This window comes from Glycomyces artemisiae (assembly GCF_003002955.1).
GTDB classification, from domain to species: domain Bacteria; phylum Actinomycetota; class Actinomycetes; order Mycobacteriales; family Micromonosporaceae; genus Glycomyces; species Glycomyces artemisiae.
Genome location: NZ_PVTJ01000001.1, coordinates 843,521 through 899,260, shown reverse-complemented (window position 1 = coordinate 899,260; position 55,740 = coordinate 843,521). Strand labels below are relative to the sequence as shown.

At 71.4% G+C, this 55,740-nt stretch carries 52 protein-coding genes (1 of these 52 running past the window's edge); 21 read left to right on the top strand and 31 right to left on the bottom strand.

Annotation, left to right across the window (positions count from 1 at the left end; all coding sequences use genetic code 11):
- On the top strand, positions 1-1,757 hold the 3' portion of the coding sequence (locus B0I28_RS04270; protein ID WP_106362532.1) for an alpha-mannosidase. The gene continues 1,267 nt to the left of window position 1, outside the view; only the last 1,757 of its 3,024 coding nucleotides appear in the window; its start codon lies beyond the left edge, outside the window; its stop codon occupies positions 1,755-1,757.
- A gap of 51 nt (positions 1,758-1,808) precedes the next feature.
- Here the strand turns inward: B0I28_RS04270 and B0I28_RS04265 are convergent, their stop codons facing one another.
- Entirely contained in the window at positions 1,809-3,206 is a 1,398-nt protein-coding gene (locus B0I28_RS04265) for a hypothetical protein (protein ID WP_106362531.1), read from the bottom strand.
- 22 nt (positions 3,207-3,228) lie between these two features.
- Positions 3,229-3,885 (bottom strand): hypothetical protein, encoded by a 657-nt coding sequence (locus B0I28_RS04260; RefSeq protein ID WP_106362530.1) that lies wholly within the window; start codon positions 3,883-3,885, stop codon positions 3,229-3,231.
- A 139-nt stretch (positions 3,886-4,024) separates the two neighbouring features.
- On the opposite strand from B0I28_RS04260, the gene B0I28_RS04255 reads away from it, so the two are divergent.
- Positions 4,025-4,915 carry an FG-GAP repeat domain-containing protein gene (locus B0I28_RS04255; protein WP_106362529.1) on the top strand — a complete coding sequence of 297 codons (891 nt, stop codon included), beginning with the start codon at positions 4,025-4,027 and terminating at the stop codon, positions 4,913-4,915.
- On the opposite strand, the gene B0I28_RS04250 is transcribed toward B0I28_RS04255, so the two are convergent.
- The 9 genes from B0I28_RS04250 to B0I28_RS04210 all read right to left on the bottom strand — a co-directional run bounded on the left by B0I28_RS04250 (position 4,868) and on the right by B0I28_RS04210 (position 17,015).
- A complete protein-coding gene (locus tag B0I28_RS04250; protein WP_106362528.1) occupies positions 4,868-6,355 on the bottom strand; it encodes a glycosyltransferase in 1,488 nt (495 codons plus the stop codon). The genes B0I28_RS04255 and B0I28_RS04250 overlap by 48 nt on opposite strands.
- Positions 6,352-9,630, bottom strand: coding sequence for a glycosyltransferase (locus B0I28_RS04245; protein ID WP_106362527.1), 3,279 nt, complete (start codon positions 9,628-9,630; stop codon positions 6,352-6,354). The genes B0I28_RS04250 and B0I28_RS04245 overlap by 4 nt, the downstream gene beginning before the upstream one ends.
- Positions 9,631-9,818: 188 nt before the next feature.
- Positions 9,819-11,342: an alpha/beta hydrolase gene (locus tag B0I28_RS04240; protein ID WP_106362526.1), complete on the bottom strand. Its 1,524-nt coding sequence runs from the start codon at positions 11,340-11,342 to the stop codon at positions 9,819-9,821.
- Positions 11,343-11,447: 105 nt separating this feature from the next.
- Positions 11,448-12,161, bottom strand: a complete 714-nt coding sequence (locus tag B0I28_RS04235) for a MerR family transcriptional regulator (protein ID WP_106362525.1) — start codon at positions 12,159-12,161, stop codon at positions 11,448-11,450.
- Positions 12,162-12,719, bottom strand: a complete 558-nt coding sequence (locus B0I28_RS04230) for a 3'-5' exonuclease (RefSeq protein ID WP_106362524.1) — start codon at positions 12,717-12,719, stop codon at positions 12,162-12,164. It abuts the gene before it with no gap.
- 68 nt (positions 12,720-12,787) lie between these two features.
- A complete protein-coding gene (locus B0I28_RS04225; protein ID WP_106362523.1) occupies positions 12,788-13,930 on the bottom strand; it encodes a Gfo/Idh/MocA family protein in 1,143 nt (380 codons plus the stop codon).
- A gap of 16 nt (positions 13,931-13,946) precedes the next feature.
- The gene (locus tag B0I28_RS04220) at positions 13,947-15,071 is read right to left on the bottom strand and encodes a Gfo/Idh/MocA family protein (RefSeq protein WP_106362522.1); all 1,125 of its coding nucleotides are present in this window, start codon (positions 15,069-15,071) and stop codon (positions 13,947-13,949) included.
- Positions 15,068-15,838 carry a ThuA domain-containing protein gene (locus tag B0I28_RS04215; RefSeq protein WP_106362521.1) on the bottom strand — a complete coding sequence of 257 codons (771 nt, stop codon included), beginning with the start codon at positions 15,836-15,838 and terminating at the stop codon, positions 15,068-15,070. The genes B0I28_RS04220 and B0I28_RS04215 overlap by 4 nt, the downstream gene beginning before the upstream one ends.
- A gap of 16 nt (positions 15,839-15,854) precedes the next feature.
- Positions 15,855-17,015, bottom strand: a complete 1,161-nt coding sequence (locus B0I28_RS04210) for a LacI family DNA-binding transcriptional regulator (protein ID WP_106362520.1) — start codon at positions 17,013-17,015, stop codon at positions 15,855-15,857.
- 312 nt (positions 17,016-17,327) lie between these two features.
- On the opposite strand from B0I28_RS04210, the gene B0I28_RS04205 reads away from it, so the two are divergent.
- The 4 genes from B0I28_RS04205 (at position 17,328) to B0I28_RS04190 (ending at position 21,798) form a co-directional block, all read left to right on the top strand.
- Positions 17,328-18,020, top strand: a complete 693-nt coding sequence (locus B0I28_RS04205) for an NADPH-dependent F420 reductase (RefSeq protein WP_106362519.1) — start codon at positions 17,328-17,330, stop codon at positions 18,018-18,020.
- A gap of 237 nt (positions 18,021-18,257) precedes the next feature.
- A complete protein-coding gene (locus B0I28_RS04200; protein ID WP_106362518.1) occupies positions 18,258-19,928 on the top strand; it encodes an extracellular solute-binding protein in 1,671 nt (556 codons plus the stop codon).
- Complete coding sequence (locus B0I28_RS04195; RefSeq protein ID WP_219926536.1) at positions 19,925-20,908, top strand: ABC transporter permease; 984 nt, start codon at positions 19,925-19,927, stop codon at positions 20,906-20,908. The genes B0I28_RS04200 and B0I28_RS04195 overlap by 4 nt, the downstream gene beginning before the upstream one ends.
- Positions 20,905-21,798 carry a carbohydrate ABC transporter permease gene (locus B0I28_RS04190; protein ID WP_106362516.1) on the top strand — a complete coding sequence of 298 codons (894 nt, stop codon included), beginning with the start codon at positions 20,905-20,907 and terminating at the stop codon, positions 21,796-21,798. Before B0I28_RS04195 ends, B0I28_RS04190 begins: the two co-directional genes overlap by 4 nt.
- A 79-nt stretch (positions 21,799-21,877) precedes the next feature.
- Here the strand turns inward: B0I28_RS04190 and B0I28_RS04185 are convergent, their stop codons facing one another.
- The 10 genes from B0I28_RS04185 to B0I28_RS04140 form a co-directional block, all read right to left on the bottom strand.
- Entirely contained in the window at positions 21,878-24,667 is a 2,790-nt protein-coding gene (locus B0I28_RS04185; RefSeq protein WP_106362515.1) for an alpha-L-rhamnosidase, read from the bottom strand.
- Positions 24,668-24,687: 20 nt separating this feature from the next.
- Complete coding sequence (locus B0I28_RS04180) at positions 24,688-25,521, bottom strand: carbohydrate ABC transporter permease (protein ID WP_106362514.1); 834 nt, start codon at positions 25,519-25,521, stop codon at positions 24,688-24,690.
- A complete protein-coding gene (locus B0I28_RS04175; protein WP_106362513.1) occupies positions 25,518-26,417 on the bottom strand; it encodes a carbohydrate ABC transporter permease in 900 nt (299 codons plus the stop codon). The genes B0I28_RS04180 and B0I28_RS04175 overlap by 4 nt, the downstream gene beginning before the upstream one ends.
- A 5-nt stretch (positions 26,418-26,422) precedes the next feature.
- Positions 26,423-27,715 carry an ABC transporter substrate-binding protein gene (locus B0I28_RS04170; RefSeq protein WP_106362634.1) on the bottom strand — a complete coding sequence of 431 codons (1,293 nt, stop codon included), beginning with the start codon at positions 27,713-27,715 and terminating at the stop codon, positions 26,423-26,425.
- A 131-nt stretch (positions 27,716-27,846) separates the two neighbouring features.
- A complete protein-coding gene (locus B0I28_RS04165) occupies positions 27,847-28,917 on the bottom strand; it encodes a LacI family DNA-binding transcriptional regulator (protein ID WP_106362512.1) in 1,071 nt (356 codons plus the stop codon).
- Positions 28,918-29,023: 106 nt separating this feature from the next.
- Complete coding sequence (locus tag B0I28_RS04160; RefSeq protein ID WP_106362511.1) at positions 29,024-29,755, bottom strand: SDR family oxidoreductase; 732 nt, start codon at positions 29,753-29,755, stop codon at positions 29,024-29,026.
- A 91-nt stretch (positions 29,756-29,846) separates the two neighbouring features.
- Complete coding sequence (locus B0I28_RS04155; protein WP_106362510.1) at positions 29,847-30,839, bottom strand: LLM class flavin-dependent oxidoreductase; 993 nt, start codon at positions 30,837-30,839, stop codon at positions 29,847-29,849.
- 127 nt (positions 30,840-30,966) lie between these two features.
- Positions 30,967-31,269, bottom strand: coding sequence for a GNAT family N-acetyltransferase (locus B0I28_RS04150; RefSeq protein WP_106362509.1), 303 nt, complete (start codon positions 31,267-31,269; stop codon positions 30,967-30,969).
- A 60-nt stretch (positions 31,270-31,329) separates the two neighbouring features.
- Entirely contained in the window at positions 31,330-31,866 is a 537-nt protein-coding gene (locus B0I28_RS04145; RefSeq protein ID WP_106362508.1) for an SUKH-4 family immunity protein, read from the bottom strand.
- Positions 31,863-32,603, bottom strand: coding sequence for a FadR/GntR family transcriptional regulator (locus B0I28_RS04140; RefSeq protein ID WP_106362507.1), 741 nt, complete (start codon positions 32,601-32,603; stop codon positions 31,863-31,865). Before B0I28_RS04140 ends, B0I28_RS04145 begins: the two co-directional genes overlap by 4 nt.
- Before the next feature lie 221 nt (positions 32,604-32,824).
- On the opposite strand from B0I28_RS04140, the gene B0I28_RS04135 reads away from it, so the two are divergent.
- From B0I28_RS04135 to B0I28_RS04110, 6 genes are read left to right on the top strand one after another with little or no spacing between them, the layout of a single operon-like run.
- A complete protein-coding gene (locus B0I28_RS04135) occupies positions 32,825-34,195 on the top strand; it encodes an MFS transporter (protein WP_106362506.1) in 1,371 nt (456 codons plus the stop codon).
- Complete coding sequence (locus B0I28_RS04130; RefSeq protein WP_106362505.1) at positions 34,192-35,919, top strand: dihydroxyacetone kinase family protein; 1,728 nt, start codon at positions 34,192-34,194, stop codon at positions 35,917-35,919. Before B0I28_RS04135 ends, B0I28_RS04130 begins: the two co-directional genes overlap by 4 nt.
- Positions 35,912-36,397, top strand: coding sequence for a ribose-5-phosphate isomerase (locus tag B0I28_RS04125; protein ID WP_106362504.1), 486 nt, complete (start codon positions 35,912-35,914; stop codon positions 36,395-36,397). Before B0I28_RS04130 ends, B0I28_RS04125 begins: the two co-directional genes overlap by 8 nt.
- On the top strand, positions 36,397-37,167 hold the full coding sequence (locus B0I28_RS04120; protein WP_106362503.1) for a triose-phosphate isomerase family protein: 771 nt from the start codon (positions 36,397-36,399) through the stop codon (positions 37,165-37,167). Before B0I28_RS04125 ends, B0I28_RS04120 begins: the two co-directional genes overlap by 1 nt.
- Positions 37,164-37,958, top strand: coding sequence for a sugar phosphate isomerase/epimerase family protein (locus B0I28_RS04115; protein ID WP_106362502.1), 795 nt, complete (start codon positions 37,164-37,166; stop codon positions 37,956-37,958). The genes B0I28_RS04120 and B0I28_RS04115 overlap by 4 nt, the downstream gene beginning before the upstream one ends.
- Complete coding sequence (locus tag B0I28_RS04110; RefSeq protein ID WP_106362501.1) at positions 37,955-38,812, top strand: phosphogluconate dehydrogenase C-terminal domain-containing protein; 858 nt, start codon at positions 37,955-37,957, stop codon at positions 38,810-38,812. The genes B0I28_RS04115 and B0I28_RS04110 overlap by 4 nt, the downstream gene beginning before the upstream one ends.
- A gap of 75 nt (positions 38,813-38,887) precedes the next feature.
- On the opposite strand, the gene B0I28_RS04105 is transcribed toward B0I28_RS04110, so the two are convergent.
- Positions 38,888-39,328 (bottom strand): hypothetical protein, encoded by a 441-nt coding sequence (locus B0I28_RS04105; protein ID WP_106362500.1) that lies wholly within the window; start codon positions 39,326-39,328, stop codon positions 38,888-38,890.
- A gap of 150 nt (positions 39,329-39,478) precedes the next feature.
- On the opposite strand from B0I28_RS04105, the gene B0I28_RS04100 reads away from it, so the two are divergent.
- The 4 genes from B0I28_RS04100 to B0I28_RS04085 all read left to right on the top strand — a co-directional run bounded on the left by B0I28_RS04100 (position 39,479) and on the right by B0I28_RS04085 (position 41,902).
- Entirely contained in the window at positions 39,479-40,192 is a 714-nt protein-coding gene (locus B0I28_RS04100) for a DedA family protein (RefSeq protein ID WP_219926533.1), read from the top strand.
- Between the two features lie 57 nt (positions 40,193-40,249).
- Entirely contained in the window at positions 40,250-40,873 is a 624-nt protein-coding gene (locus tag B0I28_RS27075) for a TetR/AcrR family transcriptional regulator (RefSeq protein WP_181245627.1), read from the top strand.
- Positions 40,870-41,211 carry a DUF6204 family protein gene (locus B0I28_RS04090; RefSeq protein ID WP_106362498.1) on the top strand — a complete coding sequence of 114 codons (342 nt, stop codon included), beginning with the start codon at positions 40,870-40,872 and terminating at the stop codon, positions 41,209-41,211. The genes B0I28_RS27075 and B0I28_RS04090 overlap by 4 nt, the downstream gene beginning before the upstream one ends.
- A 172-nt stretch (positions 41,212-41,383) precedes the next feature.
- A complete protein-coding gene (locus B0I28_RS04085) occupies positions 41,384-41,902 on the top strand; it encodes a hypothetical protein (RefSeq protein ID WP_146147959.1) in 519 nt (172 codons plus the stop codon).
- A gap of 169 nt (positions 41,903-42,071) precedes the next feature.
- Here B0I28_RS04085 and B0I28_RS04080 read toward each other — a convergent pair whose 3' ends face one another.
- Together B0I28_RS04080 and B0I28_RS04075 are read right to left on the bottom strand one after the other, a co-directional pair.
- Entirely contained in the window at positions 42,072-42,392 is a 321-nt protein-coding gene (locus B0I28_RS04080; protein ID WP_106362496.1) for a hypothetical protein, read from the bottom strand.
- Positions 42,385-42,660: a hypothetical protein gene (locus B0I28_RS04075; RefSeq protein ID WP_106362495.1), complete on the bottom strand. Its 276-nt coding sequence runs from the start codon at positions 42,658-42,660 to the stop codon at positions 42,385-42,387. The genes B0I28_RS04080 and B0I28_RS04075 overlap by 8 nt, the downstream gene beginning before the upstream one ends.
- 168 nt (positions 42,661-42,828) lie before the next feature.
- On the opposite strand from B0I28_RS04075, the gene B0I28_RS04070 reads away from it, so the two are divergent.
- Both B0I28_RS04070 and B0I28_RS04065 read left to right on the top strand, forming a co-directional pair.
- Positions 42,829-43,629: a DUF5753 domain-containing protein gene (locus tag B0I28_RS04070; RefSeq protein ID WP_106362494.1), complete on the top strand. Its 801-nt coding sequence runs from the start codon at positions 42,829-42,831 to the stop codon at positions 43,627-43,629.
- Between the two features lie 13 nt (positions 43,630-43,642).
- A complete protein-coding gene (locus tag B0I28_RS04065) occupies positions 43,643-43,876 on the top strand; it encodes a DUF397 domain-containing protein (protein ID WP_106362493.1) in 234 nt (77 codons plus the stop codon).
- A gap of 28 nt (positions 43,877-43,904) precedes the next feature.
- On the opposite strand, the gene B0I28_RS04060 is transcribed toward B0I28_RS04065, so the two are convergent.
- The 4 genes from B0I28_RS04060 to B0I28_RS04045 all read right to left on the bottom strand — a co-directional run bounded on the left by B0I28_RS04060 (position 43,905) and on the right by B0I28_RS04045 (position 48,615).
- Positions 43,905-44,519, bottom strand: a complete 615-nt coding sequence (locus tag B0I28_RS04060; protein WP_106362492.1) for an RlpA-like double-psi beta-barrel domain-containing protein — start codon at positions 44,517-44,519, stop codon at positions 43,905-43,907.
- A gap of 23 nt (positions 44,520-44,542) precedes the next feature.
- Complete coding sequence (locus tag B0I28_RS04055) at positions 44,543-46,255, bottom strand: ABC transporter ATP-binding protein (protein ID WP_106362491.1); 1,713 nt, start codon at positions 46,253-46,255, stop codon at positions 44,543-44,545.
- On the bottom strand, positions 46,252-47,940 hold the full coding sequence (locus B0I28_RS04050) for an ABC transporter ATP-binding protein (RefSeq protein WP_106362490.1): 1,689 nt from the start codon (positions 47,938-47,940) through the stop codon (positions 46,252-46,254). Before B0I28_RS04050 ends, B0I28_RS04055 begins: the two co-directional genes overlap by 4 nt.
- 96 nt (positions 47,941-48,036) lie before the next feature.
- Positions 48,037-48,615, bottom strand: coding sequence for a TetR/AcrR family transcriptional regulator (locus tag B0I28_RS04045; RefSeq protein WP_106362489.1), 579 nt, complete (start codon positions 48,613-48,615; stop codon positions 48,037-48,039).
- A gap of 97 nt (positions 48,616-48,712) precedes the next feature.
- On the opposite strand from B0I28_RS04045, the gene B0I28_RS04040 reads away from it, so the two are divergent.
- Together B0I28_RS04040 and B0I28_RS04035 are read left to right on the top strand one after the other, a co-directional pair.
- Positions 48,713-49,261 (top strand): hypothetical protein, encoded by a 549-nt coding sequence (locus B0I28_RS04040; RefSeq protein WP_106362488.1) that lies wholly within the window; start codon positions 48,713-48,715, stop codon positions 49,259-49,261.
- Between the two features lie 156 nt (positions 49,262-49,417).
- Positions 49,418-49,969: a hypothetical protein gene (locus tag B0I28_RS04035; protein WP_106362487.1), complete on the top strand. Its 552-nt coding sequence runs from the start codon at positions 49,418-49,420 to the stop codon at positions 49,967-49,969.
- A 46-nt stretch (positions 49,970-50,015) separates the two neighbouring features.
- Here the strand turns inward: B0I28_RS04035 and B0I28_RS04030 are convergent, their stop codons facing one another.
- Positions 50,016-51,017 (bottom strand): BTAD domain-containing putative transcriptional regulator, encoded by a 1,002-nt coding sequence (locus tag B0I28_RS04030; protein WP_106362486.1) that lies wholly within the window; start codon positions 51,015-51,017, stop codon positions 50,016-50,018.
- Between the two features lie 93 nt (positions 51,018-51,110).
- On the bottom strand, positions 51,111-51,851 hold the full coding sequence (locus B0I28_RS04025) for a GAP family protein (protein ID WP_106362485.1): 741 nt from the start codon (positions 51,849-51,851) through the stop codon (positions 51,111-51,113).
- Between the two features lie 167 nt (positions 51,852-52,018).
- On the opposite strand from B0I28_RS04025, the gene B0I28_RS04020 reads away from it, so the two are divergent.
- A complete protein-coding gene (locus tag B0I28_RS04020) occupies positions 52,019-53,317 on the top strand; it encodes a BNR-4 repeat-containing protein (RefSeq protein WP_219926532.1) in 1,299 nt (432 codons plus the stop codon).
- A 61-nt stretch (positions 53,318-53,378) separates the two neighbouring features.
- Here the strand turns inward: B0I28_RS04020 and B0I28_RS04015 are convergent, their stop codons facing one another.
- Entirely contained in the window at positions 53,379-55,622 is a 2,244-nt protein-coding gene (locus tag B0I28_RS04015) for a rhamnogalacturonan lyase family protein (RefSeq protein WP_106362483.1), read from the bottom strand.
- Between the last annotated feature and the right edge of the window lie 118 nt (positions 55,623-55,740).

The window sequence follows — 55,740 nt, the reverse complement described above, 5'->3', positions numbered from 1 at the left end:
TCTTCGCGCACTTCCCGCCGGTCGACACGTACAACTCGCAGCTCACGCCGAAGGAGCTGGCGCACACCGAGCGGAACTTCGCGGACAAGGGCCGCGCGTCGATGTCGCTGGTGCCCTTCGGGTTCGGCGACGGCGGCGGCGGTCCGACCCGGGAGATGATGGCGGCGGCGCGGCGCGCGGCGGACCTGGAGGGGTCGCCGACGGTGCGGATCGCGCCGCCGATCGAGTTCTTCGAGGCGGCCGAGGAGGAGCTGCCGTCGCGTCCGGTGTGGTCGGGCGAGCTGTACCTGGAGAACCACCGCGGCACGTACGCGTCGCAGGCGCGCACGAAGCGCGGGAACCGCCGCAGCGAGGCGCTGCTCCACGAAGCGGAGCTGTGGGCGGCGACGGCGGCCGTGCGCACGGGCGCGGAATACCCGTACGAGCTGCTGCGGAAGTCGTGGAGGACGGTGCTGCTCAACCAGTTCCACGACATCCTGCCGGGCTCGTCCATCGGGTGGGTCTACGACCAGACCGCGAAGGAGTACGCGCAGATCGAGGCGGACCTGGAGCCGGTGATCGCCGGAGCCGTGGCCGCGCTCGGTTCCGGCGGCGCCGCCGAGGGCGAAGGCTTCGTGAACTCCGGGCCCTACGAGGTCGACGGCGTGCCCGCGTTCTCGGTGGGCGCCAAGCAGGTGAACGACGTCGTGACGGTGGAGCGCGATGCGGGCTCCACGGTGATCGCGAACGGCGCGGTGCGCGTGGTCTTCGACGCCGACGGGCTCATCACCTCCCTGGTGGACGGCGGGACCGGCCGCGAGACCGTCCCGCCGGGGGAGCGTGCGGGCCTCCTCCAGGCGTTCACGGACACGCCGCGGAACTACGACGCGTGGGACGTGGACGTCGAGTACCGGCGCTCGGGCCGGGACCTGGAGGCCGCCGACGAGGTGCAGGTGGTCGAGGAGGGCAAGGAGCGCGCCGCGGTGCGCACCGTCCGCACCTTCGGCGAGTCCACGATCACGCAGGTGTTCACCGTGGAGGCGGGCCGGGCCGCGGTCGACATCGAGACCACTGTGGACTGGCATGAGCGGCAGACGATGCTGAAGTTCGCGTTCCCCGTCGACGTGCACACGGCGTCGGCGCGCTCGGAGATCCAGTTCGGGCACATCGAGCGGCCCACGCACACGAACACGAGCTGGGACGAGGCCCGGTTCGAGACGTGCGCCCACCGCTGGGTCCACGTCGGCGAAGCGGGCCGGGGCCTGGGGGTCGCGAACGACGCGACCTACGGCCACGACGTGACGCGGCACCCGCGAAGCGGCGGCGGCACCTTCTCCGTGGTGCGCCAGACGCTCCTCAAGTCCCCGCTGTTCCCGGACCCGGAGGCCGACCAGGGCGAGCACGTGTTCCGCACCTCGCTCGTCCCCGGCGGCGTCGCCGAGGCGGTGCGGGCCGGGTACCGGCTCAACCTGCCGCTGCGTACGGTGGCCGCCGGAGCGGTCGAACCGCTGGTGGCCGTGGGGAACCCGGCGGTGGTCGTGGAGACGGTGAAGCTCGCCGAGGACGGCTCGGGCGATGTCGTGGTGCGGCTCTACGAGGCGCACGGGGCGCGCACGGAAGCCGTGCTCGACCTCGGCTTCACCTCGGGCGCCGTCGTGGAGACGGACCTGCTGGAGCGCGAGGTCGAGACGGCCGCGGTGACCGCGAGCGACGCCGGTTCGGTGTCGCTGGCGCTGCGGCCCTTCCAGATCGCGACGCTGCGGATCACCCGGGCTTAGGACAGGGGAAAGGGCCGGACGCATTCGCGTCCGGCCCTCGCCCGTCCCCGGTCACGGGGCGCCGTGGACCTGCGCTCCGTGCATGAAGACGTCCTGGACGTTCCACACGTCCGGGTTGAGCGCCATGCGGGCCGAGTACCACATGCGGTAGCCGGGCCTGTCGTACTGGCTGGAGACGATCATGCTCGCGCGGTAGAGGTGGTCGTGCTGGAACGGCTTGGTGCGCGGCACGATGGACTTGGCGGAGTTCGCGAAGTCGGTCGGCGTGGCGCCAGCGAGGAAGAGCAGGTCGCCGTCGCGGCCGGTCGAGCCGACGACGGTGTCGTTGAGGAGTCCGATGTACTCGTCGCCCTCCTTGCGCATCGAGAGGTGCCAGGGCTCCTTCTCGCGCTGCATAGCGCCGACGGCGACCGGGACCGGCGCGCCCCACGTCGCCTTCGCGGGCGTGGCGCCGCCGACCGCGTACTCCACTCGGTTCGGCGAGCGCGTGATGTTGACGGCCCACATGACCCAGTGCCCGTCCACGTAGGCGAACGCGGGCGAGAGGGGCCTGCGCACGCTCATCGAGCTGCGCACCGCCTCCGCCGGCGCGGACCAGTGGACGCCGTCGGTGGAGCTCACGAACTTGATGCGCTCCTGCATCAGGTCGGGGATCACCACCCGCCAGAACAGGTACATGGTGTTCGACGGGCCCATCGCGAGGTCGGTGTCGGAGTTGTAGGGTCCGGGCAGCCCGGGCTGGTCGTCGATCGGGTTGGTCAGCCCGGCCGGGACGACCCAGTTGACGCCGTCGTGGGAGGCGGCGATGTTCGGGTCCTCGTGCGCCGAGTTGCTGCCGGGGTAGGGCGTGTGCGCCATCCAGTACTCGTAGCCGTTCCAGCCGTCGGGGAAGTAGAGCACGCTCGGGTGGGTGGTCTGCCCGCCCGTGGGGCTGACGTGCGTGGGGATGGCGCGCTTGCCGCCGTAGGGTCCCCACACCCGGTCGGGCACCTCCAGCTCCTCGTCCGGCATGGCGGGCTCGCACGGCTCGACCAGCGCCGAGCCCTCCACTGTGGTGGTCTCGGCGCCGCGTTCGAGGTCGACGGCGATGGCGACCCGCCCGCCGCCGGCGGGGACGTGGGCCGCGCCGGAGAGCGAGCCCTCGCCGGGCCCGGGCAGCTCGGCGCCGGGCCGGAGCGTGCCGCCGATCATGGTCGGGGCCAGGGGGCCGGCCTCGGTCTCGACCCGCACGTCGACGACCGTGTGGGCCGTTCCGGCGGGCGCGTCGAGCGGTTCGGCGAGCAGGAACTCGGCCTCCAGGTCGCCTGCGGCGCCGCAGGTCGCGGCCGCGAAGTCGAGGGTCGGCCCGCCGTCGGCGCGCTCCTGGGCGAGCGCCGGGATGCCGGCGATGAGCGCGGAGAGGACGCCGGAGGCGACCACGGCGGCTCTGCGGCGTGCGATCGAAGTCATGGCTTCGGTCCTTTCGCTGGTGCTATGCGGGGTGGGTGACCGTCAGGGCGAACCCGGTGAGCATGCCGATGGGCTCGGAGCTGGTGACCCCGTCGGCGCCCTCCCACAGGAGCACCGGTGCGGGCAGCGCGAACGTCTGCCCTTCGGGCGGGAACACGGGCGGGTCCACGGCCTCGGTGGGGAGCAGCCGGAGCGGGCCGGTGTACAGGAAGACGGGCTCGCCGCGCACGCCGATGCCCGGCGCCCGCTCGACTTCGAATTCGAGGCCGTGCTCGACGACGAGCGACTGCTCGTCGGGGTTGTACTGGTAGTCCGTGAGGCTCTCGGCCCGCAGTGAGACGGCGACCTGCCCGAAGGCGAGCCCGGGTTCGCCCGACGACGCGAGCACGAGGTTCGCGGTCGTCATGGCCTCCTCGCCCGGCTGCCGGGCGAGGTCCACCTCGCCCGCGAAGGCGCCGGTGTCGAGGGGTTCGGGCTGCCCGAGGAGGTCGATGGTCGCACCGGGGCCGTCGATTGCGACGCGCCGGAAGTTGGGCGAGGCGTCGCTCTGCTCCTGCACGGTGTGCGCGGTGAGCCATTCGGGCGGCGCGGCGGTCACTGCCGTGGCCGTGAGGACCACCAGCGGCACCGCGGCGGCGGCGACGGCGATCCGGTGCCGCTGAAAGAAGTCCGCAATCACGCCTCGAATTTAGGCTGGCGGTCGCCGCGTCATTCGCGTTTCGCGAAAATCTCGCCGGGAGGCGCCTCGGGATGGAGTTGAATGTGGACGATTCAGTTCCGCCTTATCGGGCCGTTCGGCCCCGATCGGAGGAGTACTCATGGAATTCGGGTCATCGAACCGCGGCGGCGGGCCGTGGCGGGCCGCCGCCGGAATCGGCGCGGTCGTCGCCGCGCTGCTCATCGTTCCGGTTGCGGCGCAAGCAGAGCCGGTCGAGCAGGTCGCCGCGGGGAACTACGACTACGACGGCGACGGCCTCGACGACGTGCTGGCACGCCGCGACGAGACCGGCGCCCTGGAGCTGTGGCCGGGCGACGGCGCGGGCGGGTTCCGCCCCCGGTCGACGGTCGGGTCGGGCTGGGGCGGCATGGATCTCATCGAGACCGCGGGCGACCTGAACGGGGACGGCCGGGCCGACCTCCTCGGCAGGGTCGCCTCCACCGGCGCGCTCAACTTCTACCCGGGGAACGGCACCGGCTTCGACGCCCCGGTGAGGATCGGCCGCGGCTGGGAGGCCATGCTGACCGTCGTCTCCGGGCACGACTACGACGGCGACGGCAACCGCGACTTCCTCGCCGTCGAGGCCGGCACCGGGACGCTGTGGCTCTACCCGGGCACCGGGACGGGCACGCACGGGCGCCGCACCGCGATCGGGTCGGGCTTCGACCGGGTGCGGGAGCTGACGGCGATCGGCGACATGGACGAGGACGGCCATGCCGACATCGTGGCCGTGCGCGAGACCGACGAGTGCATGTACTTCTACGGCGGCCCCGGCAGCGGCGGCTTCGAGGCGCCGGTCCTGTTCGACTGCGGTTGGGACGTTCTGGACTCGGCCGCGTCCGTCGGCGACTTCGACGGCGACGGCCACGCCGACTGGCTCGGCCGCGAGCGCGCCTCGAACCTGCTGTACCTCTTCAAGGGCGACGGCCTCGGCGGGTACGGCTCATCGCCGGTCGTCGACACCGGCTGGAACACGATGACCATCGCCTGAGCCGGTCCGCTGCCGGGGGCCGGCCGCGGGGGCGCCGAGCCGCAGCCGGTCCATCAGCGCGCGCGCCGAGAAGTGCCGTTCGAGGTGGTCCCAGGCGGCGGACCGCTGCGCGGCGTACGCCTCGGCGTCGGCGGCGAGCCGGGCGGCGGCGTCCGCGACCTCCTCCGGCGCGCAGTAGACGGCGGCGGGCCCGAACGTGGGCTCGAACCGCGGGTCCATGATCACCGGGACGCCCGCGGCCATCGCTTCGAGCGGCGCCCGCCCGAACGCCTCAAGGCCGTCGGAGGCGATGAAGTACACCATGACGTCGATGCGCGCCAGGAACTCCCGGGCGGTCAGGGCGCCGAAGTCGCGGACGGTCCAGTTGGCGGGCAGGCGGCCGAGCACCTGGCGCGGCGCGTCCGCGCCGCCGAGGACGTGGATCTCGAACGGATCGGCCTCCGGGTAGCACTGGAGCAGCGTCTGGGGGTCCTCGGGCCATTTCAGCGCGTCGTCGCGCGAGTGGCGGCCGATGCGGATGCGGCCGTCGGGGGTCCGGCGCGGGCCGAGGCGCCAGTCGGCGACCGCGATGGCCTCGTTCCACGGCTCGGCGGCGAGATCGAGTCCGGCGGTCTCCGCGGCGTGGTGGCGGCGCAGCGCGGCGAGGACCAGCGGCCCTCCCGCGTACCAGGTGGGGCGGCCGAGCCATTCCTCGACGTTCCGTGCGACCGTGGCGATGTCCCATGCGTGGTCGTGCGGCCCCGACTCGTCGTAGCGGCGGTAGGGCGTCTGGTTGACCAGGACGGCGGTGCGGGCGGCCTTGACGGCGGGGCGCCGTTCGAGCGGGCGTTCCATCACGGTCGGCAGGCGCACGAGGGCGAGATCGCATTCAATCTCGGCGTCGCGGTCGATGAGGCGCGCCGCGCCGGCGTCGACGAGCGCCCGGATCCGCGGGTGGACCGGCGCGTTCGGGCCCCACGCGTAGACGGGGTGGTGGATGAGGCCGACCTTGAGGCCGTGCTCGTGCCAGATCCTGATCTCGGCCTCGTTCGCCGAGGTGGTGCCGCCGGGCAGTCCGAAATGGGAGACGACGACGAGGTCGAACCGGTCGCGCACGGTGCGCGCGGGCGCCTGCTCGTCGAGGCGCTGCCAGGCGGCGACCGACCGGACCATCGCGAGGCGGTCGCGCACGGGGATGCCGCGGATCGCGGCGGCCTTCCGCGCGTCCTCGGCGGCCGCGGCGGGGAAGCCGCCCGCGAGGCCGTCCTCGACGCGGCGCAGCCGCCCGAGGTCGGCCGCGGCGGGCGGGCCCGGCCTCCGGGCCGCTCGGTGCAGGAGCTCCAGTGTGGCGCGGCGGGCGGCGAGGTCGCGGCGCAGCCGCGCGATCCGCACGCCGGTGCGGCAGCAGAGCACGGTGAGGACGAGGAGGACGGGACCGGCGATGAGCAGGGTCGGGATCATCGGTTGCCTCCAAGGCTCACGGCGTCTGCGGGCTCGGCGGGGACGGGTACCGCCGCCCGCGCCGGGGCGGTGACGCCGAGGCCCGCGACCCGGCGCAGCAGCGCTTGCGGCGAGAAGCGCTCTCGGACGACGCGCCTGCCGGCTTCGGCGCGTTCGGCGTGGAAGGCACGGTCGTCGGCGAGGCGCCGCACCTGGGCGGCCACGCCCTCGGGCTCGCAGTACAGGGCGCCGTCGCCGAAGAGCTCGGCGAAGTCCGGTGGCAGGAGGCACGGCACGCCGGCGGCCATGGCCTCCAGGGGCGCCCTGCCGAAGGCCTCGACCAGGTTCTCGTCGACGAAGTACGCGTACGCGTCCAGGCTCCAGAGGAACTCCGTCGATGGCATGCTGCCGAACGGGTGCGAGGTCCAGCCCGGAGGGATCGCCCCGAGGATGCGGCGCAGCGCATCGTGGCCGCCGAGCATGTGCACCTCGACGCCGTCGTCGGCGGGGTAGGCGGCGCGCAGGCGGGCGGCCATGTTCGGGAACTTGGTCACGTGGTCGCGGCTGTGCCGTCCGAGGCGGAACGGCTCGTCCTCGGCGCGCTCGCGCGGCCGCTCTGGCGTCCACTGCGCCAGGTCGATGGTCTCGTACCAGAAGTCGTCGGCGAGGTCGACGCCGTCGAGTTCGGCGGCGTGGTGGGCGCGCAGCGTGTCGCGCACGGCCGGGCCGATCGGGTACCAGGTGTGGCGGCCGAGCCATTCGGTGACGTTGCGGTGCACGTCGGGGATGCTCCAGGAGGTGCCGTATCCGCCGGTGAGGCCGTACTCCTCGAAGGGGGTCTGGTTGACCAGCAGCACGGTCCGCTCCGCGTCGATCTGCGGGCGGTCCTCCATCATCTGCTCCAGGGCCACCGGGAACCGCACGATCGCGAGATCGCAGCGGACGGTGTCCTCGGGCTGGACGCGGACGACCCGCTCGCCGTCGACGAGGTCGAGGAACCGGGGGTCGACCGGGCGGCTCATCGCCCGGTCCTTGACCGGGTGGTGCACGAGCCCGACCTTGAGCCCGGCCTCGCGGTAGGCGAGGATCTCGGCCTCGTTCGCCGAGGTCGTGCCGCCGCGGAGGTTCAATGTGGAGACGATGACGATGTCGAGGTCGAGCTTCCGCGGCGTCCGGGCGGCGACGGCCGCCCGGTGCGCGCACAGGGCGGCGAGGGCGCGGACCTGGCTCTCGTAGTGCCCCGAGTCGCGCTCGGCGATCTCGGTGAGGACGGCCCCGGCGGACGCCGACCAGCCGTGGAGGAGCCGCTGCTCCCACTGCTCGATGTGCTTCCGCTTCTTCTCGGGGAGCCCGGCGCGCGCGGTCTTCGCGCGCTCGGTGCGCACCGCTTCGGCGCGCAGCCGCGCGAGCGCGCGTCGCAGGACCAGGTACACCGCGGCGGCGAGCAGGCACAGCGCGGCGGCCACGGCGCCCACGAGCGCGCCAGCGGCACCGGCGGCCGCCACGACCGCCAGCGCCCCGAGGCCGGCCGCGGCCGCGAGGCGGCGCCTGCGGAGGACGGCCTTGCCGAGCGCGGCGGCGGCGGCGCGCAGCAGCGACCGCATGGGCCGCTTCGGGATCGCGCGGTCGACTGCGGGCAGGGGTGCCTCCTGGGGCGCCGGCTCGTCCGACTGCACCCGCAGCCGGTCCGCGGCGAGGACGGGGTGTTCGAAGCGGAGGAATTCGCCGAACGCCGCGGTCGGGACGCTCACCGGCGCGGTGTGCCCCGCCTCGGGGTCGACGAAGTCGAAGCCGTGCTCGGCGGCCGATTGCAGGACGCCTTCGTCGATGAGGGAGGGCTTGCCGTTGATGCCGACCCATTCGGGGCAGTGGAGGAGTCCGACCGCAGCGCCCCGGGCGGTGCGCCGGGCGGCGTCGTCGAGCATGCGTCGGCGCCGCTTGTCGAGGGCGCTCCAGTCGGCGGCGTAGAGGTGCTCGTACACCACCGCCGCGCTCGCGGCCTTGCCGCGGACGATGTCCTGGCTGACGGGGAACGGCCGGGGCCGGGGCACCGAGGCGAGGAACGGGGAGGCCGCCTTCGTCGCGATCCGCCGGTGCCACCGGACGAATCCGGAGTGGTACGCGAACCGGCTCGCGGACATCCAGTGCCGCGAGACCTCCCCGGCCGAGAGCGTGTCGCCGCTGTAGCGCACCAGCGTCAGCGGCCCGGTCTTCATGCGCTGCGAGGTCTTGGCGCCGAACGCGGCCTTGACGCGGAGCCGGTACTCGGAGTCGGCGGAGCGGCGGACCTCGTCGTAGAAGCCGATGCGCTGCATGACCTCGCGGGCCCGGATCATGATCGGCGTGGACCTCGCCGCGAGGACCGCGATCTGCGGGTCGATCACGAGCGACAGGTCCTCGTTCACCGCGACGCTGACGGACTCGACCATGACCAGCTCCGGCCGGTCCAGCAGCGGCTGCACCTGGTGCTGGAGGCGCAGGGGGTGGGCCCAGTCGTCGGAGTCGAGTCCGGTGATGAACTCGCCTTCGGCCACGGCCATGGCGCGGTTGCGGGCCTGGTAGGTGCCGGCGTTCTCGGGCTGGATGAGGAGCTTCACGCGCGGGTCGAGGCCCGCGGCCTCGCGCAGCACCTCCGCGTACCCGGGTCCGGAGCCGTCGTCGACGAGGAGCAGCTCCCACCGCTGCCATGACTGCGCCGCCACCGAACGCACCGCGGTGAGCAGTCGCGCGTCGGGCTGGAAGCAGGTCATGACGACCGAGATCAGCGGCCCGTCCTCGACGGGGGCGGCGGGCGCGGTGCGGAGCCGGTCGATGTCCGGCTCCTCCCAGTCGATGTCGGCCCAGCCGGTGAACTCCCGGAAGCGCCGCAGGTACGCGTCCGCGGTCCCGCCGCGGCGCGGGTGGGCGTCCTGGCAGCGCAAGGCGTCCTTGAAGGTGCCGGAGAGTCCCTGGTAGGACCGGCGGAGCCGCTTGACGCGCTCCGGCCGGTCCAGCAGGTACGCGGTCATGACGTGGAGTTCCTGGTGCTTGGCGGGCATGGAGCCGCCGAGCCGGCGGTGCGCGAGGTCGAACAGGGCGAGCGCGTGCGCGCGTTCCGCGTCGGTGGTCGCTTTGAGACCGATGGCGGCGGCGAGGGTGCAGACCGCTTCAAGGTCGAGCGCGGCATGGTCGAGCCGGGTCCGGTCCTCGGACAGGTGGAGGAGCGCTTCCGGTTCCTCCGGGTGCGCGATGCGAGCGAGCACATGGGGCGCCAGTCGCGAGTTGTGGTACTGCGCCCACTCGTGAATGTCCGCCACCCTTGAAGCCTTGGCAGTGCTGAGCGCCTGCCCGACTAGGCGGTCGAGGAAATCGGTCACAACCGGAAAATACTGAATTATCCCTCAATGGGGCTACAACTCATCGGCGTGTCACTGAGAATGGCCCGCACCAGGTCTGGCATGACAAGGGCCGGGCGCGCATGCGCGCCCGGCCCTTGTCGTCTTCGCTATGCCTCGCAGTGGACGTCGTCCTCGGGCAGCTCGCCGCCGAGGAGGAACGCCGTGGTGGTGTTCAGGGCGCAGGCGTTGCCGCCGTACACGTAGACGCCGTGGCCGAAGCCGTCGACGGTGACGAGGCGGGCCCGGTCGCCGAAGGCCTCGCGGTTGAGCTCCGCGCCCGGGTAGGGGGTGGCGACGTCGAGTTCGTTCTGGACGATGAGGACGTTCGCCGGGCCCTCGTCGGTGATCTCGACCTGCGGCTCCAGGGGCTCGTTGGCCCAGAAGGCGCACGCGTTGACGTTCGCGCCCGCGCCGCCGTACATCGGGTGCGCCTCGCGGTCGGCGGCGGTGTTCGCCTGGTAGGTCGCCAGGTCCTCCGGCCAGTCGGCGTCGTTGCAGGTCACGGCCAGGTACGCGGACCAGGCGTTGTCGTACGGGGAGGGCGTGTCGGCGGCGTCTGTGGCCACTGGCGCGTCGAGTTCGCCGACGGCGCGGTCGGCGGCGGCCGCGTCGCCCAGGTCGAGCGACTCCCAGAGGCGCGCGGCCGGGGCGAAGGCGTCCTCGCTGTAGAGCGAGACGAACACGAGGAACCGGAACAGCCGGCCGTCGTACTCCCCGACCGGCTCCTGGTCGAGCCGCTCGGCGATCTCGAAGTACTTGTCCTGCACGGCTTCCGGCGTGTCGCCGAGGCCGTGGGCGGCGTCGCGTTCGGCGGCCCACTCGGCGAAGTGCTGGAAGTTCTCCTCGAAGCCGCTGCCCCAGCGGCGCTGGGCGTCGTAGTCGAGGGCGGTGCCGCCGACGTTGGAGTCGATGACGATCCGGTCGCTCTCCTCGGGGAACAGCGAGGCGTACGCGGCACCGAGGACCGAGCCGTAGGAGGCGCCGAAGAAGCTGAGCCGCTCCTCGCCGAGGGCGGCGCGGATGAAGTCCATGTCGCGGGCGGTGTTGGCCGTGGACATGTGGGGCATGAGGCCCTCGGTGTCGTTCGCCGCGCACTGCTCGGCGACGGACTTCGCGTACGCGGCGTGCTCGGCGACCGCCGCGTCGTCCACCGCGTACGGCGGGACGTTCCCGGGGTGGCCCTGCTCATTGGTGAAGCCGCAGGAGACGGGCGTGGAGTGGCCGACGCCGCGGGGGTCCATGCCGATGAGGTCGTAGGCGTCGGTGACGCCGTCGGGCAGGCCGAGGTCGACGAGCTCGACCGGCTGGCTCAGGCCGGCGCCGCCGGGACCGCCGGGGTTGAGGAGGAGGATGCCGCGGCGCTCCTCGGTGTCGGTGCTGGCGAGACGGGAGACCATGACCCCGATGGTCTTCCCGTCCGGCTCGTCGTAGTCGAGCGGGACGTCGACCGTCGCGCATTCGAGGCGGTCGCCGCCGGTCACGTCGTCGGGGCAGGCGCCCCAGTCGACCGCTTCCGCTTCGGGCCCGGACTCCTGGGCGACGGCCGGGAGGACCGCGACGGTCCCGAGCCCGCCCGCTGCGGCGAGCGCGAGGGCGATCGCGATGCGCCGTCTTCTGGTGTGTCGTCTCATGGTGCACCCTTCCTGTGGCTGTTCCCCTGTTTGCGGGGATACGGCCCAGTTCAGGCCATGCCGCTGCGGCACAGTCAAGCGCTTCGGGCGTTGTGATGAAGGAGGTCACAGAAGCGCGTGGATGCGGACCATGACGTCGAGCTGCGCGGGGTTGTAGAGGTCGCGGAGCGTGGTGCCGATGGAGCGGCGCGCGAAGTCCTCGCCGTGCGGGGCGTCGCTGAGGTCGTTGATGCCCGGGAAGCGCTGCGCGACCTCGCGGGCGAAGGGCGCCATGCGTTCGGCGAGGTCCGCGCGGGTGGCCTCGTCGGCGTCGGGCGGCAGCTCCTCGAATTCGCGGTCGACGGGCACGGGAGGCGTGTCGCGGAAGAGGTCGGCGTAGGCGCCGACGGCGCGGGGGCCGAGGATGCGGGACATGGCGACCATGAAGTTCCGGTCGGTGGCGGACAGGCCGTCCTCCGCCGCGATGGGGGCGAGTTCGGGCGGCAGGTCGGTGGGGGCGGACTCGCGGAGGATCGCGCCGAGTTCGAGCCGGATGCGCTGGAGCCGTTCGATGGTGGCGGCGAGTTCGGCGTCGAGGTCGCGCAGGGCCTGCTCGGGGTGGTGGTCGTCGTCGCCCATCGCGGCGATCTGCGGGAGCGAGAACCCGAGGTCGGCGAGGCGCTTGATGCGCAGGAGCCTGACGAGGTGGGCCACGCCGTACTGCTTGTAGCCGTTGGGTTTGCGCTCGGGCTCGGGCAGGAGCCCGACCTCGTGGTAGTGCCGGACGGCGCGCAGGCTGGTCCCGGCGAGCTCGGCGATCTCACGGGTGCTCCAGGCCATTCAGTCCCCTTCGGGCCAGTCCCCGGTCGCGGCGAGGCCGAGGACGAGGGCGGCGATGTTCCAGGCGTCGTCGGCGCCGCTGTGGTGGCGCCCGTCGAGGGGCAGGCCCGCGATGTCGAGCGCGGTCGCCATGCCGGGGCGGCGCTTGAGGCCGTTCGCCTGGGTGAACACGAGTTTGGCGTTGGTGTGGCGGCTGCCGAACGGGTAGCGGGTCCCGGTGGCCTTGCACTGGCGCTGGAACTGGTTGCGGTCGTAGTCGCCCCAGCTGGCCCAGGGCCGGGAGTCGGCGCGGTGCTCCTTGACGAGGAGGGCGCAGGCGTCCGGGAACTCGATGCCGGTGTCCACTTCGGCCTGCGTGAGGCCCGTCAACCGCGTGCAGAACTCGCTGACGCGCGAGCGCCTGGGGCGCACCAGGATGCGGTGCTTGGCGAGCCGTGCTCCGGCGGCGAGGTCGACGACGGTGAGGCCGATCTCGATGATCTCGTTGACCGCGCCGGCGGGCGGCCGGCCCTCCCAGCAGGTGGCCTCGACGTCGATCACGTTCAGCAGGGTGTCCATGCCTTGCAGCGTAAAGGGCCCGTCCACTACTTTGCGGTGGACGGGCCCCGAGCGCCTGGTCGGACGGGTCAGACCGCGGTCCAGCGGCTCTCGTCGGCGGCGCTGGCCTCGACGGCCGCGAGGACGCGCTGCACCTGGAGGGCGTCGGCGAACGACGGCGTGGGCTGCTCGCCCGCGCCGATCGCGTTCACGAGGTCGACGACCTGGTGGGTGAAGCCGTGCTCGTAGCCGAGGCCGTGGCCCACCGGCCACCAGTTCCCGGTGTACGGGTGCTCGGGCTCGGTGGCCTGGATCTTGCGGAAGCCCGCGTTCGGCTCGTCGGCGGCGTCGTAGAACCACAGCGAGTTCATGTCCTCGAAGTCGAACGCGAGGGACGCCTTGGAGCCGTTGACCTCCACGCGCATCGCGTTCTTGCGGCCGAGCGCGAAGCGGGTGGCCTCGAAGACGCCGACCGCGTTGTTCGCGAACCGCGCGGTGAACACCGCCGCGTCGTCCACGGTGACCGGGCCCTTCGGGCCGTCGGCGCCGCCGTGGCCGCCGAGGCCCACGAAGTCGCCGCCCACGGGCCGCTCCTTCACGAAGGTCTCCAGGATCGCCGAGACGCCCGTGACGTCGGACCCGGAGATCCACTGCGCCGCGTCGATGATGTGCGCGCCGATGTCGCCGAGCGACCCCGAACCGGACTTGGCCTTGTCGAGGCGCCAGGTCAGCGGCGCGTTCTCGTCGGTGAGCCAGTCCTGGAGGTACTGCGCCCGCACGTGCCGGATCTCCCCCAGCGCGCCCGAGTCGACCAGGCGCTTCGCGAGCGACAGGGCCGGGGTGCGCCGGTACGAGAACCCGCACATGGCGAGCGCGCCGTTGGCTTTCGCGGCCTCGGCCGCGGCGGTCATCGCCTCGGCCTCCTCCACGGAGTTCGCGAGCGGCTTCTCGCACAGGACGTGCTTGCCCGCTTCGAGCGCCGCGATGGCGATCTCGGCGTGCAGGTTGCCGGGGACGCAGATGTCGACCAGGTCGATGTCGTCGCGTTCGATCAGGCGGCGCCAGTCGGTCTCGGTGGAGTCCCAGCCGAGCTTGGCGGCCGCGGCGGCGAGCCGGTCGGCGTCGCGCCCGGCGAGGGCGGTCATCTCGGGTGCGAGCGGCAGGTCGAAGAAGCGCGGCGCGGTGCGCCACGCGTGGGAGTGGGCCGCGCCCATGAAGGCGTAGCCGACCATGCCGATGCGGAGAGGTTCAGTCACTGCGGCTCCCTCGGTTCAGGCCGTCGCGGACCGACGGCCACCCTTGCAACACGGTGAGGATATCGATGTCGGTCGTCGTCGCGAGCGCGGACTCGTAGGCCCCGTCGAGGATCTCGTCCAGCCGGACGCGGCGGCCCTCGGCGGCGCTGCGGATCGCGGCCTCGACCATCGCGAGGCTGAGCACGTTCGCGTGGACGCGGCCCATCGGCTCGCTGCCGTGGAGCAGCGCCTCGGTGAACTCGCGCAGGGACCCGGCGATGCCCTCGCCGGGGACCTCGGCGCCCGCCTTCGGCTCGGCGTCCGACAGCGCCTTGGTCTCCGGCTCGCCCTCGCCGTCCCAGACGGTGCTGCCGTGCTCGGCGGAGATCCGCCACGCGCCGTTCCAGGAGGTCTCCAGGCCGGGGCTGCACCAGGACCCGTTGAACGTGAACCGGGCGCCGCCCTCCATCTCGAACGCGGCGGTGGCCGCGGCGTTCCCGGCGTACCAGGACCACGGCGGGTTGTACTCCTCGCAGACGACCGCGACCGGGTCGGCGTCGAGGAGGAACCGCGCCATGTCGAACTGGTGGATCGCCATGTCGAGCAGGAGCGGCGAGTCCATCTCGTCGCGGAAGCCCCCGAAGTGCGGGGACTGGAAGAAGTCGACCGAGACGATCCCGATGCGCCCCAGCGCCTCCGCGTCCTGCCTGGCCTGGAACAGGCCGCGGTTGTAGCGCCGCGACTGGCTGACCATGAACAGGTGCCCGGTGAGCTCGGCCGCGGCCGCGAGCGCGAGGCCCTCGGCGACGGTGGCGGCCACGGGCTTCTCCCCCAGGACCGGGAGCCCGGCGCGGAGCGCCGCGATCGTGACCGGGTGGTGCGCTTCGGGAATGGTGGCGTTGACGATCGCGTGGGCGCCGGTGCGCTGCGCGAGTTCGACCGCGTCGGCGCCGGTGGCGAGGTCGCGGCCGAGGTCGGCCGCGGCCGCTTCGGTGGCGGCCGGGTACAGGTCGGCGATCCCGACGAGCTCGGTGGCGGGGTCGGCCTCGATGGTGTGCATCCAGGCGCGGCCCATGCCGCCGGCGCCGACGACGACGAGTCGCAGCGGCCCTTCGATGTCGAGCGTCGTGAAGCTCATCGCTCGAACGCCCCGCGGTAGCCCTGGCCGTTGAAGAAGTCGTCGGTGTCGTAGCGCAGCAGCGTCGGCGTCTCGCGCTCGCGGTCGGGGCGGGCCCATTCGATGCCGTTGGCGATGACGTGGTTGACGTCCGGGTGGTGGTACACCGGGAAGTCCTGGTCGCCGGGGCTGAAGTAGAAGATCCGGCCGAAGCCGCGCCGGTAGGTCATGCCGGAGCGGAAGACCTCGCCGCCGGTGAACCCGGAGATGAAGATGAGCTCGTCGGGGGTGGGCACGTCGAAGTACTCGCCGTACATCTCCTGCTCGGGGATGACGATCGGGTTCGGGATGCCGCGGGCGATCGGGTGCTGCGGGTTCACCGTCCACACCAGTTCGCGGTCGTGCTCGCTTCGCCAGCGCAGGGTGCAGGTGGTGCCCATGAGCTTCGTGAAGATCTTCGACCAGTGGCCGGAGTGGAGCACGATCAGGCCCATCCCGGCGAGGACGTGGCGGTGGACGCGGTCGACGATCTCGTCGGCGACGTCGCCGTGCGCGGCGTGGCCCCACCAGACGAGGACGTCGGTCTCGTCGAGGACGTCGGAGGTGAGCCCGTGCTCGGGCTCGTCGAGGGTGCGGGTGGTGATGACGGCCTTCTCGCCGAGCCATTCGCCGACGCCCTTGGCGATGGCGCCGTGCATGCCGTCGGGGTAGCGCTCGGCGACGGAGGGCTCGACCTGCTCGTGGCGGTTCTCGCCCCAGACGACGACGCGGATGGGTGCCTGTGACATGTGGCAGTGCTCCTTGCTATACGTGTTCTTCGGTGTTGAATCGTTGGGCCGCTTGGGTTTCGGCGTGAATGGTCTCGGTGTCCGCGGTCTCGGAGTCCGTGGGCTCGGTGCGCACGGTCTCGGTGTGCGGGGTTCCGGTGTGCACGGTCCTGTTGCGCATGGGGTCGGTGCTGGACCGGACCGTGAGCGAGGGCGCCACGAGCACGTGCTCCGGCTCGGCGGGCTGCTCCACGACGAGCCGCACGAGCGCGGCGGCGATCCCGGCCGAGTCCTGGTGGACCGAGGTGATGCCGACCGTGCCGAACTCGGTGAGCGGGGTGTCGTCGTACCCGGTGACGGCGACGTCGCGGCCGGGGGTGAGGCCGCGGGCCTGGAGGGTGATGACGACGCCCGCGGCGAGCGTGTCGGTCTTGCAGACGATCCCGGTGGGCGGCGCGTCCGAGTCGAGGAGGGCGGCGGCGACGCGCACGCCGGTGGCGAGGTCGCCGCGGCAGTGGACGATCCGCGCGTCGGCGGTGGAGGCGGCGAGGCCGTGCCGCTCGCAGGCCTCCCGGTAGCCGAGCTCGCGCTGGAGGACGGTCTCGCTGCGGCGGTCGGCGCCGACGAACGCGAGTTCGCGGTGGCCGCGCTCGACGAGGTGGTCGACGGCGGTCGCGACGCCCAGGGCCGCATCGCCCTCGGCCCACGACCAGGGGCTGTCGAACGCGGCGGCGTCGCGGCCGTACGCGGCGAAGGGGATGCCGCGCTTCTGGAGCTCGATGAGCCGGTCGTCCTCCGAGCCGACGTTGGAGACGACGAACCCGGCCACGGCCTGCCCGAAGTACAGGTCCTCGCAGGCGCTGATGAGCGCTTCGATGTCCTGCTGGGTGATGAGCGTGAGGTTCCGGTCGGCGGCCTGGCAGGCGGTGGCGAGGTCGTGCAGGAACACGTTCATGTACGGATTGCCGGAGGCGTCGGGCGCAGGGAGGATGTAGCCGATCTGCCGCGGCCGCGCGAGCCGGAGGCTGCGGGCGACGAGGTTGTTGCGGTAGCGCAGCTCCCGCATGGCGGCGTGGACCTTGTCCCGGGTCACTTCGGCGACGATCTCGGGCCGGTTGATGACGTTCGAGACGGTCATGACGGAGACGCCGGCGCGGTCGGCGACGTCGGCCATGCTGGCCTTCCGCGGTGCGCCCATGCCCGCTCCCCCTTTACCGATCAAGTGCCGCGGGCGATTTTAAGCATAAAGACGAGAGAGAATCAAGCGCCTTCCCAGCATTCCCGCCCCGATTCCGACCGCCCTGTCGCACCCCCGAGGCACGCTTGCAAGCGGGGGCGACCGCGAATCGAAGCATCCTCGCATTCACACCGCTGCCGTCACACCCACGCGGCACAGTTGCAGCCGGGGGCGGCCGCGGATCGAGGAAGCCTCACGTCCCTCCGTCCAGCATGGCGCAGAACACCTTGAAAAGGCGGAATTGCGGCAGTTGTGCGCACGTTACTCACTGGTATGAGCACAATCGGATTGATCGGCAGCGGCAACATCGGCGGCGCCATCGCACGCCTCGCAGTCAAGGCGGGCCACAACGTGGTCCTGAGCAACAGCCGCGGGCCCGAGACCCTCGCGGACCTCGTCGCGGAACTGGGGCCGAACGCCCGCGCCGCCACGCCCGCCGAGGCCGCCGCCGCGGGCGACCTGGTCGTCGTCACCATCCCGCTGAAGGCGTACAAGACCGTCCCGGTCGAGGAGCTGCGCGGCAAGGTCGTCTTCGACACCAACAACTACTACCCCGAGCGCGACGGTCAGATCCCCGAGCTCGACGACGAGTCGACCACCGTGAGCGAACTCCTCCAGGCGCACCTGCCGGAGTCGTTCGTCGTCAAGGGCTTCAACAACATCTACCAGGGCCACGTGGCGACCCTCGCCCGCCCGGCCGGGGACCCCGAGCGCTCCGTGCTCGCCATCGCGGGCGACGACGCGGCCGCGAAGCAGGCCGTCACCGACTTCCTCGACTCGATCGGCTTCGACGCCTACGACGCCGGGCCGCTCGCCGAAGGCTGGCGCTTCCAGCGCGACACCCCCGCCTACGGGGTGTTCTTCACCGAGAAGTTCAGCTTCGACAAGGTCCCGGCCCCGCGCCAGGTCACGCCGGAGATCATCGAGCCGCTCCTGAAGGCCGCCAAGCGCTACCGCGACATGTAGGACCAATCGACCAGCAGCCCGGGACGGCCCGACCGTCCCGGGCTTTCCACTGCCGCGCGTCAGTCCCCAATGGAGTCAGGCGGAACGGGGAGAAGGCGAGGTCGGGGGCGAGCCGCGGGCCCAGAGTTGCGCAGCTCTCATCCGTGTAGTTAAATTCGTTTGGTCATACCTTTAAAAGAACGGCCCCTCGGCCTGCATACCCGGCGAATCCTGTATCCCCCGACGAAAGGCATCGCCATGGGCGACAACCAGAACGGCACCCTTCGACTGCACCGCCGCGGCCTCTTCCAGGCGAGCGCCGCCGCGGCCGCCGCCGCATCGCTGGCGGCGTGCGCGGACCTCGACGAAGGGCCCGAGGGCACCGCGGCCGGTTCCGACGAGCTCGCCGACCTGCTGCCGACCTACACCCCGTACGAAGGCGGCCTGGAACCCGACCTCCCCGGCCAGCCCGACGGGACCGTGACCCCCGGCTACCTCTCGCGCCCCGAAGCGCCCGAGCAGGTCGTCACCGAGCCGGTGATGACCACCGGCGAGGACATCACCGCGATCACCCCGCTGTGGAACCCCACCCCGCCCGGCCTGCCCGGCAACTCGTACTTCACCGCGGTCAACGAGATCCTCGGCGGCACCGTCGTCTTCAACATCGCCGACGGCAACAACTACGTCGACAAGATCACCACCACCCTCGCGGGCGGCGACGTGCCCGACATGTTCCAGATCCCCGGCTGGGAGATCATCAAGCTCTCCGACTTCACCGAGGCCGCCAACGAGCTGTTCGCCGACCTCTCCCCCTACCTGGCCGGGGACAAGGCCGCCGCCGACTACCCGCTCCTCGCCTCGTACCCCACGGCCGCATGGGCGATGGGCGTCTTCGGCGGGAAGCTCCTCGGCATCCCGTGGGAGAGGTCCCCGTACACGAACGCCCTGTTCACCCGCCAGGACCTCCTCGACGGGCTGGGCCTGGGCGAGCACCCGAAGGACCTCGAAGAGCTCCTCGCCCTCGCCGAGGAGGTCAACGACCCGTCCGCGAACCGGTGGGCCTTCGCGAGCCTCGACCAGACCGTCCAGGAGGCCATGGGCGTGCCCACCCTCTGGAAGGTCGAGGACGGCAAGCTCGTCCACAAGTTCGAGACCGAGGCGTTCGCCGCCGCCATCGAGTACACGCGGCAGGTCTTCGACAAGGGCCTCGTCCACCCCGACTACGTGGCCGACCGCAGCACCAACGCCAAGGAGATCATCGGGTCCGGCCAGGGCCTGTTCTTCGAGGACGGCGTCGGCGCCTGGCATGAGATGTACCAGACCTACCGCGGCGTGGAGGGCTTCGATCTCCAGATCGTCGACCCGCTCGCGCGCGAGGCGGGCGGCACGCCCACGATCTGGCGCGACGACCCCGCCGGCATGTTCACCTTCATCAAGAAGGACCTCTCCGAAGAGCGCATCAAGGAGTGCCTGCGGGTCGCCAACTGGTGCTCCGCGCCGTACGAGACCCTGGAGTACGACCTCGTCTCCGACGGCGTCGAGGGCGTCCACTTCACCGTGGACGCCGAGGGCGTGCCGCAGCGCACCGAGCTGGGCCAGACCGAGGTCGCCCCCACCTACATGTTCCTGTCCGGCCGGGCCAACGCCAACAACAAGTTCCAGTACCCCGGCATGGTCGAGCGCCTGCACGAGTGGGAGACCAACGCGGCGGCCTTCCTCGACCCCAGCCCGTTCCAGGGCCTGCGCGTCGAGATGCCCTCCGACCTCTCCGCCGAGAACGAGCCCATGACCGAGGCCTGCCACGAGATCTACCGCGGCCAGCGCGACGTCTCCGAATGGGCGACCATCGTGGACGACTGGCGCGCGAAGGTCGGCGACGCCGCCCGCGAGTACTACACCAAGATCGCCGAGGACAACGACCGCCTGTGAGCACCACGACGATCGAGTCCCCCGCCGCCGCGGCGGGGGACGCCCCGCCCCGTGCGCCGCAGCCGAAGGCGCACTGGCTGACCCGGCTGCGCCGGGACTGGCCGCTGCTGCTCATGGCCGCGCCGATGATGCTCCTCGTGTGGGGGTTCTGGTGGATCCCCACCCTCGGCAACGTGGTCGCGTTCCAGGACTACAAGCCGTACACCGGCGGCATCCTCGGCTCGCGCCTGGTCGGCTTCACGCACTTCCAGCTGCTGTTCTCCGACCCGGAGTTCACGCGCGCGCTCGTGAACACGCTGTCGATCACCGCGTTCCAGCTGGTGTTCTACTTCCCGGTGCCGATCGCGCTCGCGCTCCTCATGCACTCCTTGGTGTCCGAGCGGCTGCGGTCGATGCTCCAGAGCATCGTGTACCTGCCGTACTTCTTCTCCTGGGTGCTCGTGATCGCGATCTTCCAGCAGATGCTCGGCGGCGCCGGGCTGCTCAGCCAGACGCTGCGCGGCGCGGGCTTCGAAGGCGTCGACTGGATGACGAATCCGGACACGTTCATCCTGCTCGTGACCTCACAGGCGATCTGGAAGGAGGCCGGGTTCGGGGCGATCATCTTCCTCGCGGCCCTCGCCGCGATCGACCCGAACCTGTACGAGGCCGCCGCGGTCGACGGCGCCGGACGCTGGCGGCGCCTGTGGCACATCACGCTGCCGGGCATCCGGCCGGTCATCGTGCTGCTGCTCATCCTGCGCCTCGGCGACGCGCTGAACGTCGGGTTCGAGCAGTTCTTCCTGCAGCGCAGTGCCGTCGGGTCGCAGGCGTCCGAAGTGTTCGACACGTTCGTCTACTACAGCGGCATCCGCACCGGCGACTTCGACTACGGGGCCGCGGCCGGGCTGTTCAAGGGCGTGGTCGGGCTCGTGCTCATCCTCGCCGCCAACAAGGCCGCCCACCTGCTGGGCGAACGGGGGGTGTACTCGAAGTCATGAGCGCCAAAGCGAAACGGGCCGCGTGGGAGGAGAAGCCCACGGTCGCGGGGCAGACCGCGAAGGGCGCGAGCATCGTCGTGATCGCCCTGCTCATCCTGTTCCCGCTGTACACGATCGCGCTGACGAGCCTCTCCAGCGCCGAGACCGTGCAGCGCGTCGGCGGCCTCGTGGTCTGGCCCGGCGACGGGATCACCTTCGAGGCGTACGAGCAGATGTTCCGCAACCCGGTCGTGCTGCGGTCCCTGGTGGTGTCGCTGGCGGTCACCGCCGTCGGCACGGTCGTCAGCGTCCTCGTGTCGATCCTCGGCGCGTACTCGCTGTCGAAGCCGGGGTCCTTCGGGCACAAGACCGTCCTGTTCTCGGTCCTGATGATGTTCGTGGTCTTCCCCGGGCTCATCCCCGTGTACCTGTGGGTGAGCGCCCTCGGCCTGCGCGACAACTATCTGGCGATGATCCTGCCGATGGCGGTGTCCGCGTTCAACGTCGTGGTCCTGCGCGCGTTCTTCATGAGCCTCCCGCAGGAGCTGTTCGACTCCGCGCGCATCGACGGCGCCGGGGAGTTCCGGGTCCTGTGGCAGATCGTGGCCCCGCTGTCGAAGGCCGTGATCGCCGTGGTCACGCTGTTCTACGCGGTCGCCTACTGGAACAGCTGGTTCAACGCGTTCCTGTACCTCGACGACACGTCGAAATGGCCGCTCGCGCTGGTCCTGCGCACCTACGTGGTGGAGTCGGCCCCGCTGCCGCAGGCCTCGGGACTGAGCAGCGCGCCGCCGACGCTCGCGGTGAAGATGGCGATCGTCATGGTCGCGATCGTCCCCGCGCTCGTCATCTACCCGTTCGTGCAGAAGCACTTCAAGAAGGGCGTCATCATCGGCGCCGTCAAGGGGTAAGCGCCTCACGGGCCCCGGATCGTGCATCCTATATCCTATAGGATGCACGATCCGGGGCCCTTACCTTGCTGGTCGGACCTCAGTCGCGCTTGAGGTTCGCGAGCGCGGCCTCCACGCGGGCGAGGACCGCGGGCGGGCCCGGGGTCAGCTCGCCCAGGAGCGTGCGGTGCTCCGTCCACTGCGCGGACCGCAGGCTCCGGGCCCGCTCGGGGTCGACGGCCTCGACGGCCCGCAGCACCGCCTCGTGCGCTTCGGCGTCCTCGATGAGGTCCGACAGCCGCGAGTCGATCGTCAGTCCCGCCCTGCGCGGCTCGGTCCGCGGGTCGTCGATCGTCCACTCGTGGTCCCCCGAGCCGACGTCGAACGCCTCAAGGCCCGGGAGGGTCACGAGCGCGGTCGTGTTCGGCGGGACCTGCGCGTGGACCACGACGCGTCCGTCGTGGACCTCCCAGCCGACGCGGGCGCGGCCGTACGGGGTCTCCAGCTCGGCCGCGGCCCGGTCGAGCCCCGCGAGCGGGACCGGGGCGACGGCGATGCGCCGGTAGCCCGGCTCCAGCGGCGCGAGCCCGGCGACGGTGCGGTGCAGCCAGTCGGCGATGGCCCCGAACGCGTAGTGGTTGAAGGAGGTCATCTCCCCCGGGTTGATCGTGCCGTCCTCCAGCATGGAGTCCCAGCGCTCCCAGATCGTGGTGGCGCCCATGGTCACCGGGTACAGCCACGACGGGTTGTCGGTCTGGAGCAGCAGGCGCCGCGCGGTCTCGGCGTGGCCGGTGCGCGTCAGCGCGTCCTGGATGATCGGCGTGCCCACGAACCCGGTCCCGATGCGGTAGCCCGCGCGGCGCACGAGCCACGCGAGCCGCGCGCCCATCCGCTCGCGCGCCTCGGGGTCGGTCACGAGGTCGAACTCGATCGCCAGCGCGTACGCGGTCGGCGCGTCGGAGACGATGCGGCTCGCGCCCGTGACGTATTCGCGGACCCACGCCTCGCGGGCGGCTTCGGCGAGCGCGCCGTACGTCGCGGCGTCCTCGGTGTGTCCGAGTTCGGTCGCGGCGCGGGCGGTCAGGGCCGCGGAGCGCTGGAAGTAGGCGCTGGCGACGATGTCGGGGTCGGTCTTGGCGCGGGCGGGGTCCTCCGGCGGGGCGTCGGGGTCGAGCCAGTCGCCGAACTGGAAGCGGCCCTCCCACAGGTGGCGGTCCCCGGCGAGGGCGGCGAGGTGGTCGGTCCAGGCGCGCATGCTCGGGTACTGGCGTTCGAGGACGGCGCGGTCGCCGAAGCGGTCGAAGAGGACGGTGGGGACGACGGTGGCGGCGTCGCCCCAGGCGGCGGCGGGGGTCTGGGCCCATTCGAGGACGTTGGGGACGATGAAGGGGACGGCGCCGTCGTCGAACTGCTCCAGGGCGAGGTCGTCGAGCCAGGAGGCGAGGAAGCCGTCGCAGTCGTAGAGGAAGCTCGCGGCGGGGGCGAAGACCTGGATGTCGCCGGTCCAGCCGAGGCGCTCGTCGCGCTGGGGGCAGTCGGTGGGGATGGAGACGAAGTTGCCCCTCATGCCCCAGACGACGTTCTCGTGGAGGCGGTCGAGGAGTTCGTGCGAGGACGAGAAGTGGCCGGTGCGCTTGAGGTCGGAGTGGACGACGACGGCGGTGACGTCGGCGGGGTCGAATTCGCCGGGCCAGCCTTGGATCTCGGCGTACCGGAAGCCGTGGAAGGTGAACTCGGGCTCCCAGGTCTCGGTGCCGTTCCCGGCGAGGGTGTACGTGTCGGTGGCTTTGGCGTGGCGGAGGGGCCGGGTGCCGAGTTCGCCGTGTTCGAGGACTTCGGCGTGGCGCAGGACGACGGTGTCGCCTTCGCGGCCTTGCACGCTGATGCGGAGATGCCCGACGAGGTTCTGTCCGAAGTCGACGACGGTGCGGCCGCTGGGGGTGGTGATGACCTCCTGGACGGCGAGTTCGGCGGTGGCGCGCACGGGCGCGGTGGTGGCAGCGACGGGGACCATCGCCTTGGCGGTGTCGGGGCGGGCGTCGAGCCAGCGGGCGTCGTCGAAGCCGGGCGAGGACCAGCCGGGGAGGGCGCGGCGGGCGTCGTGGGACTCGCCCGCGTAGATGCCGCTGGCGGTGATCGGCCCGTCTGCGGTGGCGCGCCAGCCGTCGCCGGTGGCGATGGTTTCCGTTGTGCCGTCGTCGTATTCGAGGTGGAGTTGGGCGGCGAAGGACGGGTACTTGCCGTAGAAGGGCCTGGCCTGGCCGTGGAAGCCGAAGCCCTCGGTGTACCAGCCTCCGGCGAGGTTCGCGCCGATGACGTTGGCGCCTTCGCGGAGGAGGTCGGTGACGTCGTTGGTCTCGTGGACGAGCCGGGAGCGGTAGGCGGTCCAGCCGGGTTTGAGGCGGTCGGCGTCGACGGGGACGCCGTCGATCTCGACCTGGTAGACGCCGCGCGCGGTGGCGTACAGGGTGGCGGCCTCCAGGCCGGGTTTCACGGTGAATTCGCGGCGCAGCAGGAGCGGCTGGCCGATGTCGGCGGGTTCGGGGACGGTGATGAACCGGGCGTGCCATTCGCCGTCGCCGAGGAATCCGGCGCGGATGCCGTGGGGCTCGCTCCAGTCGGTGGCGGTGCCGTCGGCGCCGTGGACGCGGATGCGCACGCTTCCTTGCTCGCGGGGCTGGAGCGATTCGAAGGGCCAGGCGACGAGCACGGAGTCGCGGCCGTCGACGCGGGCGACGGCGGCGGCTTCGCCTCGGCGCCATTCGATCTCGGCGGCGGCCTGGGTCCAGCCGGGCGGGGCGTCGGCGGTCTTCCACGACAGGCGGGGCCTGTTCACGGCGGTGAACGGGGTGTCGGTGCGGTACTCGGCGCGCAGTCCGTAAACGTGCATCGGGTCTCCCTTGTGGATATTCAGCCTTTGATCGCGCCGGAGGTGAGGCCGGCGACGATCTGGCGGTTGAAGAAGGCGTACATGACGAGCGGCGGGATGGTGATGAGCAGGATGTCCATGAACAGCAGGTTCCACTCGGTCGTGTACTGGCTCCTGAAGTTGTAGAGGGTGAGCTGGACGGTGGCGTGGTCGTCGCCGGGCAGGAAGTACAGCGGGTTCTGGAAGTCGTTGAAGACGGCCACGGACTGGACGATCACGGCGGTGACGATCACGGATCTGAGCAGCGGGAACACGACCTGGAAGAACAGGCGCACGGGCCCGGCGCCGTCGATGACGGCGGCCTCGTCGAGTTCGCGCGGGATGGTGGCGACGAAGGCGCGGAAGAGCAGGACGCAGAAGGAGAGCCCGTAGGCGACTTCGATGAGGACGAGCCCGTGGAGGGTCCGGAACAGGCCGAGCCCCTGGAGGACCCAGATGGTGGGGACGACCGCGGGCGGGATGATGAGCCCGGCGAGGACGAGCGCGTTCAGCCAGGGCGTCAGGCGGTTCGGGCGCCGCTGCATGACGTACCCGACCATGGCCGCGAGGACGACCATGACGGCGACGCTCGCGACGGTGAGGATCGTGGAGTTCACGAACGCGCCCAGCAGCATGTAGTCGCGTTCGCGGATGACCGCGAGGAAGTTCTCCCAGATCGCCCACTCGGTGGGGAGCGTGAACTCCCGCAGGGCCGCTTCGCCGCGGGTCTTGGACGCGGTGAGGACGATGAACGCGAACGGGACGAGGAAGACCACCGCGGAGACGATGATCGCGATCGTGCCGGAGAGGACCCCGGCGGTGCGGCGGCGCCTCAACGGTCCACCTCCTTGCGGTTGAGCTTCCAGTAGAGCGGGACCATGAACGCGGCCACGATGAGGAACAGGACCACGTTCCCGGCGCTGGACAGGCCCCAGAACCCGGCCTGGTACTGCTTGAAGATCACCGAGGCGACGACGTCGGAGGTGAACCCGGGGCCGCCCTGGGTCATGGCCCAGATGAGGTCGAACGACCTGAGGCCGCCGATGAGCGACAGCACGATGACGGTGGCGGTGGCGGGCCGCATGAGCGGGAGGGTGATGTGCCGCAGCCGCTGCGCGCTCGTGGCGCCGTCGACGCGGGCGGCCTCGAAGTACTCCTGCGGGATCGCCACGACCCCGGCGATGTAGATCAGGGTCGCCAGGCCCACGCCCTTCCAGACGTCCACGAGCGCAACCGATATGAGGGCGAGGCTCGGGTCGGTGAGCCAGCCGGGCCCGTCGACGCCGAACAGCGCGAGCGCCTGGTTGACGAGCCCGTCGCCGGGGTCCATGAGCACGGTGAAGGTGATGCCGACGCCGACGGTGCTCACCAGGGTCGGGAAGAACACGACGGAGCGCAGGTACCCGCGGGCGATGATCTGCGAGGTCAGGAACACCGCGAGGAGCAGCCCGAGGACCACTTTCAGCCCGGAGGTGAGCACGCCGTAGACGAAGGTGTTCACCAGGCCCTGGAACAGGTAGGGCTCGCTGAAGAACAGTGCGAAGTTCTCGAAGCCGATGAACTCGGTCCCGGAGAGGTTCCAGCGCGTGAACGCGAAGTAGAAGGACGCGATCGTGGGGGCGATGAACAGGACGCCGTAGACGACGCCCGCGGGGAGGTAGAACCAGAGCGGGTAGTGGCTCCGGTGGCCGCGGCGCCGCCGTGGCGGCGCCGCGGTTGCCGTGGTCGCCATGGGGCCTACCAGCCTTCGAGGCCGAGCTGCTGCGCCTGCTTCTTGACGTCCTCGTCGTAGAGCGACGCGGCGTCGGCGGCGGTGCGGATGCCGGAGCCGACCTCGACGGTGATCTGCTCCAGGGCCGGGCCCTTGACCGGGGACAGGAACTCCAGGGCCGGTGCGGTGAGCCCGGAGTCGAAGTAGGACTGGAGCTGGGCCACGGCCGGGGGCACGTCCTCGGGGACGGTGCAGCCCTCGATGAAGTACGGGCCGATGACGCTGGCGCCGGCGGTCTGCGCGTCGCAGCCCTCGGTGCTGGCGACGAACGCCAGGAAGTCCTTCGCCGCACCTTGATCCTCAGTGGACTGCGGGAGGTAGAGCGCACCGGGCAGCCAGGTCGTGAGGCCCGCGTTCGCGGCGTCGGTCCCCGGCAGGGCGAAGAAGCCGATGCCGTCCAGCGCATCGGGATCGGTCGCCTCGATCTCGGTGAGCGCGGTGGTGAGCATCGGGTAGTGGACGCCCTCGCCCGCGGCGAGCGCGGCGAGCCCCTCGTTGTAGGTGAGGGACGCGAAGTCCTCGTTGAGGTACCCGGCCTCGGCGACCTCCTGGAGGTGCTCGAACCCGGCGGCGGCCGCGGGCGTGTCGGCGAAGTGCTTCTCGTTGGCGGTGTACGCCTCGGCCCAGTCCGGTTCGGCCGCGAGGACGTTGTAGTTGTCGGCGAGCACGAACAGCTGCGAGGTCCACGCGGACTCGGTGCCGTAGGTCTGGATGACCGGCGCGCGGCCCCCCGCGTCGAGGATCGCCTGGTTGTTCGCCATGAACTCGTCCCAGGTGGTCGGCACTTCGAGCCCGAGCTCCTCGTAGGCGGCGAGGTCGTAGAGGACGCCGCCGCCGACGGCGTGGCCGACGGGGACGCCGTAGAGCGCGTCGCCCGCGCTCACGCCGTCCTTGAAGGTGTCCGTCACGACGTCCATGTAGGACTCGCCCGCGAGGTCGACGAGGGTCTGGTCCGGCGCGAGCGCCTGGAGGAGCGACCCGGAGTTGTAGAAGAACAGGTCGGGCATGTCGCCGGTCTGCAAGCGGGTCTTGACGATGTTGTCGCCCTCGCTGCCGCCGGGGCGCAGCTCCAGCTCGATCTCGACGTCCGGGTTCGCTTCCGTGTACGCGTCGACCAGGGCCTGCATGAGCTGGCCGGTGGCCTCGGAGTTGTCGATGAGGATGTTCAGGGTCCCGTCGTCGCCGCCGCCGGTGGAGCACCCGGTGAGGGCGAGTCCGGCGGAGAGGGCGACCACGGCGACGCCTGCGGAGCTGTACATGTGCGGAGTGGCTCCGGCCGCGGTGCGGCGGAGGGGTCGAGTCGGGAACATGGTCGTGACCTCCATTGGTGACGCCATTGGAACGATTCATTCCAGAGGGATTGCATGGTGCGGTTGTGGATCGGTGATGGTCAGGTCCTGCCGACCGCGCGCAGGCGCGGGGCCCCGCCCCGCGGGCGGGGCGGTCTGGTGCTGGTGCGGACCACGAGTTCGGGCCGCACCGTCTCGTGCCGGGGCTCGGCGCGCCCGGCGATGCGTTCGAGCAGCAGCTCGGCGGCGAGGCGGCCCATGCGTTCGCCGTGCTGGTCGACGGTGGTGAGCGAGATGCCCGGGTGGGCGGCGATCTCGACGTCGTCGTACCCGGCGACCGAGACGTCGGCCGGGGTGAGCCCGGCGTCGGCCACGGCGTGCATGACCCCCAGGGCCGGTTCGTCGTGCGAGGCGAACACCGCGGTCGGGCGGTCCGCCTCGGCCAGGAGCCCCAGCGCCACGCGCCGCGACTCGGGCTGGCCGTTCGGGGAGCCCACGACGCGGATGCGGTCGCCGAGGCCGGCCTCCTGCATCGCGTCCCGGTAGGCGGCGAGCCGGATCGCCTGCGGCGCACCCGATTCGATCCCGGCGAGACCGGCGGCGGGGGTCAGGTGCGCGATGTCGCGGTGCCCCAGGTCGAGCAGGTGCCGCATGACCTGGCGCGCGCCGTCCTCGTCGTCGCTGACGACTGCGTCGTATTTCGGCGAGCGGTCGTGGCGGCCGATCATGACCACCGGGACGTGGTCGGCCAGCGCCTCCAGCCATTCGGGGTCGACCAGCGGCGAGACCGCGATGACCCCGTCGACCTGCCGGTCCACCAGCGCCTGGATGGCGCGGTAGCCCTCGCCGTGCTCGGGGTCGGCCGGGGCGATGATGAGCCGGTAGGGCGAGCCCGAGAGCGCGGCCGTGGCGCCCGCGAGGAGCTTGGGGAAGAACGGGTTCGACAGTTCGGGGATCTCGATCCCGACGGTGAACGTCTTCCCGCGCATGCCCCGGGCCGAGACGCTCGGGCGGTAGCCGAGCTTCTCGATCGCTTCGGTCACACGGGCTTTCATCGCGGGGCTGACGCCGTACGCGTTCCGGATGACCTTGGAGACCGCCGCCCGGGAGACGCCCGCTTCGCGCGCGACGTCCTCGATGGTGACCGAGCCGGCCGACGGACGCGATGCCACTGGGAGCCTCCCTGGGGTTTGGGTGTAGATCAATCTACACAGACTGTAGACCGATCTACAAGAGGGAGGCTCGCACTTTCTTCCGTGGGAGCGCGGCCTGTTTCGGCTAGTCGCGGGCCCAGGCGCCGGGGCCCCCGGCCAGGACGACCGCGCCGGTCTCCAGGTCGGCGACGGCGGCGTCGGCCACGTGCTGCGCGAACTGCTCGACGGTGAGGAGCCCGCCCGCGGCCTCGCGGCGCTGCGCGATGGTGCCGGGCTGGGCGCGTTCGAGGAGGGTCGCGGTGATGGTCCCTTCGATCATGTCGCCGGAGACCGTCACGAAGTCGACGCCGCGGGCGGTGAACTCGGGGAGCATCGCGAGCAGGGCGTCCTCGCCCGCGCGCTTGGAGCGGGCGACGGGCGCGTAGACCGCGAGCTCCTCGGTGGCCGCGAAGTGGGCCTGGTGGCTGGTGACGTAGACGATGCGGCCGCCCTTGGGCAGCAAGGGGAGTGCCCGGGCGGCGAGGTCCACTTGGGCGTCGCGGTTCAGGCGCAGCGCGTAGTCGGGGTCGACGTCCTTCTCCAGGCCGCCGGAGGCGTTGAGGACGAGCACGTCGAGGCGCTCGATCCCGGCGAAGAGGCGGTCGAGGTCGGCGGCGGCGGTGATGTCGGCCTGCACGGCGGCCGCGGAGCCGCCCGCCCCGGTGATGGCGTCGACGACGGCGTTCGCGCGCTTCGCCTTGTCGCGGTAGTTGACCAGGACGTGCGCGCCCTCGGCGGCGAGGAGGCGCGCGGTGGCCGCGCCGATGCCGCGCGACGCTCCGGTGATGAGCGCGGTGGTGTCCGTCAGCTGTCCCAATGCCCTGGCCTCTCGTGAAGGGTGGAATCCGGAGGACAGCGTAAGAGGCCCGCCGCGAACGGCGGGCCTCCAGTGGGGCGCGTGTGACTCGCTAGCCGATGCCCATGGCCTTGGCGGTGAGCTCGACCGAGGCGATCCGGTCGGGCACCTCCTCGGTGTAGTGGACGGTGATGAGCTCGTCGGCGCCGGTGGCGGCGGCGAAGGACTCCAGGAACGCGCGCACGTCCTCGGGGCCGCCGACCGCGGTGTAGCGGGCCATCGAGTTGAGCTGGTCACCCGCGGGCGAGGCCAGGAACTCGTCGATCTCGTCGTCGGTGTACTCGCGCCCGACCGGGCCGCGGGCGATGAACGCGCGGGCGCGGTTGCGGAAGGCGATGCGGCGCTGGGCTTCCGCGTCCGCGGGGTCCTCGGCGGCGAACACGTTGACGCCCGCGATGACGTACGGCTCGGGGACCTGCTCGGAGGGCCGGAACTGCTCGCGGTAGACCGCGATCGCCTCGTGGAGCGCGTCGGGCGCGAAGTGCGAGGCGAACGCGTACGGCAGGCCGAGGCTCGCGGCGAGCTGCGCGCCGAACAGCGAGGAGCCCAGGAGGTACAGGGGCACTTCGGTCTCGGCGGTGGGCACGGCCTGGACGCCCTCGATGAGGGACTTGCCGCGCAGGTAGCCCTGGAGTTCGAGGACGTCTTGCGGGAACGTGTCGGAGGAGGTGGCGTCGCGGCGGATGGCGCGCATGGTCTGCCGGTCGGTGCCGGGGGCGCGGCCCAGGCCGAGGTCGATGCGGCCGGGGAAGAGGGATTCGAGGGTGCCGAACTGCTCGGCGATGACGAGCGGGGAGTGGTTGGGCAGCATGATGCCGCCCGCGCCGAGGCGGATGGTCTCGGTGTGCTCGGCGACGTGGCCGATGACGAGGCTGGTGGCGCTCGACGCGATGGTCGGCATGGAGTGGTGCTCGGCGTACCAGACGCGCTCGTAGCCGGTGCGCTCGGCGGCGCGCGCGAGTTCGACGCTCGCGGCGAAGCTGTCGCGTGCGGTCCGTCCGGGCGCGATCGGCGCGAGGTCGAGGATCGACAGGGCTACGGGCATGGACGGCCGCCTTTCGGAGGAAGTTCGGGTTCGCCCTTCGGGCAACGCTCCCCGGGGCCCCGGCAATCCCGGACCGGGGTCCGTTTCCGGCATGACCCTCGTCACCGGCCGCGGCCGTGCGGCCCGGTCAGTCCTCTTCGCCGAGGTGCGGCGCCTTCTCGTGGACGAGGTCGCCGTAGTCGGGGTGGCGCTCGATCCACCCGGCGTAGAACGGGCACACGGGGTGGACCCGCGCCCCCGCGGTGCGCGCGGCGTCGAGGGAGGTGCGGACCAGGGCCGTCCCGATCCCGGCGCCCTCGCGCTCGACTTCGGTGTGGAAGAACGTGATCGCGCCGTCGTGGCGCTTGTACTGCGCGAACCCGACCAGTTCCCCGTCGATGCGGGCCTCCCAGCGCTGCTGGTCGGGGGCATCGGTGACTACCACGGTCATGAGCGCTCCTTCGCGTCTCGGGCGTCCTGCGGACCACCCTAGTTCGGTTCCCCGGAGGGGTTACCCAGAAGGAGCGAGTTCCTTCCACACCGCGGGCCACCACTGCTCGGCCTGGAACGCGAACGGGTCGACGGACCGGAGCGTCGCGCGCAGGCCCGGGTTGAGGACGCCTGCGAGATCGGCGGCGCCGCGGTGCTTCTTCGCGGCCTCGATCTGCCACAGGAACTCCACGAACCAGCGGTAGGAGGAGTTCACGCCGCGTACGCCGCGGCTGCGCCGGTCGAACTGGAGGACCTCGCCCGAGGCCGGGTCGAGGACGTACAGCAGGTTCGCGGAGCCGGGGACCGTGCCGAGGAGGATCAGCCGCATGTCGACGGTGACGTCGCCGGCCTGGAGCTCGATCACCGCGAACGGCTGCAGCGGCTCGGGCGCGCCGTCGGCGTCGTACACGCCGGGCACGAGCCGGGGCACCCAGTCGTCCTCGGGGAGTCCGGCGGCCGGGACGCCGAGTTCGAGGAGCCCGGCGCGCGGGAGTTCCATGAGGTCGTCTGGGCCCCAGACGAACGCGGTCTTGTCGGAGGGCGGCGCGGCGGTCATGGTCGGCCCGCCTGCTCTGCCGCGAGGCGGATCGAGGCGGTGGCCATGTGGACGGCCATCGCGGAGGCGGCGGCGTCGTGGTCGCGGGAGGTCACGGCGCGCAGGATCGCGTCGTGCTCGTCGAGGGCGGTGCGGGCCTCCTCGTCGCCGGAGACGGCGCGGTCGGCGTAGACCTGGAGGAGGGAGCGCACCACGTCGAGGAGGTCGATGAGGACCTCGTTGCCCGCGGCGCGGGCGAGCCCGTTGTGGAAGTCGCGGTCGGCCTCGGCGAAGGCGGCCAGGTCCTCGGATTCGCGCATGCGCGCCACGTGCCCGGCGAGCGCGGCGAGGTCGTCCTCGGTGGCGTTCGAGGCGGCGAGGCGGGCCACGTAGATCTCCAGGCCCGAGCGCAGTTCGAGGAGTTCGTCAGTCTTGCGGCGGCCGATGAGCAGGCCCCAGCGCAGGGTCTGCGGGAGCAGTTCGGAGGCGGTGCCGCGCAGGTAGGTGCCCGAGCCTGGGCGCACGTCGACGATGCCGAGGAGTTCGAGCGCGGCGAGGGCCTCGCGCACGGCGGAGCGGCCGACGCCGAGGGTGGTGGCGAGCTGGCGCTCGGCGGGCAGGCGCGTCCCGGGCTCGATGGATCCGCTGGTGAACAGGTCGAGGAGCTGGCGCGCGACCTCCGAGACCGGGCTGCTGCTCGGCAGGGCGCCGAGCGAGGCGGCGATGTCGGCGGCGCGGTCTCCTGGGTAGGCGGGCATGGATGAAACTTACCGTCCTTTTGCGCGGCGAAACCACCCTTCCGCCCCGAGTGCGACGCCGGTCTAGTTGCGGTCCAGGCGGTCAGGGGCCGGTCGGGGGATTCCCGGCAACGGCTGCGAGCTGCCGGAACATTACAGAATGATCAACATGTGGGACTCCGTGTTGCAATTGGTCAACCGGTTCGCCAATATGGGAGACGCCCCCAGTGTCATCAGAGCCGATGTCAGGAGACACCGTGAACCGGTCAGCAGCCCCCGAAGCGCCGCCCGTAGCCCGCAGCGCCATCCGCAAGGTCTCGATCCGCCTCGTGCCGTTCGTCGCCTTGATGTTCTTCATCAACTACCTCGACCGCACCGCGATCGGGTTCGCCGCACCGAACGGCATGAACGGGGACCTGGCGCTCTCCGCCGCCCAGTTCGGCTTCGCGTCCGGCGTGTTCTTCATCGGCTACATCATCCTGGAAGTGCCGTCCAACCTGGCGCTCCACAAGTTCGGCGCCCGCCGCTGGCTCGCCCGCATCATGATCAGCTGGGGCGTCGTCGCGCTCCTGTTCACGTGGGTGCAGAACTTCGAGCAGCTCGTGGCCCTCCGCTTCCTCCTCGGCGTCGCCGAGGCCGGCTTCTTCCCCGGCGCGATCCTGTTCCTGAGCCTGTGGGTGCCCTCGCAGTACCGCGGCCGCATCCTCATGCTGTTCTACCTGGCCCAGCCCCTGACGACGGTGATCGGCGCGCCCCTGGCGGGCGCCCTCATCCAGCAGCACGGCGTGTTCTTCGGCCTCGAAGGCTGGCGCTTCATGTTCATGGGCGTGGCGATCCCCGCGATCGTCGTCGGGATCATCGCCTGGTTCTACCTCAAGGACAAGCCCGCCGACGCCAAGTGGCTCACCCCCGAGGAGCAGACCTGGCTCACCGGCGCCCTCGAAGCCGAGCGCGAGACCACCGAGGCGAGCGAAAAGCACCCGTCCGTGCGGCACGCCTTCAAGAGCGGACGCGTCTGGACGCTGTCCTTCATCTACTTCGGCTTCATCTACGGCCTGTACGCCCTCGCGTTCTTCCTGCCCACGATCATCGACGGGTTCCAGGCCGCGGCCGGCACCGAGTTCGACGTGTTCGAGAAGGGCCTCATCACCGCGATCCCGTACCTGCCCGCGGCCGTGGTCATGTACTTCTGGTCCAAGGACGCCTCGAAGCGCGGCCTCAAGACCTGGCACATCGCCGTCCCGGCCATGCTCGGCGCGGCCTCGATCCCGCTGGCGCTGCTCGTGGACTCCCCCGCGGCGACCATCGCGGTCATCACCGTGACGGCCTGCGCGATCTTCGCGGCGCTCCCGAACTTCTGGACGCTCCCGACCCGGTTCCTGACCGGCGCCGCCGCCGCGGCGGGCGTCGCGCTCATCAACACGGTCGGCAACCTCGCCGGGTTCAGCGCCCCGTACGTCACCGGCGCGATCCACGACTGGACCGGCGGGTACGAGACCGCGATGGCCGTGGTCGGCGGGTTCATGCTCCTGTCGGCGGTGCTCATGGTGGCGCTCGCGCGCCGCGGGAAGTCCGCGACCGCACCGGACCTTGAGGAGGCGGGCGCGCGATGACCCGGATCTGGAACGACCCCGCCGACTTCGCCGACGAGATGACCGACGGCTTCGCGGCCGCGAACGGCCGTCACGTGCAGCGCGTGACCGGCGGCGTCGTCCGCTCCACCGAGTCGCCGCGCGGCCAGGTCGCCGTCGTGGTCGGCGGCGGGTCCGGGCACTACCCGGCGTTCGGCGGCCTCGTCGGCCAGGGCCTCGCGCACGGCGCGGCCATGGGCAACCTGTTCGCCTCGCCTTCGGCGCAGCAGATCCAGGCGGTCGCGAAGGCCGCCGACAACGGCGGCGGCGTCCTGTTCACCTACGGGAACTACGCCGGGGACGTGCTCAACTTCGACGCGGCCCAGGAGCGCCTGCGCGCCGAAGGCATCCCGTGCGCGACGGTGGCCGTCACCGACGACATCTTCAGCGCCGCACCGGAAGAACGCCACAAGCGGCGCGGCATCGCCGGGGACCTCGCGGTCTTCCGCATCGCCGCCGCCGCTGCCGAGGCCGGGAACGACCTCGCCGGGGTCGAGCGCCTCGCGCGGCTCGCCAACGAGCGCACCCGTTCGATCGGCGTCGCGTTCTCCGGCTGCACGCTCCCCGGCGCCGAGGAGCCGCTGTTCTCGGTCCCCGAGGGCCGCATGGCGGTCGGGCTCGGCATCCACGGCGAGCCCGGCATCGACGAGACTGACATTCCGACCGCCGACGGCCTCGCGGAACTGCTCGTCGCCAAGCTCCTGGAGGAGGTCCCCGAGGGGATCGCCGCCGCGGGCGCGCGGGTCGTGCCGATCCTCAACGGGCTCGGCTCACTGAAATACGAGGAGCTGTTCGTCGTCTACCGGCGGGTCGCCCAGCTGCTTGAGGCGGCGGGACTCGTCATCGTGGACCCGCACGTGGGCGAGTACTGCACGAGCTTCGACATGGCCGGGACCTCGCTCACCCTGTTCTGGCTCGACGACGAACTCGAAGCGCTGTGGGAGACCCCCGTTGACGCCCCGGCCTACCGCCGCGGGTCCGTCACGCCTGCACAGCTCAAGGCCGCCAACGGGAACGGTGCCGCGGATGCGGACGCCGTCCCCGAATCCGACGAGGCGTCCCGGGAGGCCGCGGGCACGGTCCGCGCCGCCCTGGAGGTCATCGCCGCCACCGTCGACGCCAATGTGGACGAACTCGGCCGCATCGACGCCGTCGCCGGAGACGGCGACCACGGGATCGGCATGCAGCGCGGCGCGAAGGCCGCGCTCGCCGCTGGTTCAGCCGCAAGCGGGGCCGGCGCGGGCACCACCCTGGCCCGTGCCGCCGCGGCGTGGGCCGACAAGGCCGGGGGCACCTCCGGCGCGCTGTGGGGCGTGATCCTCACCGGCGTCGCCGAACGCCTGGGCGACCACGGGAAGCCCACGGCAGCCGACGTCGCCGCCGGAGTGGCCGACGGCGCCAAGGGCGTCATGGACTACGGCAAGGCCGAGGTCGGCGACAAGACCCTTGTGGACGCGCTCGTGCCGTTCGCCGAAGCCTTGCAGCGCAACGCAGACGCCGGAGCGGATCTCCCCACCGCGTGGAAAGCCGCCGCCGAGGACGCCTCGCGCGCCGCGAAAGCCACCGCGGAGCTCCTGCCCCGCATGGGCCGCGCCCGCCCGCACGCCGAGAAGAGCCTCGGCACCCCCGACCCGGGCGCGCACTCCCTCGCGCTGATCGCCACCGCGATCGGCGAACTGTTCGAAGGAAGGAACCACCATGCCTGAGCCCCTGCGTACTGCGCCGCTGCGCATCGTCGTCGGCAGCGACGACGCCGGCTTCGACTACAAGGAGATCCTCAAGCGGGACCTCGAAGGCCACGCCGGTGTCGCGTCCGTAGTGGACGTCGGCGTGGACGCCGAGGGCCACACCCCGTACCCGAAGGTCGCCATCGAGGCGGCCCAGCGCGTCGCCGACGGCGAGGCCGACCGGGCCCTCCTCATCTGCGGCACCGGCCTCGGGGTCGCCATCGCCGCCAACAAGGTCCCCGGCATCCGGGCCGCCACGGCCCACGACAGCTTCTCCGTCGAGCGGAGCGTCCTCTCCAACGACGCCCAGGTCCTCACCATGGGCCAGCGCGTGATCGGCGTCGAGCTGGCGCGGCGCCTGGTCCGCGAGTGGCTCGACTACCGCTTCGACCCGCAGAGCGCCTCGGCCGAGAAGGTCGCGGTCATCGGCGAGTTCGAGACGACCGGGTCCTGCTGATGGCGCCGGTGGTGGTCGGGGTGAGCCTGAAGATGTACTTCGGGCACGCCGCAGCGAAGGACTGGTTCGCGCGCGTCGCCGACCGCGTGCGCTCGCACCCGGGCCTGGCCTCGGGCGCGGTCGAGCTGTTCGTGATCCCGACCTACCTCCAGATCCTTCCCGCGCGCGACGCGTTCGCAGGGTCGCCGGTCCGGATCGGCGCGCAGGACGTGGCCGTCGCGGACTCGGGCCCGTTCACCGGCGAAGTGAGCGCGGCCGAGCTCGCGGAGGTCGGGGTGTCCATTGCGGAGATCGGGCACGCCGAGCGCCGCCGCCTGTTCGGCGAGACCGACGACGCGGTGGCGGCGAAGGCTGCGGCTTCGCTGCGCGGCGGCGTGACGCCGCTGGTGTGCGTCGGCGAAGCGGAACGCTTGGGCCCCAAGGCCGCCGCGGCCGCGACGGTGGCGCAGCTGCGTCGGAGCCTGTCGGGCGCACCGGCCGGGCCGGTCGTGGTCGCGTACGAGCCTGTGTGGGCGATCGGCGCGTCCGAGCCCGCTCCGGTGGAGCACATCGCGGCGGTGACGACGGCCTTGCGTATGGCGCTGGACATCGCGCCCGACCGCGCGGGCTCCTCGGTGATCTACGGCGGTTCGGCGGGTCCGGGCCTGCTGACCGAGCTGGGGCGGTCGGTCGACGGCCTGTTCCTGGGCCGGTTCGCGCACGACCCGGAGAACCTGGCGGCGGTGCTCGACGAGGCGACGGCACTCGCTGAAACCAGGGTGGCGTCATGATCGGGCTGGGGAGCTACGCCTTCTTCTGGCAGCACTCGGACCGGGTCGAGCGCCCGCTGTCCTTGATTGACGAGTTCGAGGCGACCCGCGAACTCGACGTGGACCTCTTCCAGATCTGCGACTACGCGCCGCTCGAAGGCATGACCGACCGGGAACTGAAGGACGCCGCGGGTGCGGCCCGCGACCTGGGCCTCCAGATCGAGCTGGGCACCAAGGGAATCGAGCCCGAGCACCTGTCCCGCTTCCTGGCCCTCGCCGAAATCTTTGAAGCGAAGCTGGTGCGGAGCATGGTCACCGGCCCGGACTCGGCGCCGACCCTCCCGCAGGCGCTCGCCTGGCTGACCGAAGCGCTCCCGGCCTACGAATCCCAGGGCGTCACGCTCGCCCTCGAAACGTACGAGCAGGTATCGACCAAGGACCTAGTCGAATTGGTAGCCGCGACCGGCAGCCCCAACATCGGCGTCTGCCTCGACCCGGCCAACGTGGTCGCGAGGCTGGAGCGGCCGACGGAGGTCGTGGAGCTCGCGGCGCCCGTCACGGTCAACGTGCACGCCAAGGACTTCGCGTTCGCCAGGCAGGACGGCTGGGTGGGGTTCACCTACTCGGGCGCGGCGATGGGGACCGGCCTGCACGACTACCCGCACCTGCTGCGGGAGGTGCGCCCGCGCGAGCGGGGCGTCAACGAGATCGTCGAGCACTGGCTGCCGTGGCAGGGCGGCGCCGAAGCGACCGTCCGCGCCGAGCAGGCCTGGACACGAACCACAGTGGACTATTTGAGGAGCATCCGATGAGCACCGAGACCTACAACATCGCCGTGATCGGGGCGGGCGGCAAGATGGGCATGCGCGTCTCCGACAACCTGGTGAAGACCGCGCACACCGTCGCCTACGTGGAGAACTCCCCCGCTGGACGCCAGCGCACGACCGACGCGGGCCGCGAGCTGACCGACCTGGCCGCGGCCGTGGCCGACGCCGACATCGTGGTCCTCGCCGTCCCTGACCTGGCACTCCAGTCGGTCACGGCCGAGGCGGTGCCGCTCATGAAGTCCGGCGCGATCGCCCTGACCCTGGACCCGGCCGCCGCCTACGCGGGGCTGCTTACCAAGCGCGACGACGTCGTGCAGGCCGTGGCCCACCCGTGCCACCCGTCGATCTTCTTGCAGCGCACCACGCCCGAGGAGTACGCGGACACCTTCGGCGGCATCGCGGCCCCCCAGGACGCCATCGCCGCGGTCGAGTCCGACGACCCGGCCGCGAAGGCCCTCGTGGAGGCGACCGTGCGCGCGATCTACGCGCCGGTGATCGACGTCCACTGGGTGACGGTGAAGCAGCTCGCGCAGCTGGAGCCGACCCTGGTCGAGACCATCGCGTGCATGGTCGGCGCGCTCCTGAAGGAGTCCCTCGACGAGGCCGTCAACACGATGGGCGTCCCCGAGGCCGCCGCCCGCTCGATCCTCTTGGGCCACACCCAGGTCGCCCTGGCGAACGGCCTCCGCGGCGACAACCCGTTCAGCGAGGCGTGCCTCATCGCCATGGACTACGGCCGCGAGTCGATCATCAAGGAGGACTGGAAGAAGATCTTCCGGGACGACGAGCTCGACAAGAACCTCGCCCGCATGCTCCACCTCGACAAGATCGAGCGCTAGAAGACCCGAAAGGTCCCGGCCGCCGAAAGGTCAAGACGTGTGCGGCGCCCGGGACCTTTCGCCTGCCCGGAAAACCTAAGCGCTCCAAGGGATCTGCGCCAGCGCGGCCACGCCCGCGACGAGCCCGCCGACGGCGGCGAGGGCGACCACCGCGCAGCCGCCTCCGGTCGCGGTGTTGGTGCGGGCGGTGAAGCGCCGCACCAAGTCGTCGCGGTGGTCGTCGAGGTAGAACAGGCCCTCCTGCGTCGGCGAGAACCCGTCCCGCACCGGGAAGACGACCCAGCCCCGGATCGGCGGGCACACGACCAGCAGCGCCTGGCTCGATGCCGTCATCGTCCGCAGCAGCTTCGCGGCCTGCGCCTCGGTGCTGGCCTCGTGGCCGAAGTCCAGTGCCTGCTGCAGGTACTCCCGTGCCGCGGCCTGCGTGTCGTACAGATGGTCCTCGACGTCGATCACGAACCCGGGCACCCCGTCCACGCGCGGCGCGATCTCGCCCACGGCCCATTTCATCACCATGTCCGCCTCCTCATACCTTGCCTTCGACTGGAAGCCGAACGGTAGGAGCAGGCGTCATCGATCCGTCATCGCCGACCGCCCCGCCGACGTGACGAAACGCGCTGAAACACGCTGACGCCGGTCTGAGCTTCGGTCGGTAGCATGGCGCGCATGCTTCCCGCCTGGCTCGATCCCGAGCATCTGCTCACCGCCTTCGGGCCGTACGTCGTGGTCGGGCTGTGCCTGGTCATCTTCGCGGAGAGCTCGGTCTTCCCGGTGCTGCCGGGCGACTCGCTCCTGTTCACCGCAGGCCTGTTCGTGACGCAGGGGGCCATCGCCGCGCCGCTGTGGATCGTGTGCGTCCTGGCGACCGCGGCGGCCGTGGTCGGGAACGTCGTGGGGTACTTCATCGGCTTCAAGGCGGGTCCGGCGCTGTTCCGGCGGCCGGATTCGCGGTTCTTCAAGCGCGAGCACGTCGAGAAGACTCACGCGTTCCTTGAGAAGCACGGCCCGAAGGCGATCATCTTGGCGCGCTTCGTGCCGTTCGTGCGGACCTTCATCACCTGGATCGCCGGGATCGGCCGCATGGACCCGCGGAAGTTCTTCCTGCACTCCACGATCGGCGGCGTGGCCTGGGCCGCCGGGATCATCCTCCTCGGCGCCGCCCTCGGCAACATCCCGGCGATCGGCGAGCACATCGAGTCGATCTTCATCCTCATCGTGCTCGTCTCGGTGATCCCCATGGTGATCGAGGCGATCCGCGCCCGCCGCAACAAGCCCGCCCTCGCCGCCGACGCGACGATGATCCTCCACCTCCCCCGCCCCGCGGCCCCTGACGACACGGTCCAGCTCACCGCCGTCCGTCCCGGCCGACGCCGCCCGTAGCCCGACCGGTTTCAGATACAAGTTGACATTCGAATACACCCCTGTATCCTGATTCGCGTGAATCAGGGAACCGCACCCGCAGCCAGGCTGACGCGCAAGGAGAGCCAAGCCGCGACCCGCCAGCGCCTCATCGGCTCCGCGATCGAGCTCTTCGCCCGCGACGGCGTCGCCGCGACCTCACTCAACGCCGTCGCCGAGCACGCGGGGTTCAGCAGGGGCGCCGTCCACGGGAACTTCTCGGGCAAGGACGAACTCGCCGCCGCCGTCACCGAATCGGTCACCGGCGCGCTCGCGCCCGAGCTGCAACGGGTGCTCTCGGCACCCGAGCCCGCCGGGGACCGGCTCGCGGCCTACATCAGGACCTTCCTGGAGTACTGCGCGCAGCAGCCCGAGGCCGCCGCCGCGCTGATCGCGGTGGTCGAGCACGCGGGACGGCAGCAGCCCCGGTACTACAGCGACCGCGCGGCCGCCTCGATCGGCGACCTGGTCGCACTCTTCGAGGAGGGGCAGGAGACCGGCGAAATGCGCGTCTTCGACACGCGCACCATGGCCTTCGCGGTCCGCACGGTCCTCGACGGCGCCGCCCTGCGCCTCACCGCGGACCAGGCGGGCGCCGCCGAACTGGCGGACGAGATCGCGGCCATGTTCATCGCCGCCACCCGAAAGGAGGTCACGGCATGAGCCGCACCTACCGCGCCACGGTCCGCGGCCGCTTCGAAGACCTCACCGACGACCAGCGCCAGCGCCTGCGCGACGACCAGGACGCCCACGGCATGTTCGCGGCGAAGTTCACCCCGGAAGGCACCTTCCTCTACGCGCCTGAACTCATCGGATACGAGTTCCGCTACCTCCTCACCATCGATGAGGAGAGCCCGGAGGACGCCGACATCGCCACCCGCATGGAAGCCGAGGAGGCGGCAGCGACCGCCATCCGCGCCCGCGGATTCCAGGGCCGCATCACCGGCGTGAGTCTGGTCTGCCTTGAGGACGTGAAGATCCGGGGCCGAGGCCGCTCCTGACCTGCGGCCCAACGCGAACAGGGCCGCGGCCGCCCGTCACGACGGTCTTCGGCGCGGCGGCGGTCCCGGCGGGGCGGCAGTTCCAACCGATTCCAACGACGGCTTGGAACCGGTGGTGTCCGATGTGCTCAATGGGAGCGGAACAGTCAGTCTCCCGAACAGGAGCACCATCATGAACGAACTCGTACAACGGCTCAGGCGGCGAACCGGGCGGCTTGTGCTCGCCCTGGTCGCGTCCCTGGTCATGGCCGCCCTGGTGGCGGTCCCGCAGGGGGCGGCAAGCGAGCCCGCGCCGCCCGCGTCGCCTGACGTCGCCGCCGCCGACGTCTTCGACCCGGATCCGTGGCTCGGCGGGTCGAGGGTGCCCGGCTCCAACGTCTACGAAGGCGCCCGCGGCGTGTACGCCCCGAGCTACCTGCCCTCCTGCGAGTGGAGGTACGTCTGTGTTGCCGTCCTGGAGTACCAGGACGATCACGTGAACAAATGGCGGGTGTGGAAGATCTACATCTGCGGGTCGTACTACCTCTACGAGTGGCGCGGGCGCGGCTGGGTCAACAACAACCAGACCGGCGGGGCGGCCCTCGCGCGCTTCGATCAGGACAACGTGTGGCTCTCGCCCAACGCGAACCCCGGCGGCGGCTGGAAAGACATCAACTGGGAGCCGGCCTACTGGTTCGACTCCTGCATCTAGGCGCGTGAGGACTTCATCGCCTTGGCAGGGCCGCGGCCCGCTCGTCACAGCAGGCCACGGCCCCGGGTCCCGCAAGGCCGGAAGGAGGCGGCGGGACCTTGCCGAGCCATCCACCCATGGCTCGGCGGGAAGTCGGGGCGCGGTCCTGGGGAGACTCGCCCCGACTGGTCTAGTCGCTCGGATGGTCGATGAGTTCTTGGCAGCGCAACATGATCGCCGGGCACCAGGGGTCGTTCTGCCAAGTGCGGCTCCACTCGGGGACGGAGTCCGTGTCGTCGGTGAAGCGGCAGCACTCACGCGGGCCCGCGCCGTCTTCGACGTCGAGCAGGTACTCGGTGATGCGCGCGGGATCGGCCGGATGCGAGCCGAGGGAGTAGAGCGTGAACACCGCTGGGCCGCGGTGGAAGTCGCCCAGGTAGCCGTCGATCCCGGGCTTGCCGTCGGAGCGGAGGTTGTACGGCCCTTCATCGGCCGCGGCGAGTCTAGCCATTGCAGAATCGCACTCGGGAGACGTACGCGCGATAGGCGCGCTCCTCGAAGTCGTCGCGCCACTCCTCCGGGTAGGCGCCCCACCCGGAACCCCAACTCGCTTTCAGCTCACCGGAATTGAGCCCGGAGACGACGAGCGCGATCACGCTCCGGTCGCCCGCCTGGTACACGCGCATCGCCTCGGGAGCCATCGCGCTTGAGGCGCATACGTCGAACCGGGTCCCGTCCTTGTCGAAGGACCCCCGTTGCACTTCAGTGGTGTCAGCCATGGGAACTCTCCTCTCACTCCCACACCAGTGAAGACCAACATAGGTGCAGGTCAGCGCCGACTTCCAGTGGCAAATGTCCGGGCGACCATGCCGGGTGGGAATTCAAGTGGAAATTCCGCGAGAGTTGACGCTTGACAGCACAGAGTCACGAACTGGAAGGATGTGCGCATGAGCGCAGGATTCTTGCAACGCGATCTCAGTGATCTGTTGACCCGCTGGCGAATCCGGGCCGGCTTCTCAAGCCGGGAGGCGGCCGCCTACGAGTTCGGGACCACCAAGGACATCATCGGGTCCTACGAGTCCGGAAAGCTCCAGTACATGGAGCCGATGACGGTGGGCTGGCTCCTCGGGAAGTACGGAGCGCCTGAGTATGTGATCGCCGAAGCCGAGGCGAAGGCCAAGCAGATCCGGCAAGGCTCACCGAACACATGGCGGGATAGCGGCCCTCGATGGTTCGAGCGGCTGAGACAGCTTGAGCCGCTGGCTACCTCGATCGACATCTTCGAAGACACCTACATCACGGGTCTATTGCAGACCCGCGCTTACGGCCGGGCGAGCATGGAGGCGAGCGGCCTCTTGACGCACAAACAGATTGAAGCTTCGCTCGATCTCCGGGAGAGCCGCCGGAAGGCTGTTTTGGAGAACACCAACCCGGCCAAACTGCGCGTGATTCAGACGCAGTACTCCCTCGATCTGATCTCAGGAAGCGAGCTTTACGAAGAGCAGCTCCAGCGACTAATTGAGGACAACGAGCGTCCCGGGGTCGAGGTCTACATCCTGCCGACACGAGGTTTCCACCCTTCTACCGATGGGCCGTACACACTCCTGGGTTTCGGAGGAGATCACCAGCATGATGTCGGCTATCACGAAGGGCCGTTCGGTGCGCACTACGAGGCGACCAAGAAGGAAATCGACCGGATGCGTGGCCTATTCTCAGACACGCTCGCAGTGTCCGAGCGGCTGACATGAGTGGAGACCAGCAATGCTGACAACAAACTGGAAGAAATCCTCCCGAAGCAACAGCCAAGGCGGTCAGTGCCTGGAGGCAAGGTGGAAGAAGTCCTCACGCAGCGGCAACCAGGGTGGGGCCTGCGTCGAGGCCCGTGCCCACGAAGGCGTCGTGCAGGTGCGGGACACCAAGCTCGGGGAGTCTTCTCCGATCCTCGGTGCCTCCGCCGCTGACTGGGCCGCCATCCTTGGCGGTCTGAAGCGCTAGCGCAACGGCAGGACCAACGGCCCCCGCGTCACCGGGGGCCGTTCTGCGTTTCCAGGCGCGCGTTGGTCAAGGTGGTGTACCAGGCGCTTTCGGTGAAGTCGGGGCCGGTTTCCTCGCCCAGGTAGAGGTCGATGTGGTGGTCGCCGCCGAGGCCGGGGGTGAACTCGTCCTCGACGGTCCAGTCGGCGGATCGGAGACGCTCGCAGACCTCCGGATCGACATCCTCCGCATCGCCGCAGTCGGCGATCCGCACCTGGGTCCCCTCCGCGAGGACATCCGGGTCGGCCGCCGCGGAGGCGAAGGGGCGCAAGGGGTCCCCGTGCGAGTTGCGCGGGGCGGTGTCGAGCCAGTAGCCCACGTCGTAAGACCAGTTCAGGTACTCGCCCGCATGGTCGCCGCTGGTGATGCGGCCGGTGCCCTCGTCCTCGACGGCCTGGACGAAGTCCTCCGGGTAGGCGCCGAGCGGGTCGTCACCGCCGTCGCATTCGATGGTCGGGCAGCCGGTGACCTCGACCGGAGCGCCGTCGTGGAAGGACTCCACGGCGGTGTAGTAGACCGTCGCCTCCCAACCCGGCTCGGATTCCTCAGCGGTGCAGCCGGACAAGGCGAGCGCGGTCAGGGCGATGGCGATCGAGGGGCGCATGACCGCAGTATGGCTCTCGCCCGCTAGGAGCGGCCCCGCGTCCAGAGGCTCCAGGCTCGGGCGTACGGGCCGTCGGCATTCGCCAGATCCTCGTGGGTGCCCTCCTCCACGATGCGGCCCTTCTCCATGACCACGATGCGGTCGGCGCGGGCGGCCTGATCGAGGCGGTGCGCCACGAGGAGCCCGGCGCGGCCGTCGAGGGCCGCCGCGGAGGCGTGGTCGAGGGCCGCAGAGTCGGCGCTCCCGGCCTCGGAGGTGGCCTCGTCGAGGACTGCGAGCGGCGGATCGAGGAGCACGATGCGCGCCAAGGCGAGCGACTGGGCTTGGGCCGGGGTGAGTTCGGTGCCTCGGTCGCCGATGCCGGTGTCGAGGCCCTCAGGGAGGTTGAGCAGGGACTCGGCGCCCACACTGCGGAGGGCCGCCAGGAGTTCGTCGTCGCTCGCACCCGGCCGGACCAGATCCAGGTTCTCCCGCAGGGTGCCGTCGAAGACGTGGACCTCCTGCGTCACCAGGGCGGCTGTGCCGGAGACGGTCCCGCCCGCCGTGTCGAGCACGCCCGCGATGATCGCCGCCAGCGTGGACTTCCCCGCGCCCGAGGAGCCGACCAGCGCGACCGTCTCCTGCGCGCCGATGCGCAGCGACACGTCGTCCAGGACCGGATGGCCCGCAACGTATTCGAAGCGGATGCCGGAGGCGTCGGCCGCCGCGTCGACGGGCTCGGCGCGCTCCGCGGCCTTGAACTCGTCGGCGTGGATGACGCCGACGATGCGGCGCATCGAGGCCAGCGCGGACTGGAGCTCGTCGACGACGAACATGAGCTCGTTGATGGGCCCGAAGAGCCGCAGGAAGAACAGCATCGCGGTCGTGGCCGCGCCGACGGTTCCCTGGCCTTCGCGCACCAGCAGGAAGCCGACGACGAGGATCGAGCTCATGCCGAGGAACTCGGCGAGGTTGATGCGCGCGAAGAACCCGTTGACGACCGTGCGGGCGCGCACGGACCAGATGCTCACGGCCCAGGAGGCGAGGAGGATCCGCTTGCCGTGTATCCCTGAGAGGTTGAACGCGTGGACGGTCTCGATGCCGCGCAGCGACGCGAGCAGGTGCTGCGCGCGGGTCGCCATGGCGGCGCGCTCGGCCTCGTAGATCTGCGGGGCGTTGCGGCGGTGCCAGCGGAGGGTCGTCACATAGACGGGGATGACCAGGACCAGGGCGCAGACGGCGAAGCGCCAGTCGAGGACGGCGATGCCGACGACGGTGGTGGCGATGGTGAACGCGGAGCCGGTGACGGCCGGGACGACCATCGGCGCGGCCTCGGCGATGACGGCGACGTCGTCGCCGGCGCGGGAGACGAGGTCGCCGGCGCCCGCGCGTTCGAGGGCGGCGCGCGGGAGGGCGAGGCCGCGGGCGACCATGCGCTCGCGGGTGGAGGCGAGGACGCGCTCCACGAGGCGGGTGGCGCCGACCTGGCCGAGGCCGTCGAAGAGGGCCGCGAAGAGGGCTCCGGCGGCGATGGTCGCGGCGAGGAGCCAGATGCGTTCGGCGCCTTGGGATTCGGCGACGGCGTCGACGAGGGCGCCGAGGGCCCAGGGGGTGGCGAGCCCGGCGGCGGCGCCGAGGGTGAGGAGGGCGACGACGCCGACGACCTTGCCCGTGCCGCCCTTGAGGGCGAGGCGGACCTCGGAGCGGACCTGGGCGGCGGTGGCGAGCGGGAGGGTCTCGCGGGTGTCGTCGCTCATGCGGTGGCCTTCGCGTTCAGGTCCACGACGCGGTCGCACACGGCGAGGAGCGCGGGCGCGTCGGTGACGAGGAGGGTCGAGCCGTTGCCGCGGGCGGCGCGGAGGCGCTCGGCGATGCGGGACTCGGTGACCGAGTCGACGGCGGTGGTCGGGTCCTGGAGGACCAGGAGCGGCGGGCGTTGTGCGAGCGCGCGGGCGAGGGCGATGCGCTGGCGTTGGCCGCCGGAGAGGCGCAGGCCGTCCTCGCCGACCTCGGTGTCGAGGCCGTTGGGGGCGGCGTCGATGATCTCGGCGCAGTCGGCGGCGTCGAGGGCGGCGTCCACGGCTTCGCGGTCGGCGGTGAGGAGGCCGACGTTGTCGAGGATCGAGCCGTCGAAGAGGGCCGCGTGGTGCGGGACGACGAGGACGGCGGCGCGGAGCGCTTCGAGGTCGTATTCGGCGAAGGGGCGGCCCTGCCAGGCGACGGCGCCCGCATCGGGTTCGGCGCCGCCGGAGAGGAGCGCGGCGAGGTCGGCGGCGGCCGCGGGGGTCGCGCGCAGGCCGACGCATTCGCCGGGGGCGATGTCGAGGTCGAGGCCGTCGAGGTTGGCGGTGCGGACGCCGGTGAGGCTGAGCTTGCCGTCGCCGGGTTCGGGGCGGGCGTCGCCGTGGGCCGCGTCGTGGTGCGGCAGTTGGAGGATGGAGAGGACGCGCTCGGCGGAGGCGAGGGCGGCGGCCCAGATCGCCCCGGCGTTCGTGGCGAGGCCGCTGAGGGGGCCGATGATGAACTGGGTGAGGCCGACGATGGTGATGAGCTGGCCGACGGTGAGGTCGCCGTTGAGGGCGCGGAGCCCGGCGACGACCGCGAGCCCGGCGACGAACAGGCCGGAGGCGAGGTTCATCGAGCCGGTGTAGACGCCCTGGGAGCCCGCGGCGCGGAGGCTCCCGGCGAGGGCGTCGCGGCTGGCCTTGCGGTACCGGTCGGCGGCGGCGCCCTGGGCGCCGAGGCCGGAGAGGACCCGGTACCCGGCGAGGAGGTCGGCGGCCTTGCCGGAGGCTTCGGCGGCCAGCGCGGACTGGTCGTGGCTGCGGCGGCGCAGGGGGCCGCCCGCGCGGTCCATGATGAGGAGCAGCAGGGGGACGCCGATGAGGACGATGAGGCCGAGCTCCCAGGACAGGACCATGAGCACGGTGCCGGTGAGGAGGACGGCGGCGATCTCGCCGACGGGCCAGGCGGCGATCGAGACGGCGCGGGCGAGGTTGTTGACGTCGGTGGCGGCGATCGAGAGGGAGACGCCGGGGAGTCCGGCGCGTCCCTTGACGCCCTTGGGGTCCAGGAGCCGGTCGGCGACGAGGGTGCGCATGCGGTGCTGGACGGCCTCGATCCCGAGGAGCCCGAGGCGGGACCCGAAGCGGTAGCTGAAGCTCAGCAGCGCGAAGTCGGCGCCGAGGAGCGCGACGCACAGCGCGAGGCGCACGGGGTCGCCGGTGGCGACGGCCTGGTCGATCGCGAAGCCCATGATGACGGGGACGAGGGACTCGCCGACCTGGTGCATGACGAGCAGCATCGCGGCGGGGACCATCTGCCTGGGTGCGGCGGCGATGGCCCGCAGCGTCAGCCGCCTGGGGGTGGTGGCGGCGTCGATGCGGATGGGCCGCACCGGGATCGGGTCGGCGGGGGCCTGGAGCAGGACGGGCAGCCTCATGAGTTCCTGTCTGGGGACGCGGGGGTTCACCGGAATATTAGGCAAACCTAACTTAAGGCGCAAGGTGTCCCCGCCCACGTCCGGCGGCGCGGTCCGTCAGGCCCGTTTGTGGCCGTTGAGGACTGCGGTGGCGCTGCGCAGGAAGGAGGCGGCGACGGCTTCGGGCCGGTCGAGGTATCCGGCGACCATGGCGCCGTCGCGCAGGAGCATGAGGTCGTCGGCCGCCGCTCCCGCGTCGGCGGGGTTCAGGGGCGCGACGAGTTCGGCGAACGTGTTCTTGCACCAGCGGCGGTGCTCGTCGACGGTCTTGCGGACGGCGCTGTCGGGGTCGGGGTACTCGGCGGCGGCGTTGATGAACGGGCAGCCGCGGAAGCCGGGCTCGCAGGTGATGACGGCGAGGGCCTCGGAGACGAGGCGCATGACGGCCTCGGGGTCGCCCTTGCCGTGGGCGACGGCGGCGCCGATGCCGTCGCGCTCGATGGCGGCGCGGCGCTCCAGGTAGGCGACGACGAGGTCGTCCTTGCCCTTGAAGTGCCGGTAGAACGTGACCTTCGTGGTCGCGGCGGCCTCGATGACCTTGTCGACGCTCACCGCCCGCAGGCCGGAGGCGTAGAACAGCTGCATGGCGGCCTCAATCAGGCGTTCGCGCATCGAGGTCTTCACGGTCGCGATCATACGTGTCCTTCCCCTCTTGCACGCCGGGCTGCGCCGTGCGTATGATCCTTCAAGTAGAGTGACTAGTCATTCTACTTCAACTCACCAGGAGGACGCCATGACCGCCGATCTCGAATCCCGACCGCAGCACGCCGCGTCGCTGCGCAACCTGTACTACGTCCGCTTCGCCTTCGCCGCCGTCTGGGCCGGGCTCCTCGTCGCCAGCGGCGCCGAGATCGGGGCGCTGGGCGCCGCGCTGCTCGTCCTCTACCCGCTGTTCGACGTGGCCGCGGCCGTCGTCGACTTCCGGTCCTCGACCGAGAACCGCGTCCTGCTGTACTTCAACATGGGCCTGAGCCTCCTCGCCGCGATCGGTCTCGGCTTCGCCGCCGCCTCCGGCCTCCCGGCCGTGCTCCGCGTGTGGGGCGTCTGGGCGATCACCGCCGGAGTCGTGCAGCTCGTCGTCGCGATCCGCCGCCGCGGGCTCGGCGGCCAGTGGCCGCAGATCCTCAGCGGCGCCATCTCCACGGTCGCCGGCACCGGCTTCATCATCATGTCCGGCGGCGACGCCGCGGCCCTGACCGGCGTCGCCGGGTACGCCACGGTCGGCGGCCTGTTCTTCCTCGCCTCGGCGATCCGCCTGCACCGGGCGCTCAGGTCCGCTTGAGGCGCACCGGAGTACGGGTGGAGTACGGGTTTCGGTGTCATTCGGGGTCGATGCGGGATTCGTAACCTCAAGGGCAGTTCATCCCCGGAGCCGGGGCGGCGCACCGCGCGGGCGGGCCGCCCCGGGACCGGGCCCCCTTGAGAGGAAGAGACGCGCATGGCCGATCGAGACGACCAGACCAACCTGTCCCGGCGCAGGCTCCTGCGGGCCGCGGCGCTCGTGCCCGCCGTGACGATCCCCGCGATCGTCGTCGCCAGCCCCGCCGAGGCCGCCTACAACGGCGAGATCACGCGCTCCAATGTGATGCTGCGGGCTCGCAACTGGTACAACCGTGACATCCCGTACAACGGCGACAGCCGCGCCAGCGACTACGAGGGCAGCCACACCTACCGCCAGGACTGCTCCGGCTTCGTGTCGATGGCGTGGCACTCCCCCACGCCCGGCCACTCGACCCGGACCCTCCCCGACATCTCCCGCGAGAAGCCCTGGGACAACCTCAAGCAGGGCGACATCCTCAACAAGGCCGCGGCCTACCCGAACGGCCACTGCATGCTCTTCGAGAAGTGGCACGCCGAGATCCCCGACGCCATCCGGGCGTACGAACTGACGACCGTCGGCATGGGGATGCGGGCCCACACGTACACGATCGACTGGCTGCGCAGCAACGGCTACGTGCCGCGCCAGTACCACAAGATCGTCGCTGGCTGACCCCGACGGCGGCCGGACCGGGGCCCTGGGCGCCGGTCCGGCCGCGTCAGCGTGCGGCGACGGGCCGCAGGACGGCGCGACGGGCCTCGCGCAACAGCCCGCCGGGGTCGATGCCGAGCTGGTCGGCGAGAGCGCCGCGGATGCGCTCGTAGGCGGCGAGGGCCTCGGTCCGGCGTCCGGCGGCGGCGAGCGCCGCGACGAGTTCGGCGTGCAGCGGCTCGTGGAGTTCGAGGCGCGAGGCGAGGGCGCGCAGTGGCGGGAGGACGGGTTCGCACTCGCCGAGCCGCCTTGCCGCCCTTGAGAGAGCGCACAGGAGGGTGGCGTACTCCTCGATGAGGGCGGCCATGAGCGGGCCGTGGCGCAGCTCGTCCACGTCGGTCTCGCCGCGCCAGAGCCGGGCGGCCGCGGCGAGGAGGTGGAAGGCCCGCTTCGGGTCCGGTTCGGCCGCGGCGCGGGAGGCGAGCGCGCGCAGCTGCGCGAGGTCGAGCACGGCCGGCCCGGCGGTGAGCCGGTAGCCGCCCAGGGTGCCGGAGAGCATGAGCGGGGCGTCGGGGCCGGGTTCGAGGAGTCGCCGCAGCCGTCCGATGTAGGTGGAGAGCAGGTTCGCGGCGGAGTCGGGCCGCCGCTCGCCCCACAGGAGGTCCGCAAGTTCCTCGCGGCCGACCGCCTCACCGGCGGTGAGGGCGAGGCGCAGCAGGAGGACCCGCGGCTTGGCGGCGTTCAGCGGCGCCGGGACGCCGCCGTGCCAGACCGTCAGCGGCCCGAGGACCCCGAGCGCGACGGCCGGTGCGGCCGGGGCCGCGGGCACGGGGGCGAGCACGGGCGGGGTGTGCGCGCCGGCGCGGAGCCGCCGCTCCTCGGGGCCGGTGAGGTCGAGGGCGCGCGCGAGCGCGTGGACCGAGTCGCGGCGGGGGCGGCGGCTGCGGCCCTGTTCGAGGTCGCGGATCGCGGCCAGGCTCACGCCGGACCGGTCGGCGAGCTCGCGCTGCGTGAGGCCGCCGCGCTCGCGGTAGGCCTTGAGGAGTACGCCCGGGGTCAAGGTCGTCACCTGCCTTTTCGATGTGGGGGCATCGAATTCGACGGTAGTCGCGATCCTCTTCCGTGGTGGGCAAGACGCAGGCGGGACACCGGCGGGAACGGCTCAGCGGTTGAGCAGCTGCTCCAGGAGGCCGAGGCGCCAGGCGGCGTCTCGGGCCACCAGGAAGCCCACGATGCCGACGATCCAGCCGGTGGTGGAGGCGGCGTTCTTCGTCATCCAGTCGTTGATCTTGACGAGGAGCGGTTCGACGGCGTTGCGGGCGACGAGGCGGGCCGTCATGAGGACCAGGGCCGGGGCGATCATGACGAGGCAGTACCCGGCCATCGTCGCAGTGGTGGCCGCGCCGCCGATGCCGGCGGTGGTGACGATGCCGATGGCCGCGAGGTACGGGAGCATCGTGGCGACTTCGAGGGTGGCGGCGCCGATGGCGAGGCCGACGAGCGGGAGCGCGCCGGTGCGGGTCTTCACCGCGCCGGGCTCGGACTCGATGCCGAGGGCGCGCTCGCGCCAGCGGGTCATGCGGCCGCCGCCCTCCTTCGACTTCTTGGAGTCGAAGCGGAAGCTGAGGACGACCAGGCCCACGCCGACCGCGAGCTGGACCCACATGGCGGGCCGGGTGTCCAGGAGCGCGCCGAGGTCGTCGATGAAGGTCGTCGCGCCGAGCACGATCGCCATGCCGACCGCGAAGTAGAACACCGCGATCGTCCCCAGGTAGACGAGCATCCGGCCCGCTTTCACGCGGCCGGGCGCGAGGAGCAGCCAGATCGGGATGAGCAGCGTCCCGAAGCTCGTCGAGTCGATGAGGGCGAGGGCGGCGAGTGACGCGGCCATGGCGAGGTCCATGGTGCGAGCGTATGGAGCGCAAGGGGGCCGGGGCGTCGGCCGCGGGATCGATCTTCGGTTCGGGGACTGCGCCTTTGGTGGCAGGACGAACGTGGGACTGGCGATGGATAACGCTTTCCAGTAGGGTGGGGCGGAAAGGCAAGGACGCCGACGAAGGGACCCCTTCCGTGAATGCCCACTCCCCGATCCTCACGGTCAACGACAACGGAGCCTGGTGCTGGTTCCAGGACGAGCGCGCGCTCGTCGACCCGCAGGCGCAGACCCTCGTGGTCGGCTCGATCGCCGCGGCCGAGGGCCCCGGCGGCGCGGGCCGGTCCGGGAACGTCGAGCTCGCGGTGGTCGACCTGCGGGCCGGGACGAGCGAGGTCGTGGTGCTCCACGAGGTCTTCGAGACCGACGACCACGACGTGCCCGCGCTGTGGCGCCGCGCCGACGGCCGCTGGCTCGCCGTCTACACCAAGCACAAGACCGACGACCGCACCCGCTGGCGCGTCAGCGAACCGGGCGACCCGACCCGCTGGGGGCCCGAGCGCGAGTTCGACTGGAGCGCTTACACGGGCGGCGCGGGCGTCACGTACTCGAACCTGCGGTCGATGGGCGGGCGCCTGTACTGCTTCGCGCGGGCCGTCAACGACGACCAGTGCGCGCTGGTCTCCGACGACGACGGCGACACCTGGGCCTACGCGGGCAAGCTGTTCACGCGGCCGAAGGTCGGCTACGTCAACGGCTACACCCGGTACGCCGGCGACGGGAAGCGCATCGACCTGGTCACCACCGACCACCACCCCCGGGACTACGACAACTCGATCTACCACGGCTACTTGGAGAACGGGGCCCTGCACCGCAGCGACGGCACGGTCGTCGACGCCGAGGCCGTCTCCGGTGAGGCGCCGTCGCAAGTGGAACTGACTAAGATCCTCGCGGCCGGGTCGCGGTGGGGCGGGGTGCGGATGTCGCACTGCTGGACCACCGACATCCGGCGCGGCGACGACGGCTCGGTCGCCGCGGTGCTCACCGCCCGCGCGGGCGAGGAGGAGCACCTGGACCGCCACCGGGCCCACCCGGACCTGCGGTTCTTCTACGCGCGCATGGCGCCCGGCGGCGAGTGGACCGTGAACGAGTTCGCGAAGGCCGGGGCCGGGCTCATGCCGCACGAGGAGGACTACACGGGCCTGGCCGCGATCGACCCGTACGACCTCGACTCGGTGTACGTCTCGACCACCGTGGACCCGCGGGACGGGTCGGCGCTGGCGTTCCACGAGATCTTCCACGCCCGCACCGCGGACGGCGGCGCGACGTGGACCTGGACGCCGGTCACCGAGGACTCCGAAGTGGACAACCTGCGTCCGATCGTCGCCCCCGGCGACCCGTCCCGCACGCCGCTGCTGTGGTTCCGCGGCACGATGACCGCCTCGCAGCACTACGACTGCGAGATCGTCCTGCGCGACCTCCCGCGGAGCAGCTAAGCGGCGCTTGGGCTCCCGAGGCCCCGGAAAGAGCGCCGGGGCCTCGGGCCTGCTCACTCCCCTACGGGGTGTGGACGTCGGGCCACGGGTAGGTCGTCACATCGGAGCCGATGTAGAAGCTCGGGTGCGGCGGCTGGTTGTAGGCGGTGTTCTGCCAGGCGATGGCGACGCGGTACTGCACGTCGTGCATGAGCGTGGCGATCCGCAGGTCCGTCTGGTACGGCGTGGCGTAGATCCGCAGCTTGGTGTTGTCGCTGGTGCGCCACACGACCTCTTCGCGCCAGTCGCCGAACAGGTCGGCCGACAGGCCCGGCGTGGCCTTCGTGCCGTTGTTCGAGGCCACGCCCGAGCCCGAGAGCAGCGTCCCGGACGGGTAGTTGGTGATCGAGGTGCCGTCGAGCAGCTCGCGCTCGCCGTCGCCGTCCCACCAGGACAGGAAGTTGATCGAGCCGGGCTTGGACCCGATGTTCTGGCCCGAGGCGTTGAGCAGGCCGTCGACGGCCGACGACCAGTACTCGGCGCCCGCGTTCGAGGCGAGCACGTTCGCGGCCACGCCGCGGCCGTTGTCGCAGCACGCCGGGGTCTGGAACAGGATGGCCCCGTTGCTCCCGTTCAGGCTGGAGGACGGCTGGCTCGTGCTCTCGTGGGGCATGAACACCTCCTGTCCGGCGCGGCTGGGCACGAAGTCGGAGACGTGGAGCGCGTCGCCGTGGCCGAAGCCGGTGCGCCACAGGGCCTGCCCGTTGGAGCCGACCGCCATGGCGCCGTAGACCACGTCCTGGTTGCCGTCGCCGTTCAGGTCGGCGATCGAGAGGCTGTGCGCCCCTTGGCCGGTGTACTGGCTGCCCGCGGAGTTCGAGTCGAAGGTCCAGCGGGTGGTCAGGTCGGTGCCGTTCCAGTCCACGGCCCAGATCACGCTGCGCGTGTAGTAGCCGCGGGCGAAGATCATCGAGGGCGTGGAGCCGTCGAGGTACGCGGTCCCCGCGAGGAAGCGGTCCACGCGGTTGCCGTAGCTGTCGCCCCAGGAGGAGACGGTGCCGCGCGGCGGGTTGTAGTCGATGGTGTCCATCGCGGCGCCGGTCTGGCCGTTGAAGATCGTCAGGTACTCCGGTCCTGAGAGGACGTACCCGGAGGAGTTCCGGTAGTCCGCGCCGGAGGAGCCGATGACCTGGCCGGTGCCGGAGACGGTGGCGTCGGCGGTCTTCATCGCGATCTCGGCGCGGCCGTCCGAGTTGTAGTCGTACACCTGGAACTGCGTGTAGTGCGCGCCGGAGCGGATGTTGCGGCCCAGGTCGATGCGCCACAGCCGGGTGCCGTTGAGCTCGTAGGCGTCGATGATCGTGTTGCCGGTGTACCCGGACTGCGAGTTGTCCTTGGCGTTCGAGGGGTACCACTTGACGACGTACTCGTACTGGCCGTCGCCGTCGAGGTCGCCGACGCTCAAGTCGTTGGCCTCGTAGGTGAACGCCTCGCCGGAGGGCGTGGTGCCGCCGCTGGGCCGCTGGAGCGGGAGGTCGAGGTAGCCCGAGGAGTTGAAGGTGGCCTCGGCGCTGGAGGCCGCGCCCTCGACGCCGTTGACGACCGGGCGCACGGTGTACGTGCCGGAGGTGCTGCTGTCGAGGTAGTTCGTCGCGCCCGTAAGCGGCGAGGAGTTGAGCTTGGCGCCGTCGCGGTAGACGTTGAACGCCACATTGGACGGATCGGTGCCGAGCAGGCGCCACGACACGAGCCCGCCCGAGCCGGAGGGCACGACGGTGACGCCGCGCGTCAGCTCCTCGACCTCGTACTTGCCGTTCTGCTGCGGCGGGGTGCCGCCGTCGGTGACCTCGACGTAGTCGATGTTCGCGAGCCCGGCGGCGGTGGTGGCCGCCAGGCGCACGGTGTTGTTGCCCGCGTTCACGGGGATGGACACGGTCTTGGTGGACCAGGTGGTCCAGGAGCCGGTGGCGGGGAAGGCGCTCGCGGCCTGGATCGTGGCGCCGTTGACGGCGATGTCGGCCGAGCGGGTGTCGGTGGCGCCGTGGGCGTACCGGATCGCGAGGGACACGGTGCCCGCGCTCGGGGCGTTGACGGTGAACTGGGCCGCGGCGCCGACGGCGTTGCTGGTGTTGCAGAATCCGCTGCCGGAGAATCCGGCGTTGTTGGAGTCGATCGTCCCGTCGCACGTCGCGGGAGAGGTCTCTGCTTCATAGCGGACCGTGGCGGCGTCGGCGACGCCCCAGACCGCCGTGGCGGTCGCGGCCGCGAGGGCCGCCGCCGTCAGGACCGACAGGCTGCGCAGCCGCCGGTTTCGGGTTGTACGCATGGTTGCTCCGTGTGTGAGAGAGGAGTCCACCGGGGTGCGGCGGAGCGGCGCACCATGGGCATGCCGGGTCGACACGGTGCGCTTAGATTCACGCATTGAAGTGAATCGATTCAATGCC

Bases quoted from the DNA above. Each gene is read 5' to 3' on its own strand.
- B0I28_RS04065 (WP_106362493.1), top strand. From the start codon at position 43,643: ATGCTGACAACAAACTGGAAGAAATCCTCCCGAAGCAACAGCCAAGGC.
- B0I28_RS04175 (WP_106362513.1), bottom strand. From the start codon at position 26,417: ATGGCGACCACGGCAACCGCGGCGCCGCCACGGCGGCGCCGCGGCCAC.
- B0I28_RS04070 (WP_106362494.1), top strand. From the start codon at position 42,829: ATGAGCGCAGGATTCTTGCAACGCGATCTCAGTGATCTGTTGACCCGC.
- B0I28_RS04155 (WP_106362510.1), bottom strand. From the start codon at position 30,839: ATGCCCGTAGCCCTGTCGATCCTCGACCTCGCGCCGATCGCGCCCGGA.
- B0I28_RS04150 (WP_106362509.1), bottom strand. From the start codon at position 31,269: ATGACCGTGGTAGTCACCGATGCCCCCGACCAGCAGCGCTGGGAGGCC.
- B0I28_RS04015 (WP_106362483.1), bottom strand. From the start codon at position 55,622: ATGCGTACAACCCGAAACCGGCGGCTGCGCAGCCTGTCGGTCCTGACG.
- B0I28_RS04055 (WP_106362491.1), bottom strand. From the start codon at position 46,255: ATGAGCGACGACACCCGCGAGACCCTCCCGCTCGCCACCGCCGCCCAG.
- B0I28_RS04045 (WP_106362489.1), bottom strand. From the start codon at position 48,615: ATGATCGCGACCGTGAAGACCTCGATGCGCGAACGCCTGATTGAGGCC.
- B0I28_RS04100 (WP_219926533.1), top strand. From the start codon at position 39,479: ATGCTTCCCGCCTGGCTCGATCCCGAGCATCTGCTCACCGCCTTCGGG.
- B0I28_RS04235 (WP_106362525.1), bottom strand. From the start codon at position 12,161: ATGGCCTGGAGCACCCGTGAGATCGCCGAGCTCGCCGGGACCAGCCTG.
- B0I28_RS04230 (WP_106362524.1), bottom strand. From the start codon at position 12,719: ATGGACACCCTGCTGAACGTGATCGACGTCGAGGCCACCTGCTGGGAG.
- B0I28_RS04220 (WP_106362522.1), bottom strand. From the start codon at position 15,071: ATGAGCTTCACGACGCTCGACATCGAAGGGCCGCTGCGACTCGTCGTC.
- B0I28_RS04105 (WP_106362500.1), bottom strand. From the start codon at position 39,328: ATGGTGATGAAATGGGCCGTGGGCGAGATCGCGCCGCGCGTGGACGGG.
- B0I28_RS04145 (WP_106362508.1), bottom strand. From the start codon at position 31,866: ATGACCGCCGCGCCGCCCTCCGACAAGACCGCGTTCGTCTGGGGCCCA.
- B0I28_RS04025 (WP_106362485.1), bottom strand. From the start codon at position 51,851: ATGGACCTCGCCATGGCCGCGTCACTCGCCGCCCTCGCCCTCATCGAC.
- B0I28_RS04115 (WP_106362502.1), top strand. From the start codon at position 37,164: ATGATCGGGCTGGGGAGCTACGCCTTCTTCTGGCAGCACTCGGACCGG.
- B0I28_RS04120 (WP_106362503.1), top strand. From the start codon at position 36,397: ATGGCGCCGGTGGTGGTCGGGGTGAGCCTGAAGATGTACTTCGGGCAC.
- B0I28_RS04085 (WP_146147959.1), top strand. From the start codon at position 41,384: ATGAACGAACTCGTACAACGGCTCAGGCGGCGAACCGGGCGGCTTGTG.
- B0I28_RS04035 (WP_106362487.1), top strand. From the start codon at position 49,418: ATGGCCGATCGAGACGACCAGACCAACCTGTCCCGGCGCAGGCTCCTG.
- B0I28_RS04040 (WP_106362488.1), top strand. From the start codon at position 48,713: ATGACCGCCGATCTCGAATCCCGACCGCAGCACGCCGCGTCGCTGCGC.
- B0I28_RS04090 (WP_106362498.1), top strand. From the start codon at position 40,870: ATGAGCCGCACCTACCGCGCCACGGTCCGCGGCCGCTTCGAAGACCTC.
- B0I28_RS04205 (WP_106362519.1), top strand. From the start codon at position 17,328: ATGAGCACAATCGGATTGATCGGCAGCGGCAACATCGGCGGCGCCATC.
- B0I28_RS04050 (WP_106362490.1), bottom strand. From the start codon at position 47,940: ATGAGGCTGCCCGTCCTGCTCCAGGCCCCCGCCGACCCGATCCCGGTG.
- B0I28_RS04125 (WP_106362504.1), top strand. From the start codon at position 35,912: ATGCCTGAGCCCCTGCGTACTGCGCCGCTGCGCATCGTCGTCGGCAGC.
- B0I28_RS04240 (WP_106362526.1), bottom strand. From the start codon at position 11,342: ATGAGACGACACACCAGAAGACGGCGCATCGCGATCGCCCTCGCGCTC.
- B0I28_RS04130 (WP_106362505.1), top strand. From the start codon at position 34,192: ATGACCCGGATCTGGAACGACCCCGCCGACTTCGCCGACGAGATGACC.
- B0I28_RS04255 (WP_106362529.1), top strand. From the start codon at position 4,025: ATGGAATTCGGGTCATCGAACCGCGGCGGCGGGCCGTGGCGGGCCGCC.
- B0I28_RS04225 (WP_106362523.1), bottom strand. From the start codon at position 13,930: ATGGTCGGCTACGCCTTCATGGGCGCGGCCCACTCCCACGCGTGGCGC.
- B0I28_RS04190 (WP_106362516.1), top strand. From the start codon at position 20,905: ATGAGCGCCAAAGCGAAACGGGCCGCGTGGGAGGAGAAGCCCACGGTC.
- B0I28_RS04060 (WP_106362492.1), bottom strand. From the start codon at position 44,519: ATGCGCCCCTCGATCGCCATCGCCCTGACCGCGCTCGCCTTGTCCGGC.
- B0I28_RS04265 (WP_106362531.1), bottom strand. From the start codon at position 3,206: ATGACTTCGATCGCACGCCGCAGAGCCGCCGTGGTCGCCTCCGGCGTC.
- B0I28_RS04185 (WP_106362515.1), bottom strand. From the start codon at position 24,667: ATGCACGTTTACGGACTGCGCGCCGAGTACCGCACCGACACCCCGTTC.
- B0I28_RS04210 (WP_106362520.1), bottom strand. From the start codon at position 17,015: ATGGGCGCACCGCGGAAGGCCAGCATGGCCGACGTCGCCGACCGCGCC.
- B0I28_RS04075 (WP_106362495.1), bottom strand. From the start codon at position 42,660: ATGGCTGACACCACTGAAGTGCAACGGGGGTCCTTCGACAAGGACGGG.
- B0I28_RS04170 (WP_106362634.1), bottom strand. From the start codon at position 27,715: ATGTACAGCTCCGCAGGCGTCGCCGTGGTCGCCCTCTCCGCCGGACTC.
- B0I28_RS04250 (WP_106362528.1), bottom strand. From the start codon at position 6,355: ATGATCCCGACCCTGCTCATCGCCGGTCCCGTCCTCCTCGTCCTCACC.
- B0I28_RS04080 (WP_106362496.1), bottom strand. From the start codon at position 42,392: ATGGCTAGACTCGCCGCGGCCGATGAAGGGCCGTACAACCTCCGCTCC.
- B0I28_RS04215 (WP_106362521.1), bottom strand. From the start codon at position 15,838: ATGTCACAGGCACCCATCCGCGTCGTCGTCTGGGGCGAGAACCGCCAC.
- B0I28_RS04135 (WP_106362506.1), top strand. From the start codon at position 32,825: ATGTCAGGAGACACCGTGAACCGGTCAGCAGCCCCCGAAGCGCCGCCC.
- B0I28_RS04140 (WP_106362507.1), bottom strand. From the start codon at position 32,603: ATGCCCGCCTACCCAGGAGACCGCGCCGCCGACATCGCCGCCTCGCTC.
- B0I28_RS04110 (WP_106362501.1), top strand. From the start codon at position 37,955: ATGAGCACCGAGACCTACAACATCGCCGTGATCGGGGCGGGCGGCAAG.
- B0I28_RS04200 (WP_106362518.1), top strand. From the start codon at position 18,258: ATGGGCGACAACCAGAACGGCACCCTTCGACTGCACCGCCGCGGCCTC.